Consider the following 56,780-nt stretch of genomic DNA (forward strand, 5'->3'; position numbering starts at 1 on the left):
GCATGACAGGCCGAGCGCGAACGAAACCGGTACGCCCAGCATGAGAAACGCCAGAAAACTGACGGAGAGAATGGCGAGGTCCATGGTGACTTAACGTGCGTCTTGCGCGAACAGCCCGATCAGGCGTTCGAGAGCGAACAGGGCGATGGCGACACTCGCCACGATGGGAATCCAATAACGAACCGCTTCCGGCAACCCGAGGATGGGGATGCGGTCTCCGAACGTGGTTTCGGCCATGTCGAAGCAGCCGATGAAGATCACCACGGCAAAGGCGATCAGGCACAGCTTCTGCAGCACGTGCGCGGCGCGCTTGCCGCCTGCGGGAAGTCGTTCAACAAAGGAATCCAGGCCGATATGGCCGCCTTCGCGCACTTTGAGCGCGGCCCCGAACATGGCGATGGCCACCACCATGAGCAGGGCGATGGGTTCAACAAAATCCGGCGCGTTGTTGAAGACGTAGCGCATCACCACGCCGTAGAAGACGAGCACCGTCAGCGTGGCCAGGCATAGCGCCGCCACGAGCGTGAGCACGAGCGCAAACGCATCGTTGATGCGTTTGAGTAAAGACATCGATTGCATGCTGAACCTGGAAGGGGAACGCGGTATCGGAGGTGGGCAGGCGGAGGCCGGTTCCTGCAACGACGTACATCGGCCGCCTGCCCGGCGCGGAGCCCACGGGATGGGCGCAGGCCCCGCGCTTGAGGGGAGGATGCAGGCTTACTTGGTCGCCACGATCGCGTTGACGATGTCCTTCATCTGCGGCGTGGTTTCGTACTTCGTCCAGAGGGGCTGCATGGCCTTGACGAAGGCGGCACGGTCTACCTGCGAAGCCGGCACGATGGTGGCGTTGCCCTTGGTCACGGTTGCCGTGGCGGCCTGCTCGCGTGCGGTCCACAGCTTGACGTAGTACGGCACGGAGTCGGCGGCAGCCTTACGGATGGCGGCTTGCTCCTGCGGCGTGAGCGTGTCCCAAATCTTTTTGGAGAAGACGAGCACTTCCGGCGTCATCGCATGCTGCGTTTCGGAGTAGATCTGCGCGACTTCAAAGTGCTTGGTTTCTTCATACGACGGGATGTTGTTTTCCGCCGCATCCACCAGGCCCGTCTTCAGGCCGGTGTAGACCTCGCTGAACGGCATGGGCGTGGGTGTGCCCCCCATGGCCTTGATCTCGTCCACCATCAGGTCCGACGGCTGCACCCGGATCTTCACGCCCTTCATGTCGGCTGGCGTATGGATGGCCTTTTTGGCGTAGATCGAGCGTGCACCGCTCTCGTAGAACGTCAGCGCGATGAAGCCCTTGGCGGCAAATGCATCCAGAATCTTCTGGCCGACCGGGCCGTACATCACCTTGCGGAAGTGCTCGATATCGCGGAACAGGAACGGCAACGAGGGGATGACCGACTCCGGGACGATCTCGTTGAAGGCAGCGCCGTTGGCACGCACCATGTCGATCGCACCGATGCGCACCTGGTCAATGGTGTCTTTCTCTGACCCCAGCGCGCTGTTGCCGAAGACCTTGACGGAATCCTTGCCGTCGGTGGCCTTCTTGATTTCCTCGCCCATGAACTTGACGGCCATGTTGGTCGGATACGTGTCGCCGTGCACGTCGGCGACACGGAAGGTGCGCGCCTGCGCTGCGCCGCTTGCGAAGGCGGACAGCAGCGCAGCGAACAGCAGGGACGTACGAGCGATTGCGGTAGAGCGTTTCATGGATGTGTTGGCTGCAAGTTCGAAGTGAAGAGGCGCTGGCCGGCGGAGCCAGCCGAGCGCAACGGATGCCGATCGCTCAGCGGGCGTCGGTCACGGTGGTGTTGAAGGTCTGTCCTGCGATCACCACGTTCTGCAGGGTGATGTCGTGCACGTTGTAGGCGTAGAGCGGCCCCGGCGTGGTGGCGCTTGCCGGGCCTGCTGCGGTGGGTGTGCCGAAGTTGCAGTTCGCGATCGTCACGCCGGTGATTGGCGGAATGGCGGGCACAGGCAACGGGCCGTTGTAGTCGAACGCCACGGGGCCCTGCGCAACGATGGCCTGGAAGCACGAGCCCGTCAGGCCGCCGGTGGTGACATTGCCTGCGGTCACGTTGGAGATGTTCACGTTCTGCACCAGGGCCGGCCGCGTGCGGATGGCGTCGGCAGCGGGCTGGTAATCGCAGTCGAACGTGATGATCCCGCCTTGGGATGCCGACGGGTTTGCCGCGCTGGGCGTCACCACACCCAGCGGCACCGTGCCGTTGATCGGGCTGCCTGCGAGCATCTTGCTGCCATAGCCGGCGCCCGTGAGATTGACGCCGTTGGGCAGGCTGACGTTGGTCACATAGAAGTTCTTCACGAACCCGCCGCGGTTCATGTTGGTCTTGATGCGGATGGCGATGTTCAGCGAGTTCGTTGCCCAGAACTGATTGAGCATCGCCAGATTGCGCGCATAGATGTTCTGCACCCCGCCGCCCATCTCGCTGCCCAGCGTGATGCCGCCGTGGCCGCTGTTCATCGTGCAGTTCTGGATGACGTGGTCTTGCGCGGGGCCGTAGCCGGTGTCGAGGTTCTTGCCCGACTTGATGGCGATGCAGTCGTCGCCCGTGTTGAACGTGACGTTTTCACACAGCACGTTGCTGCAGGCGTCCGGATCGAAGCCGTCGTTGTTCGGGCCGATGCTGTCGACCGTCACGCCACGGATCACCACGTTCGTGCAGTGCACCGGATGGTGTTGCCAGAAGGGCGTGTTGACCGTGCGGTAGTTTTCCATCAGCACGTTGGTGCAGCCAATGAACTCCACCATGCAGGGGCGCAGGTAATGCCCGAGCCCGAAGATGCGCTTCTCGACCGGAACGCCGGCTTCGGACAGCGCCGGCAGATAGTTCTGGTCCTGCTGCCACGGCGTCGCCGGATTGGTGAGCTGTGCGTACAGCGCGCTCGGAATGCCGGGCACAGCGGTCTGCAAGTCGACGTTGTTCGGGTTGCTGTAAGCCTGCGACGGCGTGCTCGAGCTTGCGCAACCATAGGCGCCGTTGGTGCCCTTGAAGGTCCACCAGCACGTGCTGGTGTTGCCCGTTCCGGCAAACGGCGTCATGGCTTGGCCGTTGAGCACCGAAGTCGCGCCTTCGCCCGTCAATGCGATGTTGCTGGCGTTGCGTGCGTAGATGGGCGAGCCGAAATTCAGGCAATCGTCGGCTTGCCAGCGGCTGTAGTAAAGCTTGCCGTTGGTGCCGCAGTCGATGGGGCCATCCTTGGCGTAATCGGCCGGATTGGCGCTGAAGTAGATCGTGCAGTTGGCGCTGAGGTGAAAGTTGACGTTGCTCTGCAGGACGATTGGCCCGGCGCAATACCACGTGCCCGAAGGCACCACCACGCGCCCGCCGCCTGCTGCGCTGCAAGCTGCAATGGCTGCCAGAAACGCAGGGCGCGAATCGAATGCACCGGGTGCCTGCGTTGCGCCAGCGCCTGAACTGACGGGCGACTTGGTCGGATCGGTGTAGGGGCTCGTCTGCGCGACAACGCTGCAGGGCTGCGCGCCATACGCCTCGACCTGGAAATCCACGGCCGGGAATGCGCTCGGCGCCACGCTCTTCAGCGAAGAAATGATGGCGGTGGCCAGCCCGTTCGGACCCCAGATCGGATCTGCCTGCACGGGGGCCGTGGGCGTGGTGGCAACCGGTGTTGCGGCGTCGTCGGAACCGCCGCCACAGGCGCTCACGAGCGCCCCGCCGACCACGGCACCGCCGTAGCTCAGAAAGGCGCGCCGGGATGGATTGTCCGGGGTGCGGGCATTGAAGGCCGGCCGCCGCCGGTGATGGAAGGGCGCTGTCATGGGTCTCCTCGTCGGTGTTTTTCTCTGACGTGTCGCCCAGGCCGGAAGCTGCTGAACCGGTGCACGCCTTTTGATATATCAGAAGTTATGGATTGATATATTAGAGGTCAAGGGTGGGTTTTCCCGATCCCCACCTCAGGAGTACGGGGCGGCAAGGGCTTCTTCAGCAGTCTTGTGGAGATGCGGATGGTCGGCGCGCCGCTCCGCGCAGCCAGTGGATAACAACAAAGCGCTACGGCTGTTGCGGTACGGCGCAAGGGTGGGGAACTCGGCAATGGGAAGCTATGCACAACGGGTTCACGCCGGAATCTCGACTCAATCCCGACTCATGCGCGACCCAAAAGCGCGTTTTGCGCTTCATTTCATTGACGATGTCAGCGGCACAGCGTTTCATGTCAACAAAGCAGCTCTTGCATGGAGACGCACGTGCCACACGAAGACAACGCGGCGCCAATGTACCGAAGCGGAACCGCCGCCCGCATGGCCAAGATGCCTGTATCCACCCTGCGTGTGTGGGAGCAGCGCTATGGAGTGATTTCGCCGGCCAAATCGGAGTCCGGCCAACGGTTGTATTCCAGCGAGGACGTCCGGCGCCTCGCGCTGCTGCGTGCACTCGTCAACCAGGGGCACGCAATTGGTGCAATTGCGCATGCGGACAGCACCGAACTCCAGCAGTTGCTGGAAGCTTCCGTGGCCGTGGAGGCGCCCGCGCCCGCGCCATCCACCGCGGCCATTTCGATGGCCGTCTGCGGCGCGCTGCTGGCCGAGCGCGTCCGGCGCAGAAAGAGCACGCTTGCGTCGCTGGGTATCGAGCCCGTCATCGAGTTGCCCGCGCTTGACGGCGAGGCACTCCTCGACCCACCGCCGCGCAGCGACGCGTTGGTCGTGGAAGCTGCCTCCCTGCATCCGGAAACGGCAGAAGCCGTGCTGGCTGCGGCACGCCGTTGCGGCGCCAGTGCCGTGGGCGTGATCTACAGCTTTGGCACGGTGCGTGCCACCGACATGCTGCGCGCGGCCGGCGTGCGGCTGTATCGAGAGCCCAACGCACAGGGCGAACTCGACCAGGTTCTGCAGGAGTTGGCGCAGCTTGTGCGCGTCGATGCCGTGTACGGAAAGCTCGAGCCGTTGCGGCGCAATGCGCGCAGGTTCACGGACCGCCAGCTGGAGATCTTCGCCAACGCATCGCAGACGCTTGCCTGCGAATGCCCACGGCATCTTGTCGGGCTGATCCGTCAGCTCGATGCATTCGAGCGGTTCAGCGATGGCTGTGCGGTGCGGTCGTCGCTCGATGAACAACTTCACCGTTATCTGGGCGATGTCGCCAACCGTGCGCGGTTGATGCTCGAAGATGCGATGGAATTCGCCATTCGGGCCGAGACGCTGCATCCACCTGCGAGTTAGCTGCGTATAGGTGGGTATGCGTCCCTCCCACCTCGCGCGGCAGCTCGCCTGAGGCGGCATGGGCGGTGAAAGCACCGCCGACTTTTCGGAGGCAACTTCAATGAAACTGACTTTGGATCCGCCCGGGTTTGCCGGTGCGGTTGGCGGCGTGCCGCTTTCTGTCCGGATTCGGGAGCGGCTGATGAGCGCCGGCCACCGCTTTCACGCTAACGACAACATCGCCGCTTACCTGCGCGACGGCGAACTGGATCTGCTCCAGGCAGAGGTGGAGGAGCGCCTGCAGGCGGTGCTGCGCGCACTCGTCATCGACGTGGAGCAAGACCACAACAGCCGGGAAACGGCGCGCCGCGTGGCCAAGATGTTCATACGCGAGGTGTTTGCCGGGCGCTATGTCGAAGCCCCCGAAGTGACGGCGTTTCCGAACGCGGAGCGGCTCAACGAGCTGATGGTGGTCGGGCCGTTGCGGGTGCGCAGCGCCTGCTCGCACCACCTGTGTCCGGTCATGGGACGCGCGTGGGTCGGTGTCATGCCGCGCCAGGACTCCCAGCTCATCGGGCTGTCCAAGTACGCCCGGCTGATCGACTGGGTCATGAGCCGTCCGCAGATCCAGGAAGAAGCCATCAAGCAGATTGCCGATTTGCTGGAAGACCGGATGGAGCCCGACGGCCTGGCTGTCGTGCTGGAGGCCGAACACTACTGCATGCACTGGCGCGGCACGAAAGACGACGAGTCGCGCATGGTGAGCAGCGTGATGCGCGGCGTGTTTCTGACCGACGCCAGCCTGCGGCGCGAGTTTCTTGCGCTGCTGCCCGGCCGCAACGGCGGATGAGCGCCCAGCCACCCCAAGAGGCATTGCCTTGAACATTCTTCAGTTTCCTGCAAAGCGTATCGCCGTGGTCGGCTCCGGTATCTCGGGGCTGGCGGCGGCGCATTTTCTTGCGAAGCGGCACGCCGTGACGCTGTTCGAGGCCGCCCCACGGCTTGGCGGGCATACCAATACAGTCGACATCGAAGAGGGCGGACAGATCTTCGGCGTCGATACCGGCTTTCTCGTGTTCAATTCGCGCACGTATCCGAACCTGATCGCGCTGTTTGACGAGCTTGGCGTGGCGCATTGCGAGAGCGACATGTCGTTCAGCGTGTCGGTCGACGGCGGGGCACTGGAATGGGCCGGTACCAGCCTCAGCACGGTCTTTGCGCAGCCGCGCAATCTGGTCTCGGCGCGGTTCCTGTCCATGCTGCGCGACATCCTGCGCTTCAACCGCCAGGCGCACACCAACCTGGCGGTGGCCCGAAGCGAGCGCCACAGCCTCGGCGCGCTGCTGGCTGCCGGCCGCTATGGCGAGCCGTTCTGCGCGCACTATCTGCTGCCGATGGCGGCCGCAATCTGGTCGACGCCGAGCCGCGAGATCCTGGCATTTCCAGCCGAAACGTTCCTTCGATTCTGTCTAAACCACGGCTTGCTGCAGGTCTTCAACCGGCCGCGTTGGCGTACCGTCAAAGGCGGCGCGCGCAGCTATGTGCAGGCGATTGCCAGCCGGCTGGCCGATGTGCGTGTCGGCACGCCGGTGCGAGGCATCCGCCGGGCAGAGACCCATGTCGATGTGCGCATGGATTCGGGAAGCGAGCGATACGACGCTGTGGTGCTCGCCACACACGCTCCGCAGACGCTGCATCTGCTCGACGATGCCACCGAAGACGAGCGCGCCGTGCTGGGCGCTTTCCGGTACCAGCCCAACACCGCATTCCTGCACCGGGATACCCGCTTGTTGCCGCGCCGACGGCGCGTGTGGTCGGCGTGGAACTATCTGGATGCGCCGCACACCGGCACCACGGCGGGCGCGCCGTGCGTCAGCTATCTGCTGAACCAGCTGCAACCGTTGCCGGTGTCGACGCCCGTGGTGGTCACGCTCAATCCATCCGCGCCGCCCGCGCCCGAGCTTGAGTATCGGCGCTTCGACTACGAGCATCCTGTGTTCGATCAATCGGCCATCGACGCGCAGGCTCGCCTGCCGGCATTGCAGGGCCGCAGTCGCACCTGGTTTGCAGGCGCCTGGACCGGCTACGGATTCCACGAAGATGGGCTGAAGTCCGCCCTGCGCGTCGTGGCGGATTTCGGCTGCGCTCCAGCCTGGGCACAGGTGGCGCCATGAACGGCGACGCGCAGCTTCTTGTCGGCCAGGTCATGCACCGCCGCCTGCGGCCGGTGGCCAATCGCTTTGTCTATCCGGTGTTTGCCGTGCGCGTGAAGCTTTCCGCGCTGGGGCGCCTGACCGGGACGTGGTTTGGCGTCGACTGCCTCCGGCCGCTGTCTTTGCGCACGCGAGACTACGGCCCGCGAGACGGCACGGACCTGCTTACCTGGATACGTGGCGTGCTGAGCAGCGCAGGTTTGCCTGCCGATGGCGAGGTCTGGCTGCAGACGTTTCCGCGTATTGCCGGCTGGATGTTCAACCCCGTCTCGTTCTGGTATTGCCACGACGCGGCAGGCACGCTGCGCGCCATATTGGCCGAGGTCAACAACACCTTTGGGCAGCACCATCAATACCTGCTGTGCGCGCAGGGCGGTGGAGCCATCGACCCGCATACCGTGCTGACGTGCCGCAAGCAGCTGCATGTATCGCCCTTCTGCAGGGTCGAGGGCGGCTATCGGTTCCGCTTTGCCGAGGGCGCTGCAACGGCGCTTGTGCGCATCGATTATCACGACCGAGACGGCGCCTTGCTGCATACCGCCATCGGCGGCCGGTTGCAGCCTTTCGATTCCGCTCACCTGCGGCGCGCGTTGCTGCGCCAGCCCTTGCTTGCTCTGCAGGTCATCGGCCGCATCCATTGGCAAGCCCTGCGCTTGTGGTTCAAGGGCGTGCCGTTCTTTGGCCGCGCCCCGCACGACAGATCTTCTCCGGAGAACTCCCGATGACAGTCTCGCGCTCCCTTGCCTGGGTGCCGCCCCATGTTCCTGCTGCCGGCCGGCTGTTTCTGGCCTTGGCCGGTCGGCTGCGGCACGGCTCTCTTCACCTTGTCACGCCTGATGGCGATGTGCAGATCGGCGATGCCGGTTCGCCGCTCGTGGCGGATCTGCGCATCACCGACTGGCGCGCCTGCGGGCGCATCCTGCGCAGCGGCGACGTGGGCTTTGCCGAGGCGTATCGCGACGGATGGATCGACTCGGGCAACCTCACCAACCTGCTGCGGCTGGCCATCGTCAATGCGGCCACGCTGGACCAGGCGATCTTCGGGAATGCGCTGGCGCGCTCCGTCCTGCGCCTGCGCCACCTGCTGCGCCGGAACAGCCGCCGCGGCAGCCGTCGCAATATCCATTTGCATTATGACCTGGGTAACGACTTCTATCGCCTGTGGCTGGACGAGGGCATGGCGTATTCGTCTGCCTGGTTCAACGGCAATCTGCGGCATGGGCTTGCTGAGGCGCAAGCCGCCAAGTATCGGCGCGCGTGCGACCTGCTGAGGGTGGAGCCCGGCATGGATGTGCTGGAAATCGGCTGCGGATGGGGCGGCCTGATGGAAATGGCCTGTGCGCGCGGTGCGCATGTGCACGGCATCACGCTCTCGGAAGAACAGCGCCGCTATACGGCCGAGCGCCTGGCCGGCGAGCCGCGGGCGCGCGTTGAGCTGCGTGACTATCGGGATCTGGATGGGGCGTACGACGCCATCGCCTCCATCGAGATGTTCGAGGCAGTGGGCGAGGCTTACTGGCCAAGCTACTTCCGGACGCTGGTGCGCTGCCTGCGGCATGGGGGCCGCGCGCTGGTGCAGAGCATCACCATCGACGAAGCGCATTTCGAGCGCTATCGCGCCGGCACCGATTTCATCCAGCAGTTCATCTTCCCGGGCGGCATGTTGCCCAGCCGTGAGCGCTTCATCAAGCTGGCGGAGCAGCACGGCTTGCGTGTGGTGGACCGCCTCGACTTCGGCCGCGATTACGCAGAGACACTGCGCCGCTGGAGCCAGCGCTTCGAAGCCCGGCTCGATGCCGTGCGCGCACTCGGATTCGATGATTCGTTCATCCGCATCTGGCGCCTGTACTTCGCTTACTGCGAGGCCGGCTTTGACGAGGGCCGGATCGGCGTGTCGCAGTTTCTGCTGGAGCGGGGGTGACCATGCCTGCGATCGGGGTCGCGCTCGTCGCGCTGGTATTCCTGGTGGCGGTGTTCAGTGCCGTGTGGGCGTGGCAGTTGCGCACCGAGAATGCCGGCATGGTCGATCCGGTCTGGGCATTCTCCCTGGGCGCAGTGGCATTGCTGTACGCCGGGTTGGGGACGGGTTCGTTGCCTGCACGCTTGCTGGTCGGTGCGGGTGGCGCGGTGTGGGGCGTGCGCCTGGGCTGGCACTTGTGGCAGCGCAATGCCGGCAAGCCGGAAGACGCGCGCTACCGCAAGTTGCGCCAGGAGTGGGGCGCAGCCGCACCCCGAAACATGTTCGGCTTCTTCCAGGTGCAGGCGGCGGTATCGATGTTTCTGTCGATCGCGTTTGCCGTGCCGAGCTACCGCCCCGATTCACCAGGCGCGGTTGCCGTGGCGATTGCGATTGCGCTGTGGCTGATTGCCGTGGCCGGCGAGGCACTGGCGGACCGGCAACTGCGCAGCTTTGCGGCGGACCCGGCCAACCGCGGCAAGACCTGCCGGGCGGGGCTGTGGCGCTATTCGCGGCATCCCAATTATTTCTTTGAATGCGTGCACTGGTTGGCCTACGTGCCCCTGGCGCTCGGCACGCCGTGGGCATGGTTGACGCTGTTGCCGCCGGTGGCCATGGCGTGGCTGCTCATCAAGGTCTCGGGCGTTCCCATGCTTGAAGCCCACATGCGCGCAACGCGAGACGACTACGCCGAATACGCCCGCACAACGAGCGTGCTGATCCCATGGCCGCCGCGCCACTGACGTTCACACGTACAGATTCCAAGGAGCTTTTCATGACTGCACTGTCCACGCCGACCCTACCGCCGCAGGTTGCGGCCGACGCCAGTGACGGCTGGCTCATCCAGTGCTGCGAGCGCGGATGGCTGCCGGATGGGCTCGTTCGAGCGGGCATGCGCGCCCTCATGCGCCAACGCCTGCGAGACGAGGGCCTGAACGACGGCGAACTGCGTTCGCGGCGCTTCAATGCGTTGCTGGACGAGCTGCATGGCAGCCCCATTGCCATTGAGACAGACGCGGCCAACACGCAGCACTATGAATTGCCGCCTGCGTTTTTCGAGGCGCATCTGGGGCCGCAGCTGAAATACTCCTGTGCCCTGTACCCGAACGGCAACGAAACGCTGGCCGAGGCCGAAGAGGCGATGTTTGCGTGCTACGCCGAGCGTGCCAGCCTGGCCGACGGTCAGTGCATTCTGGACCTGGGCTGCGGTTGGGGTTCGCTGTCGCTATGGATGGCCAAGCGCTATCCCAACGCGCGCATTGTGGCGTTGTCGAATTCGCGGGGCCAGCGCAGCTGGATCGAGGCCCGGGCAGCCGAGCGCGGCCTGACGAACCTGACCGTGCACACGGGAAACATCGTCGATTTCGACTTTGCAGAGATGCCCAAGGGCGGTCTCTTCGACCGGGTCGTGTCGATCGAGATGTTCGAGCACATGAAGAACTACGGCCTGTTGCTGGGCAAGATCGCGCGGTGGATGCGACCGGATGCGGTGCTGTTCGTGCACATCTTTGCGCATCGCACGCTGGCGTATCACTTCCAGGTGCAGGACGGCACCGACTGGATGTCGAAGTATTTCTTCACTGGCGGCACGATGCCATCGGAGGCGTTGCTGCTGGAGTTCCAGGACGACCTGCGCATGGCGCGGCACTGGTGGGTCAGCGGCATGCACTACGCGCGCACCGCCGACCATTGGCTAGCCAACCTCGACGCGGCCCGTGATCGTTTGATGCCGGTGTTCATCCAGACCTATGGCAAGCCCCAGGCGGCCGTGTGGTTTCAGCGGTGGCGCATGTTCTACCTGGCGGTGTCGACGTTGTTCGGCTATGCAGACGGCAACGAATGGGGCGTGGCGCATTACCGGTTCGTCAAGCGTTAGGGAGCGGAGCAGCAGTCAGGGCGGAATGCCGGTTCCGTCGCTGTGCTCGCCCATCCGGACCAGTAGCGGCATCCATATCGCCCAACCGATTGCCAGGGTGCCCAGCGTGGCAGCCATCGCCGAAATATGTGCCGCCCCAAGCGCTGCACCCGCACGAAACGAGAGCGGGCCGGCAACGGCCCCCAGCGCCAACGCCAGCCACCATCTGCCGCGCAGCCAACGAAAGAGGACATTCACTTGGATCGCGAACAGCACCCACAGCGCCAGCAGCCAGGGCGGTGCGAATCCGGCCCACAACGTGCCATGCGGATAGGCGATGAGGCCGGCGCGTATCAGGAGGGTTTCCCACGGTGCCGCCAGCACCACGACCCACACCACCAGCCGCAATTCCCGTTGCGGCTGGCGGGCTTGCTGCAAGTGAAGCGCGAGCAGTACGGCGACGAAGACGATGCCGATCCACGCGGCGTCGCGCGCGGCACTCAGCACGCAGACAAACCAGCCGGCCTGTCCGGCCACCGCATAGAGGAGAGCACGATGAGAACGCATCAAAGAGGCCTTCGTAGGGTCATCCTGTCAGGTTGGGCACGTTACGTGGCAGTGGTCGCGCTGGCGCTTGCCAGCGCCGCCTGCTCTGGCCCACCGCCAAATCCGAACCCGCGGGCGGCCGTGCCGCTGCACACGGTTTCTGTCGACCTGCCGCGCTACATGGGGCGCTGGTATGTCATCGCCAACATTCCTTACTTTGGAGAGCGGGGCAACGTCGGCAGCTATGCCGAGTGGTCGCTGCGGCCCGATGGCCGTATCGACGATGCGTACGTCTATCGGCCCGGCAGTTTCGACGCGCCGTTCAAACGCATGCAGTTCGTCGATTCGGTGGTGGACGGCAGTGGAGGCGGCGAATGGCGCGTGCGGCTGTTCTGGCCCATCTACGTGTCGCAGCTGACGCTCTATGTCGACCCAGAATACCGTGTGACTCTGCTCGGCTATCCGGACAAAAGCCTCGGCTGGGTGTTTTCGCGCGAGCCCAACATGAGCGATGCGGACTATCGCGCGGCATTGGGCCGTTTCGAAGCGATGGGTTACGACATTTCGCGTTTCCGGCGTGTACCGCAGTTCCCAAGCCAGATCGGGCAACCGGGCTTCCAGTCGCCGGGAGACGCCAACTAGCCGTGCTCGCATCAACGTGACTTGCCCAGAAGGTGACGACGCAAGGACGGAGCGCGCGTGCCGGGTGCCAGCCAGATATCGAAAAAGGCGCGCGCGAAGGCGGGATCGTTCACCTCGGTCGTCAATTGTCCGTTTGCGTAGAAGCGCGCGCCGCGGCCGGGCACATACACCCCGCACAAAGTGTCGCCCGGTTTGACATCGGGGAAGGCGGGCGTCATGGCGCGCTGCCATTGCGCGAGCGTGTCGTCGGGCGGTGCGGGGCTCTGGAGCCGCCGGATTTCGTCGATGGCGGTGTCGATGAGGCGGCTTCGCTCGATCGCTCGCCGGTACGTCACCTCCAGTGCAAAGGGCGCGTCATAGCTGGGCGGGAGTTCAGCACTCCACAACTGCGCATCGTATAGACAGAACCCCAGCAGGCACAGCGCTCCCTTGCCTGACAGCTGCGGCGCGGGCACGGTGTCGCGGCAGTCGGCCCAGGCGCCGACGCTCATGATGGAGGACAGAACAAGGACCAGGGCTCGGGCGGCGTGAACGCGTTTGGCAGGCATATTGCGGGGGCGTGCGTGTGGTCAAGCGTTGAACAAGCTGCTTAGCAAGTCTACTGACAGAGCCTCTGACGCGGAGACGCTGGTACGAAATTTTCTCGATGCAAATCGTGCTCACGGCTTACACCGTTCTGCAACAGGATTCGCCTGGTATGGGCGAATTTACTGACTCAAAGCGTGTTCATTGGTGGGAATTTGCCGCGGGTTGCGCCGCATTCCGTTGACGCGCTGCGTAGTGCAGCGTTTCATGTCGCCATGGGCGGCATTCATGTCGGGAGGATTTGAATGGCAGATGCGTTGACAACCGCGTTTCAACTTGCGAAGCATGGCCTGCGTGCAGTGCGCGCGCGCCTGCAATGGCTGTTGCCGCTGCTGGCGGGCGCGACGCTTCTGGCAGGCTGTGTGCCGACGAGCCCGCCCGAAGGCATCACTGCTGTCACGCCGTTTGATCTTCAACGGTATCAGGGGCGCTGGTACGAGCAGGCTCGGCTCGATCACTCGTTCGAGCGCGGCTTGACCGACGTGTCGGCCACGTACCAGCTCCAGCCCGACGGCAGTGTGCGTGTGGTCAATCGCGGCTTCGATCCTGCGAAAAGCGAGTGGCGCGAGGCGGTCGGCAAAGCGCTGTTCATTGGCAGCCACGATACCGGCTCGTTGAAGGTGTCGTTCTTCGGTCCGTTCTACGGCGGCTATCACGTGGCTGCGCTCGATCCGGGCTATCGCTGGGCGCTGGTTGTCGGGCCGGACCGCAGCTATTGCTGGGTGTTGACGCGGGACAAGCAACTCGACCCCGCGCAGCGCGAGGCGATCCTCGCGCGTGCACGCGCGCTGGGCATTGATACGAACGCGCTCATCTCGGTATCCCATGGGCGGCAGGATCCGTCTCAGTAGCGGCGAGGGCGTATGCACAAGACCGAAAGCGAGCACGCGGCGCAAGGCCGTGGCGCCATGTTCCACCGAACAATGACATGAACCACAGCGCCAAGATTCTTCGGCTGGTGCTGGGCGATCAGCTCAACCCGCAGCATTCATGGTTTGCGAACGCGGACGCGGACGTGGTCTACGTGCTGATGGAAGTGCGGCAAGAAACCGATTACGTCCTGCACCACGCGCAAAAGATCCTCGCCATCTTTGCAGCCATGCGCGACTTTGCACGCGGTCTTCGGGCGGCGGGTCACCGCGTGCGGTATGTGGCGATCGACGACGAAAGCAACCGCCAGTCCGTGACCGAGAATCTCGCCGCGCTCGCCCGGCACTACGGCGCCGAGCGCGTCGAATGGCAATCCCCCGACGAGTGGCGCCTGGATGAACAGTTGCGTCGTTGGGCCGAAGCGCAGTCGCTGTCGACGAGCGAAGTCGATACCGAACACTTCCTGACGGGCAGGCATGAGCTGGCTGCCATGTTTGAAGGCCGCAAGCAGTGGCTGATGGAGCGGTTTTATCGCGAGATGCGACGTCGTTTTGGCGTGCTGCTCGACGGCACGGGGGCGCCGGAAAGTGGGCAGTGGAATTTCGATCATGACAACCGCAAGCCTTGGCGCGGCTCGCCCCCCGAGCCCGCCGACGCGCGTCCTGTGCATGACCACCGGGCGTTGTGGGAGACCATTGAACGCAGCGGTGTGAAGTCGTTCGGCAACCCGCAGGCCGGGGCATTGCGGTGGCCCCTGAACCGCACCGAGGCGCTGGCCTGCCTGGACGCGTTTGTCGCGCAGGTGCTGCCTCACTTTGGCGATTTTGAAGACGCCATGAGCAGCGGTCACCAGCGGCTGTTCCACTCGCTGCTGTCCTTTTCCCTCAACGTGAAGATGCTGAATCCGCGCGAGGTGATCGATCGCGCCGAGGCAGCGTATCGGCATGGCAAGGCGCCATTGCCTGCCGTGGAGGGGTTTATCCGCCAGATTCTGGGCTGGCGCGAATATGTACGCGGCATCTACTGGGCGCAGATGCCCGGATACGCTTCGTGCAACGTGCTGAACCACGATGCGCCGCTGCCATCCTGGTTCTGGAGCGGAAAGACGCAGATGCGCTGCCTGCAACTCGCCATCGGCCAGTCGTTGCAAACCGCCCATGCGCATCACATTCAACGCCTCATGGTGATCGGCAACTTCGCATTGCTGGCGGGGCTCGCGCCCGACGAGGTGCACCGCTGGTACCTCGGCGTGTACATCGACGCATTCGAATGGGTGGAGCTGCCGAATACGGTGGGCATGAGCCAATGGGCAGACGGCGGCCGCATTGCCACCAAACCGTATGTCAGTAGCGCCGCTTATCTTTCCCGCATGAGCGATTACTGCAAGGGCTGCCATTACGACAGCAAGCAGCGTGTCGGTGAGCGCGCATGCCCTTACAACGCGCTGTACTGGGATTTCTTTGCGCGCCACAGTGAAGTGTTCGGCCGTAACCCGCGGCTGTCGATGGTGTATCGACAACTCGCCAAGATGGAAGCCGAGGAGCGCGACGCCCTGCGCAAGCGCGCCGAAGAAGTGCGCGCAAGGCTCGAGGCGTTATGACAGTGTTGAACCGCAATAAGGAGGTCGCCCCATCGTGCGCGTCTTGCTGACTGGAGGCACCGGATTGATCGGGCGGGCCCTGTGCCGCCACTGGCAGGCGCAGGGGCACGATCTGGTTGTCTGGAGCCGTACGCCTGAACGCGTCGCGCGGCTGTGTGCCGGTGCGCGCGGCATTGCAACGCTGCGAGAGCTGGACGGTGCTGCGCCATTGGATGCGGTCATCAATCTGGCGGGCGCGCCGATTGCCGATCGCCCGTGGAGTGCGCCGCGACGAAGAATTCTGTGGCGCAGCCGGGTCGATCTGACCCGTGAACTCGTGGACTGGCTCGGCCGTTGCAAGCAGCCCCCTCGCGTGCTTGTTTCCGGATCTGCCACCGGCTGGTATGGCGATCGGGGGCAGGAGCCCCTGGATGAAGACAGCCGCGCTGGCAAGGACGACTTTGGCAGTCAACTCTGCGTCGCGTGGGAGGAGGAAGCGCGCCGTGCCGAGGCGCTCGGCATGCGTGTCGTGTTACTGCGCACCGCGCCCGTGTTTGCAAGCGACGGCGGCATGTTGCCCAGACTGCGTCTGCCATTCAGCATGGGGCTTGGTGGTCGGCTCGGCAATGGGCGTCAATGGATGCCGTGGATTCATCTTGACGACGTGGTCGGTCTGATTGATTTCCTTTTGCACCACGCCGATTGCTGGGGCGCCTTCAATGCGTGCGCACCGGACCTCGTCAGAAACGCAGACTTTGCCAGCACGCTGGCGGCGACCCTGCGCAGGCCGATGTTCCTGTCGGTTCCTGCCTGGGTATTGCGAATGGCGCTGGGCCAAATGTCAGTGTTGCTGCTGGGCAGTCAGCGTCTGCAACCGCGGCGGGCCTTGGAGGCCGGCTATCGCTTTCGCTTTCCGAATCTGGACGAGGCGCTGGCGGGTCTGCTGGTGCAGGATAAGCATCCCGTTACTCGGTAACCCGCAGATTGATATTGGGCGGCGGGAACTACACCCGCCGCGTGGCCGGGAGCGACCGGTGCCCGAAGGCCCCGGCCGTGCTCGTCAGCCTTGCCGCTGGCTGCGTGACGTGACCGCCACCGTGGTGGGGGATTCCGCAAGCGGCACAAAGCGGCGCGTCGATCCATCCAGCGCGTCGATGCTGCCTCTCTCGATGTCGTACACCCAGCCATGCAGGTTCATGCGGCCTTGTTCGAGGGCGAGCGCAACCGACGGGTGCGTGCGCAGGTTGGCAAGCTGTGCGATCACGTTTTCACGAACGAGGCCGTCCAGCTTGGCTCGGGGCGAGTCGAACGTATGCGCTGCGTTGATGACCTTGGCGGCGTCTGAGTGGCGCAGCCAGTTGGCCACGGCCGGCAGGTGGTCAAGACAGGTGCAGCGCGAGATGGCGCCCATCGCACCGCAGTCGGAGTGGCCGCAGATCACGATGTCCTGCACGCCCAGCACCGCAACGGCATATTCGACTGTGGCCGAAACGCCGCCCGGCTCCGGGCCATACGATGGCACGATGTTGCCCGCGTTGCGGATGACAAACAGCTCACCGGGTTCGCGTTGTGTCAGCAGTTCAGGAACGACGCGGCTGTCCGAGCAGGTCACGAACAGCGCCTTGGGGTTCTGTGATGTCGCAAGTTGTTTGAAAAGCTCTACCCGTTGCGGATAGATGTCGCGCTGAAAGCGCAGGAAACCGTCAATGATGTCGCGCATGGCGTTTTTCCCGTTCAATGGTTGGATGCCGGCGCGGTCATCGGGACCAACGCACCGGCACAGCCGCTATTGTCGTCGATATCGAGCGGAAGAAAAACGGGTCCATACGGGTTGCAGGGCCATGAAGGTGATACGCCGATGGAGGCGGCGAGGTCGATGTATGACGTGTTCTTCTTACCTGGTCGTGCGATACGCCGGCACGGGCCGTCTCGGTCAGGGCGGTCTACCGCGTGGCACCGCCACATGCCGATGGATCATGCAGTTGGCCGATACATTCAGGGCAGCGCATCCAACCCCCGAAAACGCGCGTATACGAGCGAACGTCTTGCCTTGACCTGAAACTGTATGCGCTTCCACTTGATCCGTATCCCTTCGAGCATGGGCGGCACTGACCGCCATCTGCGCGTTCGCCCGGCCTCGGTGCCGCATGGAGGATGCCGATGCGTGGCGTGACCCGTCGAGCATGGATGGCAACCGCGTTGGCGAGCCTGGCAGGGTGTTCGGCCCTGGATGTTCTCAACGCCGTGTCGACGTCCGACGCAAGTGTGCCGGCGCTTGGCCTGCCCTACGGCGCACATCCGCGGCAAAGGCTGGACGTCTACCGGCCGGTTCGCCCGATGGAAGGGCCGCCCCGTGCGGTGGTCTTCTTCTACGGCGGATCGTGGCGAGAGGGCGACCGCAAGGATTACGCGTTCGTTGGCGAGGCGTTGGCCGCGGCGGGGGCAATCGCAATGGTTGCCGACTACAGGCTGTATCCCGAGGTGCGCTACCCGGACTTCCTGCTCGACTGTGCCGCCGCCACGGCCTTCGCGCGACGGTGGCTGGATCGGCAGGGCTATGCCGACGCACGCTTGTTCGTTGCCGGGCACAGCGCAGGCGCCTACAACGCCGCGATGCTGGCAACCGACAGCCGCTGGTTGGCGGTGCAGGGTTTGCGCATTGAAACGCTGTCGGGCTGGATCGGCATGGCTGGTCCTTACAACTTCCTGCCGATTCAAGCAGCCGACGTGCGGCCCGTGTTCAATCATCCGAATGAAACAGCGGACAGCCAGCCGTTCTTCCACGTGAGTCAGGACTGGTTGCCCCCGGCGTTGCTGCTCACCGGCGAACACGATGCATATGTGGATGTCCGGCGAAATACGCTATCGCTTGCCGAACGCCTGACCGCGTATCGGCACGCCGTGGAACTCAAGGTCTACCCTGGGCTGGACCACAAAACACTCGTGGCCGCACTGGCCCCGCCGTTGCAATTTCTCGGGCCTGTGCTCTCGGATGTGACGCGCTTTGTGGCCGACGCCTGAGCGCGATTCGGCGCAGCGCGTTGCCAAACCGTGAAACGTGTCTTCCACGCCGTAGCGGGGCGATTTGAGTCTGGAATGCGTTGGAAATTTATGCTCGGCCAGCGCGGTGGGTCGTTCATTGCGGGAGCCGGCGTTCTTATACTCAGACGGCGCGATCGAGCCGCGCTGCAAGCCGCCGAAGATCCATGAGCTACACCGTTGTCTGGTTCAAGCGCGACCTGCGGGTGCACGACCATGCTCCGCTTGTCCACGCTGCCCGCCAGGGAAAAGTCTTGTGTTTGTACGTCATCGAGCCAAGCCTGTGGGCGCAGCCGGACGCCGCATCCCAGCACTATCTCTTTATCCAGGAATGCCTGCATGATCTTGCGGAGCAACTGCGTGCATGCGGCGCACGGTTGCAAGTGGCCGTGGGCGAAGTGACGGAGGTACTCGGGCGGCTGCATGCGGCAGCGCCGTTCAGTCTCCTGGTGTCTCATGAGGAAACCGGTAACGGTCATACGTTCGCGCGCGACAAGGCCGTTGCTGGCTGGTGCCGCCATCACGCCGTGACCTGGCGCGAGTGGCCCCAGCACGGCGTGGTGCGGCGCTTGCCGACGCGAGACGTCTGGCACGACCGCTGGGCGGAGCATATGTACGCGCCCTGCATGCCTGCGCCCGGGGTGGGCGCCCTTAGCGATGTCATGCTGCCATGGCCGGCGATGGACTGGCCTGGGTGCGAGGCCCTCGGCTTGGATACACATGCCCCCCCTCGCCGCCAGCGCGGTGGACGCGCGCGCGGCAGCGAAGTGCTGCGCGATTTCCTGTTCGAGCGAAGCCGGAACTATCGGGGCGGCATCTCTTCGCCTTTGACGGCGCCGAGCGCCTGCTCACGTCTGTCTCCTTACCTGGCATACGGATGCCTCGGCATGCGCGAAGTGGTACAGGCCACCGAGCAACGCGTGCTCCAGCTCAGGGCCAGCACAGACGAGGATGCGGTGTGGCAGCGTAAGGGGCTGGCTGCGTTTGTCAGCCGCCTGCATTGGCATTGCCACTTCATCCAGAAGCTGGAATCCGAACCCGCCATCGAGTTCCGCAATCTGCACCGCGGCTACGACGGCCTGCGTGAATCGGGATGGAACGCCGATCACTTTGCCGCCCTGGTCGCCGGGCGCACCGGCTGGCCGATGGTGGACGCCTGTGTTGCCATGCTGAGAGAGACCGGATGGATCAACTTTCGCATGCGGGCCATGCTTGTTTCCGTGGCTTCCTACCCGCTATGGCTGCATTGGCGGCCGGTGGGCGTTTGGCTGGCCCGGCAGTTCGTCGATTACGAGCCGGGAATTCACTGGAGCCAGATGCAGATGCAAGCCGGCACCACCGGCATTAACACCACGCGTGTCTACAACCCGATCAAGCAGGCGCAGGACCAGGACCCGCATGGCCGGTTTGTCAGGCGCTGGCTGCCGGCCCTGCGCCGCGTGCCCGATGCTTGGCTCTTGCAGCCTTGGCGCATGCCGCCCGATGTGCAGGCGCGCTGCGGAGTGCGGGTGGGCGAAGACATCCCCGTGCCGCTGGTCGACCTTGAGGCAGCAACGCGGCAGGCCAAGATGCGCGTCCATGCGTTGCGTGCGCGGCCGGAAGTTCACGCCGCCAATCACGCCATCGTGAAGAAACACGCTTCGCGTATGCGCCGTGATCGCGTCGACAACCCGCGCGGCAGTGGGGCCACGTCTTCCCAGCTTAGTCTCGACTTTTGATTCCGCCGATGCATAAGAAGCCGAACCTGCCGAACAAGCAATGTGCGCACTGCGGCCTGCCATTCACCTGGCGAAAAAAGTGGGCACGGGATTGGGATGCGGTGAAGTACTGCTCGGAGCGTTGTCGCAGACAAGGCAGGCAGCCCAGGGCACAGCATGGAGAACCGCGTTGAACACCGTGCTGTTCTGGTTCCGCAGCGACCTGCGATTGCATGACCAGCCGGCTCTGCGTGCCGCATGCGAGACCGGAGCCTCGCACCTCGTCCCGGTGTACTGCCATGCCGACTATGAAGCACAGACGCCTTGGGGCTTTGCGCGCGTAGGTGTGCACCGCCGGGCCGTGCTTGCGGCGGCGCTTCGGGATTTGGCCCGCCAGTTGGCCGATCTCGGCACCCGGTTGGTGGAATGCTATGGCCCGCCGGGGAAGGTCTTGCCCGCAGTGGCGCGCGCCGTGGGCGCCTCGACGGTCGTCTGCGAAGACATCGCCGCGCCGTACGAGCAAGCCGAAGTGGCCGAACTGCGAAGCGCGGGGCTGCAGGTGCAGACGGTCTGGCAGAGCAGCCTGATCGATCCGCTGTGTCTGCCTTGGCCTGTTCAATCGCTGCCGGCGGTCTTCACAACATTCAGGCAAGCGCTCGAACGGGCGCGGATTGCACCGTCGACGCCGCTGTCACCGCCCAACCGCCTTCCGCCATGGCCGGCGGGTGTGATCATTCCACCGGGCCTGCGCGCGCCGGCCTACGTTGCAAACCAGACGCTGTCGACAGATTCGCGCGCGTCGTTCCCGTATGGCACACCGGAGTTTGATGGTGGCGAGACGGCGGGCCTTCGGCACCTGGCCCAATACCTGGAGCGCCAGTTGCCTCACACGTACAAGCGCACGCGCAACGCCTTGGCCGGTGTGGACTTCTCGAGCAAATGGTCGCCGTGGCTGGCCACCGGTGCGTTGTCGCCCCGACGCGTGATGGCGGAACTGCAGCAGTTCGAGCAGTCGCATGGACAGAGCGACGGGAGCTACTGGCTATGGTTCGAGCTGCTGTGGCGAGACTATTTCCGCTTTCTGCATCTTCAGCATGGCGCTCGGCTGTACCGCGCACGCGGTCTCGCAAATGAGGTACGGCACGCGGAGCGCCCAGATGTGCAGGGCTTCGAGCGCTGGCGTCGTGCATCGACCGGCGAGCCGCTCGTCGATGCCGCGATGCGCGAGCTGGAGACCACCGGCTACCTCAGCAACAGGCTCAGACAGGTGGTCGCGAGCTACCTCGTGCATGAGCTGGGAGGCGACTGGCGTGCCGGTGCCGCGTGGTTCGAATCCCAACTCGTCGACTACGACGTTTACAGCAATCAGGGCAATTGGCTGTATATCGCGGGGCGCGGCACGGACCCACGTGGCGGCCGGCGATTCAACGTCCGGAAACAGGCCGCTGAGTACGATCCCGATGGGTCTTATCTCCGTCTATGGGCGGCGTGACAGTGCATGGCCAGCAATGCCCCGGAGCGCAAGCGCCGGCTGTGAACGGCGGCCGCGGAAATGAGCTTCGAATCACACATGCGGCCCACCGGCTAAAGACTGCGCATGTCGCGTCGATTACTCATGACGATGCCCCGAGCTAGCGCGACATGACTGAAGCAGTACAACTGGAAGGTGGACGGCCCTCACGCACCGAGATTCTCGCAGCCACGCTGATCAGCGCCATGATTGTTGCCGTGGCTGCGATCGCCTTCCGCCACGCCCAGCGCACCTTGCCAGAGGTCAAGCCGTTTCTGCCCATGTTCCTGACGGTGGTCGTCCTGTCTGAAGGGCTGACCGGCTATCTGTTATTTCAGCGTGCCCGCCTTGCCCGAACGCCTTTTTATGGGGCGCTTGCAGGCGCCTACTTTTTTGCGGCGGCGATTGCCATTGCGCAATTGCCCACATTTCCGGGCGTATTCAGTGCCGACGGCCTGCTCGGAGCCGGCCCTCAATCCGCCGTGTGGCTATGGACCTTCTGGCATTCGGGCTATCCGGTGTTGTTGCTGCTCGCGGCGCTTGGCCGGTATTGCCATGAACGCAGTCGCTCAAGCCCTCAGCTCACGCAAGTGTTGCGAGCATTGCCGTGGTTGGGACCAATTTCAGCAGCGGCCGTAGTGCCGATCTGTATCTGGGGCACCGAGTATTTACCGGCGCTCATCCAGGGTGGGACATATGTCAACCTCGTTCGAATCCTGGGTGTTCCCGTGATCGGATCGAACGTCATTGCGCTTGCTGGCTATCTGGCGCTGACCAGACTCCGGCGCTCGGTGGATGTCTGGGTCACCGTGGCGCTCGCTGTCGGCTTGGCCGACTCGTTATTGACCCTGCATGGGGGCGCTCGTTATACGCTGGGATGGTACGCGGCACGGCTGCTCAGTGTGGTGTCCTCGGCGGTTGTACTGTCGATGCTGATTGCGGATATCACAAGGCTATATCGGGCGCTGATGGCTGCGAATCACAGGCTTGAGCGGCAGTCGTTGCTGGACGGTCTGACGCAGGTCGGCAATCGTCAAGCATTCGACAGATGCTGGGCGGCCGAATCGAAACGCGCGCGGCGTACGGGGCAACCGCTGTCGGTGCTCATGGTCGACATCGACCATTTCAAGCAGATCAACGACACATACGGGCATGGCAGGGGCGACGCATGTCTTGTCGAAGTTGCCAACATCCTCTCGCGCGTTGCGGGTAAGCGCCCGACCGACTTGGTGGCGCGCTATGGCGGCGAAGAGTTTGTTGTCCTGTTGGCAGACACTGAGCGTTCACGCGCCAAGGTCATCGCCGAGCAGGTGCGTCGCGCGGTCGAACAGGCCGCCCTGCCTGCGCCCTCCGTTCGCGGTGTCGTGACCGTCAGCATCGGCGTGGCTGCCTACGCCCCGTCCGCAGATCACGCGCCGGTCGCAGACGCGACATCTGAAGCACTGATGCAAGCCGATATGGCCCTCTACGACGCAAAACGCGCGGGCAGGAATGCGGTGATGGTGCGCTAGCGCGGTCTCGCGGCAGGGCCACCCATTCGGGACTTTCCCCACAACATGCTTGGCGCGCCCTGACGCGAATCGGTCCTGCGTGGAGTGCGATGCATAACCGGCGTCTCGGCTCGCGGCATCAGCGATTGCACGGCGCGTGATCCGCAAAAATAAAGTCTGTCGGGAAGGGGTGTTCTAACTCATTGGTTTATGAAGAATCGTGGTGCCTAAGAAAAGGGCGGCAAGTCTGTCGAGGCCAGGCGGGACAAGCCTTTATCAGCCCGCATAGGCCCCTCGTCGCAGTCGGCGAGCGGAGAGCGGCCTTCATCTCATCCACCTTCTGGCCACACACGCCTCGGGAAGCAGTCGCCTCTTTTTTGGCTTCATGCGTCATAATTGACATTAGTATCAGATATGATTAAATTACGCATGCTCGCGATGGAACCGGGGTCGAGAACGAAGGCTGCTATGGAGTTGAGCGCGTTCAATAGCGCATGGGTTTTAGCTGCCGCGTCAACGTGCGCCGTATCCGCGAGCCTTGTTCGAGGTGCATATGGATCATTTCGAGAGCTTGCGGCTCTTTCGTACGATCGTTGAGGTCAGAAACTTCAGACGGGCGGGGCAGATGCTTGGGGTATCGCCGGCCGTCGTTTCAAGAGCGATCGCTTCCCTGGAAGAGCGGCTTGGGGCGCGCCTGTTCCACCGCTCGACAAAGCAGTTCTCGCTGACGGACGCAGCGCACAGGTTTTATGACGGATGTTGCCGTGTGCTCGACGATCTGGACTGCCTTGAATCTGATGCACGCAGCCAAGGCCATCTCCCTGTGGGCGTGCTGCGGCTGGTCGCCCATACGTCGGCAACGTCTGCGTGGCTGGCCCCACTGGTCTCGTCCTTCAAGCGGATGCACCCAAACCTCATGGTGGATGTGACGTTGGCGGAGGGCGTTGTCGACCTTGCGACCGAGGGCTATGACATCGGCTTGGTATTGCCCTTCATGCTGGCAACCGATTTGGCCGTGACGCGCATGCTGCAGCGCTTGCCTTTGGCAATCGTCGCTGCACCCAACTACTTGGAATCGCATGTGCGCCCGTCTCACCCGGTCGATCTGTCTGATCACGTCTTCGTCACCGTACCGCCTTCCGTGCATAAGCCCATCGTGACGTTCCGCGCGGAGGGCGCGCCGCTCGTGGTTCCACTACGGTACGAAATCACCTCGAACAACGCGGCATTCAACCGTGAAGTCGTACTCGCCGGACTCGGCATGGGGCTGTTGCCATTGGCGCTGGTTGAAGACGATCTGCGAGAAGGGCGCCTCGTCCGATTGCTTGGCGATCATGAAATCCTGGATACGGCAGCGGAGGTGCGCCTCGCTTACATGAGCCGAACGATGGTTCCCGCCAGAGTCAGGGCATTTATTGACCATGCCGTCGCGTACTTCGAGGAGAAATGAGTTGCGGGTTCCGTCTTCTCGGGTGAGCGCCGCTTCCCGTTGCGAACGGTGCAACGTCCATCCCCAGGGTAGCGCGCGCCTATCGAGAACACTGGTGTCCGCTCTGATACGCCGCCAGGCCTGGCTGTGGGGCCTTGTCGCGCTCGCAATCGGTGTCCTCATGTGGGCACTGCGGCCGGTGTTGACCCCGTTCCTGCTGGGCGCGCTGATCGCCTACATGTTGCAGCCGGGGGTGGAGTGGCTGGCGCGTCGGGGGTTGCCCCGCTGGATCGCCGCGTTGGCGATGATCCTGTGCTTTGCCGCGATGGCGGCGCTGCTCGTCACGCTGATGTTCGCCGTCGTCCAGACCGAAGGTCCGCAACTCCAGGCGAAAATTCCTGCGCTGCTTGCCACGCTGAATGCCTGGTTGCGGCCGAAGCTGGCTGTTTTCGGGCTTGGCGTCGACCTGGATCTGCCACATTTGCGCGATCTGCTGGCCGGACCGCGCTATGGTGGTGAAGGCAACTCCGCCATTGCAATCTGGCAATACCTGCGCACAAGCGGCAACGCGATGTTGACCGTCGTGGGCAACGTGGTGCTGGTTCCGCTGGTGCTGTTCTATCTGCTTTACGACCGCCACCAGATGTTTCGACGTATGGAAAGCCTTGTCCCCCGTCGGTGGCTTGCCAAGACGCAGGCGTTCGTCATCGACATTGATCGGATGCTGTCGCAATACCTGCGCGGGCAGCTTTTGGTGATGGTCGTGTTGGCCGCGTTTTACCCCATCGCCTTGACGCTGGCCGGCTTCGAGATTGCCTTGCCGTTGGGGTGTTTACTGGCTTGGCGGTGTTCATTCCCTATGTCGGATTTGCCGCTGGCCTTGCGCTTGCCGTGTTGGCCGCCGTGCTTCAGTTTGGCGATCTTTACGGTATCGGCGCCGTTGCTGTGGTGTATGGCCTGGGCCAGATCCTAGAAAACGTCTTCCTCACGCCGCGATTGATTGGCGAGCGCATTGGCTTGCACCCGTTGGCCGTGATCTTTGCGTTGCTGGCGTTCGGTCACCTGTTCGGATTCTTTGGCGTGCTGCTGGCTTTGCCTGCCAGCGCCGTTCTTGCAGCCGCGCTACGGGAATTGCGCCACCGCTATCTGGCGAGCGAGCTCTATCACGCCTGATCGATGCGCGCCCTCGCCAGACAGCGCGAGGGCTCACATGGCGGCTGCCGCGTTACCGTCCCTGACTTCCGGTAGCGGCAGTTGCGCGATTCTTTCCGCTTCAGCACGCTTGACGCCCAGTGCCTGGAGTACGAAGACGGCCGCACGTTCGGCCAAATGCTCGACGCGAACCGCAGCCGTCTGACGGCTGCGCCCGGGAACCGCCGGTGCCGCCGTAAAGTGCAGCTCGGCCGCAACACCGGCGAGCACTGTCCCAATCACTGAAAGCACGCTGGTCAGCGGATCGGCCACCACAAAGCGCTTGGCGGCAAGCCCGCGCTTGCTGTCGCGTAGCAGGCGCAAGCCCAGGCCGCGCGTCAGGGCGCGTGTAGACACGCCTTCGCGCATCAGCAGCCGGCCCCAGGCCGGTTCGCGCTGCGCCCGCAGCAACGTGTGACGGACCGCGATAGCGATGACCTCGGCCGGATCGGTCAGGCCATGCGCAATGGTATCCAGCTTGTCAGCAAAGTCCTCAAACGCCCAGTCGATCACGGCGGCAAAGAGCCCTTCCTTCGATTCGAAGTGGTTGTAGAACGAGCCGAAGCCCACATCGGCGGCTTCGGTGATCTCGTTGATGGCGACGCGCTCAATGTTCTTTTCAGACAGCAGCAACAGCGCCGCGTGAAGCAGACGTGCCCGTGTTTCCTGTTTGCGCCGGGTGCCGCGCCGCTCGCGGCAGCCTTCTGCCACGCGATTCGTGAGGTTCCGCATAGGGGTCTGGAATGGTGTTCTCCTCGAGGATGATAGTGTCTTGCGTCATAGTTGACAATAATATCAGTTATGAGTTTAATGTCGAAATGTAGGGTCGATCAGGGTGATGCGCCCTGAGTTAGGACGCGGTGATGGGGCAAGCCCCCGGCGAAAAAGGCCAGAGAGCCGTACGCCGTTGCTTGCCGGCTGAGTGCAGCCATTCGCCGAGAAGTGGTTCCTGAACGCCGTGGAGACAGGCGACTCGCGTACCCGACATCCGAGTTCCGTGACGCGTAGCCCGAGAGCCGACCGCGCAGAAGAAGCGCGGCTGCGGGATGTGCGTTACCCATTGTTCGTTAGGCCATCACTTGCTTGGAAACATCGTGAAACATCCTGGTCGTCATGCGCAAACGACAGCGCGCCCCCACCTGTCCGTCGTCGGGCGTTCCAAACGTGCGCCCCTTGTCATTGCCGCCTGCTGCGCTGTACTGCTCGCGGGCTGCCACCACAGCGAAACCCTGGTCAGCGCGCCCAAACCGGTCGTTGCGCTGACGCTGCACCCGGACGGCAACGCCGTTGCCAACACCCTGCCGGGGCAGGTGCAGGCGCGGTACTCCACGCCGCTGTCGTTCCGTGTTGCCGGCAAAGTGGTCGAGCGCCGCGTGCGCATCGGCGATACCGTCAAGCAAGGTCAGGTGCTGGCGATGCTCGACCAGGCTGATCTGCGCAACGACCTCGCCAACGCACGGGCGCAACTGGAAGCTGCCGAACATCGGCTCGTCTTCGCCAAGCAACAGCTTGACCGCGACCGTGCGCAGTCGCAGGCGAACCTGATTGCGCCGGCGCAGATGGAGCAGACGCAGGACGCCTACGCATCCGCGCTTGCGCAACGCGATTCCGCGCGGGCACAGGCCGCACTCGTTGGCGATCGCCTGCGCTACGCGACGCTCGTGGCCGACCACGATGGCGTCATCACCTCGGAAGATGCGGACACCGGCCAGAACGTCCAGGCGGGCCAATCGATCTATCACCTCGATTGGACGGGTGACGTCGACATCGTTTGCGATGCGCCCGAGAGCGCGTTGTCTTCACTGACCGTGGGAAGCACGGCTCGCGTAAGCCTCCCGGCTGCGCCCTCGCAAGTTTTTGAGGCACGCGTGCGCGAGGTATCGCCCACGGCCGATCCGCAAAGCCGCACGTGGCGCGTCAAGCTGTCGCTCGTGGCGCCAAACGCGGCGGTGCGCATGGGCATGACCGCCAATATCGCCTTCGATGCGAAGAGCGACGCGGGAGCCGCGCGCCCGTTCAAGCTGCCCGTCACCGCACTGTTTCACCGCGGCGAAGAGCCTGCGGTCTGGGTGGTGCGCGCGAACACGGATACCTTGGAATTGCGCCCCGTCACCATCGCGCGTTACGACGAGCGCAGCGTGCTGGTCGCTTCCGGTTTGCGCGACGGCGATCGCGTAGTGATGCAGGGCGTGCATGCCGTCAATGCCGGTCAGCACGTGCAAGTGGTCGCCCCGCTGCACCCTGAGGACTTTGCATCATGAGCGCCGAAGATCGCGAAACCGTGCGAGGCACGGCCCCGGTTACGGCGTCTGCATCTCAGGCGGACGAGGGCGGCTTCAACCTGTCGGCCTGGGCACTACGCCACCAGCAGCTGGTGATCTTCCTGATCGGCCTGGCGACGCTTTTTGGCGTGATCGGTTACACGCATCTTGCTCAGTCTGAGGATCCGCCGTTCACCTTCCGGACAATGGTGATCCAGACATACTGGCCGGGTGCAACTGCGCGCCAAGTCCAGGAGCAAATTACCGACCGCATCGGGCGCCAGCTTCAGGCTGCACCGTATGTCGACAACATCAAGAGCTATTCGCGCCCCGGCGAGTCGATGATCTTCTTCGCCATGAAGGACGCCGCCCCAGTCAAGGACGTGCCGGAGACCTGGTATCAGGTGCGAAAGAAAGTGGGCGACATCCGTGCAACGTTGCCCAAGGGCACGGTCGGGCCGTTCTTCAACGATGAGTTCGGTGATGTCTACACCAACATCTATGCGCTCGAAGGCGACGGCTTCTCGCCGGCACAACTGCACGACTATGCAGACAAGCTGCGCACCGTCCTGCTGCGCGTGCCGGGCGTCGCCAAGGTGGACTACTTCGGTGATCCGGCCGAGCACGTCTTCATCGAAATCTCCAACGCGCAACTGACCCGGCTCGCCATCACGCCGCAGCAGATCGCACAGGCCATCGACGCGCAGAACACCGTGGCACCGGTCGGCACGATCACGACCGCCGATGACCGCGTGTTCGTACGACCGACCGGCGCGTTCAAGGATGTGCAGGCGCTGTCCGACATGTTGATCACCGTGAACAAGCGGACCTTCCGGCTGGGCGATATCGCCAAGATCACCCGCGGCTATGACGACCCGCCCGTGACGCAGATGCGCACCAACGGCCGTGCAGTGCTTGGCATTGGCGTGACGATGCAGAAGGGCGGCGATGTGATCGACCTCGGCAAGGCGCTCGACGCCACGGCGGTCGAACTTCAGGCGACGCTGCCTGCTGGGCTGAAGCTGTCTCCGGTTTCCAGCATGCCGCATGCCGTCAAGCACTCCGTCGACGAATTCGTGCGCTCGGTTGGTGAAGCCGTGGCGATTGTGCTGGTGGTGAGCCTGGTATCGCTGGGCTTGCGTACGGGCATGGTGGTGGTGATTTCCATCCCGATCGTGCTGGCAGTGACCGCACTTTGCATGCACGTCTTCGGCATCGGGCTGGACAAGGTGTCACTGGGCACACTCGTGCTTGCACTCGGCTTGCTTGTTGATGACGCGATCATTGCCGTCGAGATGATGGCCGTGAAGCTCGAGCAAGGGTGGAGCCGTCTGCGCGCCGCCGCCTTTGCCTACTCGAGCACGGCATTCCCGATGTTGACCGGCACGCTGGTGACGGTGTCCGGCTTCCTCCCGATCGCGCTGGCCAAGTCGAGCACGGGCGAGTACACGCGCTCGATCTTCGAGGTGTCGGCCATCTCGCTGATCGTTTCGTGGTTCGCTGCCGTGGTCCTGGTACCGCTGCTGGGCTATCACATGCTGCCCGAGCACAAGAACGGCGCTTCTGAACATGGCCATGACCACGATATCTACAACACCGGCTTTTATCAGCGCCTGTCGGGGTGGATCTCGTTCTGCATCGGGCGCCGATGGGCGGTCCTGGGTGTGACTGCCTTGCTGTTTGCACTGGCCATGGCAGCTTTCACCCTTGTGCCCCAGCAGTTCTTCCCGAACTCGGAACGGCCCGAACTGCTGGTGGACCTTCGCTTGCCGGAAGGGGCGTCGTTTGACGCCACGCTGCGCGAGGCAAAGCGCCTGGAGAAAGCACTGGATGGTCGAAAGGAGATCGAACACTTTGTCGATTACGTCGGCACCGGTGCCCCGCGTTTTTATCTGCCGCTGGACCAGCAGCTTCAGCAGCCGAACTTCGCACAGTTCGTCATCACGGCCAAGAATGTTGAAGAACGCGACGCGCTCTCGCGCTGGCTCAGCGCCACGCTTGAGAAGGATTTCTCCGGCGTTCGCACCCGTGTGGCCCAGCTCGAGAACGGCCCGCCCGTGGGCTTCCCGATCAAGTTCCGTGTGAGCGGCGACAACATTGCCACCGTGCGCAACATCGCTGACAAGGTGGCCGAGAAGGTCCGTGCGGATGCGCGCACCCAGAACGTGCAGTTCGACTGGGATGAACCGGCAGAGCGTTCGATGTCGTTCGAGATCGACCAGATCAAGGCGCGCCAGCTGGGGGTGACGTCGGAAGATGTCTCCAACTTCCTCGCGATGACGCTGTCCGGCTACACGGTCACGCAGTATCGCGAACGTGACAAGCTGATCAACGTCGATCTGCGTGCACCGAAGACGGAACGCGTCGACCCCGCCAAGCTCGCCGGCCTCGCCATGCCGACGCCCAACGGCCCGGTTCCGCTCGGCGCGCTTGGGCATGTGCAGAACAAGCTCGAGTACGGCGTGATCTGGGAACGCGATCGCCAGCCGACCATCACGGTGCAGGCAGACGTGCGCGGCAACGCGCAGGGCATCGGCGTGACGCGTGACATCGATCAGGCCCTGGCCGCAGAACGCGCCAAGCTGCCGGTGGGCTATCGCATCCAGATTGGCGGCGCGGTGGAAGAGAGCGTGAAGGGCCAGACGTCGATCAATGCCGAGATGCCCCTGATGATCATTGCCGTGCTGACGCTGCTGATGATCCAGCTCAAGAGCTTCTCGCGCACGTTCATTGTCGTGTTGACCGCTCCGCTGGGGCTGATTGGCGTGGTGACGGCGCTGCTGCTGTTCGGCAAGCCATTCGGGTTCGTGGCGCTGCTCGGGGTGATTGCCATGTTCGGGATCATCATGCGCAACTCAGTGATTCTGGTCGACCAGATCGACCAGGACATCGCGGCGGGCCAAAAGCGCTTCGACGCCATCATCGGCGCAACGGTGCGGCGCTTCCGGCCCATCATGCTGACGGCCGCTGCCGCCGTGCTTGCGCTGATCCCGCTGCTGCGCTCGGGCTTTTTCGGGCCGATGGCCACCGCGCTGATGGGCGGCATCACCATCGCCACGGTACTGACCATCTTTTTCCTGCCGGCGCTGTATGCCGCGTGTTTCAAGGTGCGCCCGGACGAACGGGACCTGCCTTCGACCGGCACTGCCGCCCTGGAGAATTGATCATGAAACGCTCTCGTATGACGTGCGCGCTTGTCGCAACGTCGGTGCTCGCTCTCACGGCGTGCTCCCTGGCGCCTACCGCCGTGCCGCCTGCCACGCCTTCGCCGGACCATTACGGCGTGACCTCGCAGCCCACCAAGACGGTGGAAGCGGCCGGTGTTGCCCAGCAGTTTGATGTGGGCGCCGCGCCGGTGCCGCAATGGTGGAAGCTCTATCGCTCCGATGCGCTGAACGCGTTGGTGGAAGAAGGACTGCGCAACAACCCCACGCTGGCTGCAACGCAGAAGACCTTGTCCGCCGCCCAGGAGGAACTGCGCGCACAGGTGGGGGCGTCAACATTGCCGTCCCTGGACGCTGGGGCGCAAGCCGCACGCCAGCGCACGCCAAACTTCACGGGCGTGGGCCCCGAAGCGCTGCGCTACAACGTGTTTGTTGGCCAGTTGCAGGCGCATTACACCTTCGACCTGTTCGGTGCCACGCGCTATGCCAATGCCGCGAGCGCGGCGCGGGTGGATGTGCGTGGCTGCGAACTGGAGGCAGCACAGCGTGCCCTCGCGGCGAATATTGTCGGCGCCGTGATCAATGCGGCCGCGCTGGACCAGCAGATCGCCTTGACCGAACGTCTTGTTGTGGTCGCAGACGCGACGGCGCGGGACAGCCAGCGGCGGTACGAGCTGGGGGCGCTCTCGCATGCGCAGGCGCTGGCATCGACGCAGAGCGCCGCATCGCTGGCGGCGACGCTGCCGCAGTTGCGCCAACAGCGTGCGGTGTCGATCCACGCGTTGGCCGTGTTGCTGGGCCGCACACCGGATGCAGCGCCGGCGGTACCCGAGTTCAGCAGCCTTTCGCTGCCGAACCAGGTGCCTGTGGCCGTACCCTCGGATCTTCTCCGTGCCCGGCCGGATATCCGCGCCGCCGCTGCTGCGGTCAGGGCAGCGTCTGCAGACGCAGGCGAGGCCACCGCACAGCTTTTCCCGAGCCTGTCGCTCACTGCCTCGCTTGGTCGGGGCGGTTTGAGCTGGCCTGCGCTGCTGTCGGGGGCGGGCGGCTTATGGGCCGTGGGCGCCGGGCTGAGTCAGCCGATCTTCCACGGCGGCGCGTTGATGGCGCACCGCCGCGCCACGCTCGAGCTGTATGACGCAACGGTCCTGCAGTACAAGTCGGCGGTCTTGTCGGCATTTGAAAACGTTGCCGACACGCTCGCCGCGCTGGAGAACGATGCACAGACGCTCGCTTCAGCAGAAGTCGCTTCGACGGCTGCGCGTACGGCCTTCAACGAAACCGCCTCGCGCCGCCGCTTGGGCGCGCTGCCCGCATCTGCCGAGCAGTCGAGCGAGCTGCAGTACCTGAACGCGCAGCTCGACACCGTGCGTGCGACCAGCCGGCGCATGAGCGACACGGCTGCCTTGCTGCAGGCCATGGGTGAACTGCCCGCAAACACTGTCCAGACGATCGCCAAGGACTGACATTGCCTTTGGATGGGCTCGGCCTCCACGCGACTCGCGTGGAGTGCCGTGCTTCGCCCGCAATGCCGATTGGCTCCGTCCACGCCCATGGAATCCACCCACCTGATTGCCTGCCATGAGTGCGACCGCGTGTTTCGGCGGCCGCCGCCGTTGGAAGGCTTGAACGTCCGATGCTCGCGTTGTGCGAGCGACCTGAGTAGCGCCCATCTCGCCCGACCGACCCTCGACAACGCAGCTGCGATGGCGGTGGCTGCGCTCATTACGCTGGTGATCGCGCAGTGCTTCCCGATCATTGCCCTCAAGGCCCAGGGGATGACGTCGCAAGCCACGTTGCTTGACGCAGTGTCCTCACTTTGGGCGGGTCACATGGGCGTCGTGGCTGCGGTCGTGTTTTTCACCACCACGCTTTTTCCCTCGATGGAATTGCTCGCGTTGCTTTACGTGTTGCTTCCGTTGCGCGCGGGCAGTGTGCCGCCCGGATATCGCCTCTTCATCCGCTTTCTCCAATGGCTTCGCCCTTGGGGAATGATCGAAGTGTTCATGCTCGGCGTGCTGGTCACGACGGTCAAGATGATCAGCCTCGCGCGCGTGATTCCCGGTGCAGGCCTGTTTGCATTCGGCGCGTTGACGGTGCTGCTGGCGCTGGTTTCGCGCTTCGATCCGCACAGGCTCTGGCATGCGTGCGACGAGATCGAGGGTGGGGATGGCGCAGCGCCGTCTGGCGAACTGCGAACTGGCTCTTCGTTGATAGAACCGGTCGTGGCGGACTCGCTCAAGGCCGTCTCCGCAAAGCAGGCGGGGCTGGTGGTCTGCCACACATGCGGCAGCGTGCAACAGCGGGATGGCGTCGGGTCGCATCCGCGGTGCCGTCGTTGCCATACGGCCCTGCACGAACGCCGCCCGGCCAGCGTTTCGCGGACTGCCGCATTGCTCCTGGCTGCCGCGCTGCTGTACATCCCGGCCAACCTGCTGCCGGTGATGCACAGCACCTCACTCGGGCGCTCGGAAGACGACACGATCCTGAGCGGGGTGGCGTACTTCTGGACCTCCGGCGACTGGGGCCTCGCTGCGGTCGTCTTTATTGCAAGCGTGGTGGTGCCGATGCTCAAGCTCGCCATTCTTGCGGTGCTGGTATTCGCGGCACGCCGGCGCTCGACATGGCGTCCGCACGAGAGGACACGGCTTTATCGCCTCGTCGAACGCATCGGCAGATGGTCGATGCTCGATGTGTTCGTGGTGGCGCTCACGGTTGCACTGGTGCACTTTGGCTCCTTCGCTGTCATCACCGCGGGCCCGGGGGCACTGGCTTTTGGCGCTGTGGTGATCCTGACCATGATCGCCTCCATGCAATTCGACCCCCGGCTTATCTGGGACCCGATCCCCGACGAAGCACCCGCGCACGACGATTCCTGAGCGGGTCTCGCGCACACCGTCCGTCCGCCTTCTCTTCTTTGTAAGCAATGCGTCCTATCGATCTACCTCTTCCCGAGATCATGCCTCCACGGCGTTGGCTCCCTTCCATTGTGTGGCTCGTGCCGCTGATCGCGGCGTTGATCGGGCTTGCGCTGGTTGCCAAGACCATCGCCGAGAAAGGCCCTGTCGTGACCGTCACCTTTTCCAATGCCGAGGGCCTTGAGGCAGGCAAGACCAAGGTGAAGTACAAGGACGTCGAGATCGGCACGATACAAGCCATCTCGCTCACCCCGGATCTGAAACGCGTGACGGTGAAGATTCAGCTGGCGCGCGAAGCCGAGCGCTTTGCGGCCAGGGACACCCGGTTTTGGGTGGTCCGACCGCGTGTGGGCGCGAGCGGCATATCCGGGCTGGGCACGTTGCTTTCCGGCGCGTATATCGGCGTGGATATTGGGCATTCCAAAGACAGCCAGACCCAGTTCGTGGGGCTGGAGAGTCCGCCTTCCGTCACCACGGATCAGCAGGGACGCCAGTTCTCGCTGCACGGCGATTCGCTCGGTTCCGTCGATATCGGCGCGCCGGTCTTCTATCGGCATCTGCAAGTGGGGCAAGTGGTGGGCTTTGCGTTGGACAAGCAGGGCGGGGGCGTGCAGGTGAAAGTCTTCGTCAACGCCCCCTACGACAAATACGTCGGCACCAACACGCGCTGGTGGCATGCCAGCGGGGTCGACCTCCGGCTCGATTCCAGCGGCCTGAAGCTGAATACGCAATCGCTGGCCACCGTCATCGTTGGCGGGCTGGCGTTCCAGACGCCCCAAGGCCAGCCGGATGGGCCGCCGCCCCCGGACAGCGCGGTGTTCTCGCTGGCGTCCGATGAATCGGACGCAATGCGCGAGCCCGACGGCGCGCCGCTGACTGTGGTCATGCGGTTCAACCAGTCGCTGCGCGGCCTGTCTGTCGGCGCACCTGTGGATTTGCGCGGCATTGCATTGGGCAACGTCACCGACATCGGCATCGAGTACGACGAGGCGGCGAAAACGTTCAGCATGCGTGTTGTGATGGCGCTGTATCCGTCGCGGCTCAGCCGGCGCAGCAACACCTCGCTTCCTGCGCCCGACACGCCGGGCGGTCATGAAATGCTGCAGCACTTGGTCATGCAGGGGCTGCGTGGGCAGCTTCGCATGGGCAACCTGCTGACGGGTCAGTTGTACGTTGCGCTCGACATGTTCCCCAAGGCACCGCGTGCGACGGTCGATGTCCATCGGTCGCCGGTGCAGTTGCCGACGGTTCCGAACTCGCTTGATGAATTGCAGGTGCAGCTTGCCGACATCGCGAAGAAGCTCAACCAGGTGCCGTTCGACAAGATCGGCAGCAACCTGAACGGCGCGCTCGAAAATGCGAACCGCCTGTTCGGTCATCTGGATACCGAAGTGGTGCCTCAGGCGCGGGACACACTGGCGTCTGCACAGCAGACCTTCAACGCAGCGCAGGCAACCTTGCGGCAGGATTCCCCGCTCCAGTCGGATGTGCACGAGGCGATGCAGGAACTGACGCGCACGCTTCAATCGCTCAATGCGCTGACGGACTATCTGGAACGCCATCCGGAATCGCTGCTGTTTGGCAAGAAAGGAGATGCGCGGTGATGGTGTCGTGGCTCCCAATTTGCCGCACCCTTGCTGGCGTGGTTGCCTGCGCAGCGCTCGCGGCATGCAGCTCGCCGCCGGCGCGCTTTCATAGCTTGCTCGGTGCCGATGCCGATGGCGTTGCGGTGTCCGCACCAGCACAGGCACCTGTGCGAACGTATCTCGTCGATGTGGTGGCGGTACGTGTTCCGCCGTCGGTGGCGGGCAGGCGGCTGGTCGTCCAGGCCGGTTCAGGCCAGGTCGATGTCCTGGAAATGGACCGCTGGGCTTCGCCCGTGGCTGATGAGATTCGTGCGGCGCTGTCGTCCGGGCTGGCGTTGCAGATCCGCGCGATGGACCTGCACGGCCTTCCATACGATGGGAGACGGCCCGTCTACCGCGTAGCCGTGGATGTACAGCGGTTTGATGCTTGGCGCGGCTCGCACGTCCTGATCGATGCGGTCTGGACGATTCGCACCGCGGATGATCGTCAACTGCTGACGTGCCGCAGCGTCGTCCAGGAGGACGTATCCGCCGGTATTGACGGCGTGGTAGAGGGCCATCGGCGCGCGCTGAAGGCGCTGGCTTCGCAGATGGCCGAGGCGCTGCTGGCATACGCTGCCGCACCGGCAGAGGTGGCGCGACCGATGCCAGGTTGCCTGGATTCGGCGACCAGTACCGTCGGCAAGTAGGGTTGTTCGCCTAGACGCCCGCGCTGCAACGCGGGCGCTCAGGTCAGCTTGTGCTGTCAGCTGTCTCCACAACGGGCAGCGGCCGGGCGGCCACTTTTTCGGCTTCAGCGCGCTTGAGCCCCAGCGTCTGGAGCAGCGCCGCTGCCGTGCGTTCGGGGAAATGCTCCCCCGAGAAACCCAGCTCTTTGACGATATTCGCGGCCGGCGCATCGGGCGCCAGAAAGTTGAGTTCGGCCGAGACGGCGGTCAGCACGGTGCCGCCGACCGACAGGAATCCGATAAACGGATCCGCCACGACAAACCGCTTTGCCGCGATGCCGCGCTCGATATCGCGTAGCAGGCGCTGGCCGAGGCCGTGCGTCAGCACGCGCGCCGAGAAGCCCTCCCGAATCAGGAAGCGCCCCCACACAGGCTCGCGCCTCGTCCGGACCAACGTATGCCGCACCGATACCGAAATGATCTCGGCCGCGTCGGATAACCCTTCCGTCAGCTTGTCGAGCGAATCGGCGAACTCCTCGAACACTGCGCTCACCAGCGCGGCGTAGATGGCTTCTTTCGATTCGAAGTGGTTGTAGAACGACCCGAAACCCACATCCGCGGCCTCGGTAATTTCGTTGATGGCAACGCCCTCCATGCCCCGATCAGCCATGAGCCGGAGTGCGGCATCCAGCAGCCGTGCGCGTGTTTCCCGCTTACGCCGTGCGCCACGGGGCTCGCGTTCGTCAGCGGCGGGCGCCGGAGGAGTGGGCGTCTTCGCAACGGAGCGCTTCGGAGTTCGGCGAGTCTCGGTGGTGGCCATGATGGTCTGGTGGTCCTTGTCGTGGCCGGAATTATAGATTCGAATGTCGATATTGACAAAATCATCAGGCATGACTTTAATGTCAAAAAAGGCGGAAGAAGCCTGACTGAGGCGTAGACAAAGAAACGGAGTAGCGGTGGAGACAAAAGCACATGCGCGTGCCAGTTCACGCGTCGCGGATGGCGCATGCCCTCAGGGGGCAGGTGAGTTGCCATCTCAGATAGACATCCTTGTCGTGGGGCTTGGCCCCGTCGGGGCCATGGTGGCCAATCTGCTGGCGCGTCATGGCGTGAGCGTGTTGGCGATCGACAAGGCCCCCGACATCTATATGGCCCCGCGTGCCATTGCGCTGGATAACGAAGCCTTGCGGATCCTGCAACAGGCAGGCATCAGCGAAGGCGATTTCGAAACGGTGGCCATTCCCCACGTCCGGATGCATTCGCCCTGGCTGGGCGAATTCGGGCGTGTCAACACGCTGGGCAGCCTGGATGGCCATCCGAAGCTCGTCACGTTCTATCAGCCCGATCTGGAGCGCTGTCTGCGCGCACGCCTGGCAGCGCACGGTGATGTGCATGTCGCGCTCGGCACCACGCTGCTCAGCATCACGAATCAGCCGGATGGCGTACTGGCTTCGCTGGATATCGGGTGCGGGCAGGTACACCGGGTCCGCGCTCGCTACCTGGTGGGTGCAGACGGCGCGAGTTCGCTCGTGCGCCACCTGATCGGGCAGGAATTCCGGGGCACGACGTACGCGGAGGATTGGCTCATTGTCGATGCGCGTCATGTCCCCAAGCCGATCGACCATGTTGAATTTCTCTGTGATCACCGGCGCCCCACGCCGCACATGGTCGCTCCAGGCGCGCGCGAGCGTTGGGAGTTCATGCTCCAGCCAGGCGAGAGCCGCGACGACATGGAATCGGACAGCCGTATTCGCGAGCTGCTGGCGCCTTGGACGGACGTTGACAGCATCACGATCGAACGCAAGGCGGTCTATCGCTTTCATGCCAGAACCGTCGACCGGTTCAGCGTTGGCCGGGCGTTCCTCGTTGGTGATGCGGCGCACATCACCCCGCCGTTTGTTGGCCAAGGGCTGGTCGCCGGACTCCGGGACGCCGCCAACCTGAGCTGGAAGCTGGCCTGGGTGCTGCAAGGACGGGCCGATGCGCGGATTCTCGACACCTACGACGAGGAGCGCCGCCCGCACGCGAAAGCCATGATCAATCTCGCGCGGTTCATGGGCAAGCTGGTGATGCCGCGCAGTGCGCCCATCGCCCTGTTGACGCACGGCTTGATGCGTTTGACCCGGCTGGTGCCGGGCCTGCGTTCGCAATTCGAGGAGTTGCGCATCAAGCCGAAGAACGCGTTCAAGACCGGACTGTTCGTCAAAGGATGCTCGTCCACCAAGCTGATGCGTGGTGGAGTGATCCCGCAGGGCTGGGTCAGGAACGCGGAGGGCCACATGTGCCTGAGCGACGACGTGCTTGGCCACGGATACACGCTCGTCAGTTTCGGCTGCGACGCCCGCGCCGCGCTGGAGCCCGCAACGGCAGCGGCATTCGAACGCCTGGGCGGTACGTTCGTTCGGATCGCGCATCGGGGGCAGCCTCTGCACCGTGAGGTGCCCGGCGTTTGGGAGGACCTCAACGGCACGTTCCTTCCCGACGCGGTGCCCGTTGGTTGGGCGGCCGTTGTGCGCCCGGATCGCACGGTCGTCCATGACGGGCCAGCCGCCGAGGCAGACCGCCTCGTTTGCGAAAGCCTGGCGCTGCTCGGCGGCCGACCTGAGCCCATGGCCGCCGCCACTGCGGCTGCCGTTGCTGCCGTTCAATCTGCCTGAGTGTCTTGCCATGAAACTCACCACAGCACAGCCTGCACGCCATCCGCAGCCGACGACCAAGGCATTGGCGCTCGCCTACCTGATGTTCGATCGGCCCGATCTCGAACGCGCCGAGCGGTTTCTCAATGACTTTGGTCTCGTGACGGTGCAGCGCGACGAATCGACATTGCTCTTGCGCGGCACCGGCCCGGCGCCGTTCTGCTATGTCGTGCGCAAGGCGCCAAAGGCCGCGTTTGCCGGCTTCGGGTTGCAGGTGACCGGACGCGCAGCGTTGGATGCCCTGACGAAACTGCCTGGCGCCTCGACAGTGGAGCCGTTGGATTGGCCGGGCGGCGGCTATCGCGTGCGACTCGTCGATCCGTCCGGCTTCCGCGTCGATGCCATTGCGGATCAGGCACCGACAACCGAGCTGCCGCACCGTTCAGCGTTGTCGCTCAACTCGGTGGACGCCCCTTTGCGCATCAACGAAACGCAGCGGCCGCCCGTGGGTACACCCGAGGTGATTCGCCTGGGGCATGTCGTTCTGGAGCTTGCCGACTTTCAGGCCACCTGCGCCTGGTACACGCAGCACTTCGGTTTCATACCGAGCGACGTGCAGGTGTTGCCGGACGGCTCGCCTGCGGTCGCATTCATGCGGCTCGATTTGGGCGACACGCCGGCCGACCACCACACGCTCGCGCTGGCTCAGGGTTTTGTGTCGAAGTACAGCCACAGCGCCTTCGAACTGATCGATGCCGATGCCGTCGGCATGGGGCATCGCATGCTGCGCGAGCAGGGGTGGAAGCACGCCTGGGGGTTGGGGCGGCACATTCTCGGAAGCCAGATTTTCGACTACTGGCAAGACCCGTGGGGCGACAAGCACGAGCACTACTGCGACGGTGACCTGTTCACCGCAGATCAGCCGACCGGCATTCACCCGGTCAGCCGCGAGGCCATGTCGCAGTGGGGGCAGTCGATGCCTGCCAGCTTCACCAAGCCGAAGCTGACACCGGCGGCCATTGCGGCCCTCATCCGTAACCTGCGGCGCAGCCCCGACCTGACGCTGCGCAAGCTGGTCACGCTCGCCCGGATCTTTGCCTGAGGCAGCGCAAGCGCCCTCGGCCGTCACCCATCCAACGCATCTTTCGCCATGTCCATCAATATCGTTCGCTTTGAATACCAGGATCAGACCCAATGGGGCGTGATCCGCGATACACGCATTACGCCCGTGCCTGGCACCTATGCCACGACCGGTGACTTCGTTCGCAATACAACCCTGGCCCAGCTTGCCGCGCTGGATGGTGAAGCGATCGCGGTGTCCGCCGTGAAGCTCCTGTCTCCGGTCACGCGCAATCAGCAGTTCATCTGCCAGGGCGCGAACTACCGCCAGCACATGATCGAGTCCGGCATGGACCCCGACGTGAAGACGTACAACATGATCTTCACCAAGGCGTCGAGTTGCATCGTCGCGGCCGACAGCGACGTCATCAAACCGAAGCGCGTGCAGTTTCTCGATTACGAGATCGAGCTTGGCCTGGTGATGCGCCAATCGATTCACGCGCCAGTCGACGTGACAGATGACAACCTGCACGAATACGTGGCGGGCGCCGTGATCGTGAACGACTATTCCGCGCGCGACGTCCAGATCCCCCAGATGCAGTTCTACAAGGGCAAGTCGTTCCGTACGTTCGGGCCGGTGGGCCCGTGGCTCACGCTGCTGGAACCGCGCGAGATCTCTGCGCTCAGGAGCCTGCAGCTCAAGCTGACCGTCAACGACAAGCTGCGGCAGAACGACACGACAGCCAACCTCGTCTACGGCCCGGCCGAGACGCTGACCGAGCTGTCTCGCGTGCATGACCTGGAAGCGGGCGATCTGCTGGCCACAGGCACGCCGGCGGGCTGCGCACTGTCCGTGCCGTCGCCGACCAAGCAGAAGATGGCCGCGATGCTGCCCGAGAAGGCGAAGTGGGAGATGTTCCTGAAAGTGCAGGCCGCCCGCCCCCAATACCTGAAGCCGGGCGACGTGGTGGAAGCGCGGATCCACTCGTCGGACGGACGGATCGATCTGGGCACGCAGCGCAATCGCATCGTTGCCGAGGAGTAAGCGCCATGTCCGGCTTTTCCAGCCTGCAGGACGTTGAAGCCGTGGAAGGGCAGGGTCTTCCGCCCGATCTTCCGCAGAGCACATACGAAATGATCCGTCGCGGCGCCAGCGTGAATCCGGAGGCGCCGGCATTGAGCTTTTTTCTGAGCGTCAATGACCACCGCACCCCGCAGACGTGGAGCTACGCGGCGCTTCTTGAGCGCGTCACGCAGACGGCCAATTTCTTCGACAGCATCGGTGTCAAGAAAGACAGCGTGATTGCGTTTGTGCTGCCCAACCTGCCGGAAACGCATTTCGTGATCTGGGGCGGGCAGGCGGCCGGCATCGTCGCGGCGTTCAATCCGCTGCTCGAAGGGCCCGCGCTGGCCGAGCTGCTCAATGCTGCCGGTGCGTCAGTGCTGGTCACACTGGCGCCGTTTCCCGGCACCGATACCTGGATCAAGCTGCAGCCGCATTTGCCCGCCATCAAGAGCCTGCGGCACTTGGTGCTGGTGAACCTGGCCGACCGCGTGCATGGCGCAGCGCAATGTGCCGCGCAGATGCAAAAGAACGAGGCGCTGCGATTGCTCGGTCCGCAAGGCGTGCATGGCGCAGTTCCCATGTCGGTGCGCATCCACGATTTCAACAGCGCCATCCAGGCGCAGCGCGCAGACGGCCTGAACAGCCGGCGGCACATTGCCGCGCAAGATGCGTCTTCGTACTTCTGTACCGGCGGCACTACGGGCTTGCCGAAGATTGCGATGCGCACCCACGGCAATGAAGTCGCAAACGCGTGGAGCACGGCGCAGGTGCTGGGGGCGGGCATCGGCCCCGGCAAGGTGGTGTTTTGCGGCTTGCCGTTGTTCCACGTCAATGGCGTTCTGGTGACCGGGCTGCTGCCGTTTTCCAGGGGTGCCCATGTCGTGCTTGGCACGCCGCAGGGCTATCGCGGCGATGGCGTGATCCAGCGGTTCTGGGAGATCGTGGAACACCACCGCGTGAACTTCTTCAGCGGCGTGCCGACGCTCTACGCTTCGCTGCTGCAGGTGCCCGTTGGGGAGCGGGATGTGCGATCGCTCGAATACGGCCTCTGCGGCGCCGCGCCCATGCCGGTCGAAGTCTTTCGCCGCTTCCAGGAGCAGACGGGCATCAAGATTCTCGAAGGCTACGGGCTGACGGAAGCGACCTGCGTGAGCAGCGTCAACCCGCCGATGGGCGAGCGCCGCCTTGGCTCCATCGGCCTGCGCGTGCCCATGCAGCAGATGAAGACCGTCGTGCTGGACGAGGGCGGGGCATATCTGCGTGATTGCGTTGTAGACGAGGTGGGCGTGTTGGTGGTGTCTGGCCCCAACGTCTTTTCGGGCTACCGCCAGGCCGGGCAGAACGAGGGGCTCTGGGTCGATACGGGCGATGGATGGCGCTGGCTCAATACCGGCGACCTGGCGCGGCAGGATGAACAGGGCTACTTCTGGCTCACGGGCCGCAAGAAGGAACTCATCATCCGCGGCGGTCACAACATCGATCCGCAGACCATCGAAGCGCCGCTGCATCGTCACCCTGCCGTGCAGATTGCTGCCGCCGTCGGGCGCCCGGATGTGCATGCGGGCGAGCTGCCGGTTGCCTACGTGCAACTGCGTGCCGGTGCGACCGCCACGGAAGCCGATCTGCTGGCCTTCCTGAAGGCGGAAATTGCGGAGCGTGCGGCGCTGCCCCGGCAGGTCAACATCATTGAAACGATGCCCCTGACCGCCGTGGGCAAGATCTTCAAGCCGGCACTCAAGCACCGTGAAACGCGTGATGCCCTGTCTGCAGCCCTCAAGGATGCGGGTATCGCTTTTGAGGCTCTGGAAGTGGCGGAAGACAAATCCAGAGGGCTTGTGGCGTCGGTCAGGCTCGACGCCAGCGCATCGATTGCCGTCGCGCGTGAAGTGCTTGGCCGCTTTCCATTTCCCTTTTCCGTCAATTGATTGAAGTGCCGGTGAAGCAGCGTCCTGGCTGATCCGGCTGAAGGAGGAATTCCTCGCCTGCGCACTGTCGCGTGAGCAGGCGAAGTGCCCCGCGCCGCATGGTGGCGCATTCCTGCAGTTGCAGTACCTACATTAGAAAAATCGGAGACAACATGAAGCACACACGCGCGGCAATGCTCTTGTCGCTCGCGGCGACTTCGCTCGCCCATGCGCAATCGGCAGGGCAGTGGGTCGTCAATGCAGGCTGGATGCATCTCGCCCCTCAAGATTCCAGCCAACCGCTGACGGTGCATGCACTCGGGCAATCGGCCGAGGTGCCCGGCAGCGGGTCGACGCTGGCCAACGCCAATACCTTCGCGCTCACCACACGGTATTTCGTCACGGATCATGTGGCCCTGGAAACAGTGCTGGGCGTCCCGCCCAAGCTGCACCTGAGCGGAACCGGATCACTCGCACCGGTTGGTGAGTTGGGCACCGCCCGCGCATGGAGCCCGGCTGCGCAAGTGCAATACCACTTTGGTGACCCGAATGCGCGCGTGAGGCCGTACCTTGGCGTGGGGCTTGGCTATGTCTGGTATCGGGATATCGAGTTGAGCCGGCCGTTGGCAAACGGGCAGATTCTCGCCTCGCCAACCACGGGCTCCATGTTGGTCGGCCCGACCACGGCATCGCTCAGCAAATCGTTCGCCCCCATCGTCAATGCCGGCTTGACGTACAACCTCGACGCCCATTGGTCGATCGGCGCATCGGTGTCGTATATGTGGTTGTCCACCAAGGCGACGCTGACGACGCAGGCGCCCGTGGGCACCGTAACAACGACGACCAAGGTGCGGATCAACCCGTTGGCGAGCTTTCTGTCGGTGGGGTACCGGTTCTAGCGGCCGCGTGCTTGCTCAGACGCCAATCGCGCCGTCGTCCAACTTGAAGATGGAGTCGGCGCGGCGCGGCGCGGCGCGGTGCACCGGCCTGCTCGGCCACGGCGTTTGCCGCCGCAGAGGCCTCTTCCGCCATCGCCGCGTTCTGCTGCGTGACTCCTTCGATCTGGCCCACTGCGATGTCGACCTGCTCGATGCCGGTGCTCTGCTCGGTGGAGGCCGACGAAATCTCAGTCGGCAGTTTTCGCGGAGACCGCTGCGCTCTCCCTGGCGATTTACCGCGCTGCTTCGTCTAGCAGACGCGCAGGCTCGCGATGCACGCCCGCGACCACCTTGTCGCCTGCGGTGGGGGCGAAGGAAGCGGCCACGAACATATCGTGGCCCTTGCGGTCACCCACGCCCATGGCGAGGTGAGCCGTTGAAAATTGCGCGATGAGGTCTCGGCTCTTATCCGGTGGGGGTGATGCCTGGTGCGTCTTTGCCTGGTCAGCAACCGCTAGCTCGTCCTTGAGGAAGGCGGCCCAGTGGTTGCCGAGCTTTATGGGGTCTTCGCCGCGCAGCAGCGTGTCTTTCCACATCACGCGCAAGCAAGCCTTCCAGGATTTCGCTACACTATTAATTGACGAATCAATCGTTGATGCGGCATTTGTATTGCCGCTCCCAGTCATGGCCGTCCACACCGCGCTCCCACATTCCCATACCCAGGTCCTGCCGTTCAAGGAATCGCTTTTGGCGATGATCGGCATTTGCTTTGTCGTCGTTCTGGTGGCGTTCGACCAGACCGTGGTCGGTACCGCCTTGCCGACGGTGGTGGCCGAACTCAAAGGCTTTGAGCTGTATGCCTGGGTGGCGACGTCGTATCTGCTGACCTCCGTGGTGACGGTGCCGATCTTTGGCCGCCTGGGCGACTTTTATGGGCGCAAGCCGTTCGTGATTGCGTCCATCGTGGTCTTCACGCTGGCGTCGATCATGTGCGGCATGGCAGGCAGCATGACGTTCCTGGTGTGGTCGCGGGCGCTGCAGGGCATTGGCGGCGGCATGCTGGTCGGCACGGCATACGCATGCATTCCCGATCTCTTTCCCGATGCGCGTGTGCGCTTGCGCTGGCAGGTGATGCTGAGCGCGTCGTTTGGTATTGCCAACGCCATCGGCCCCACGCTCGGCGGGTGGATGACGCAGGCGTTCGGCTGGCGGTCGGTGTTTTACGTGAACATTCCGTTTGGCGTGCTGGGGCTGTGGTTCGCCTGGCGCTTCTTGCCGCATCTGCGCCAGAACGTGCACACCGGCCGTATCCGGCTGGATTGGCAGGGCGCGGTGCTCATCACGGTGGCGCTGGGCGCGTTGCAATTGTTTGTGGAATGGCTGCCGCGACATGGCCTGACGCCGGCCTTGTTCGGCTGGCTGGTGCTGTCGGCCGCGGCGTTCGTGGCGCTGTGGTGGTGGGAGCAGCGCGCGGAGCAGCCGCTGCTGCCGTTCGACATGCTGCGCAACCCGGCACTGGCTGCGCTGTTCATGTTGGCGTTGCTGTCGGGTTTTTCGATGTTTGCGGTGTTGTTCTACGCACCGTTGCTGTTCCAGGGCGGGTTCGGCATGTCGCCGCAGGAAGCCGGCCTGGTGATTACGCCGCTGGTTGTGTGCATCACGCTGGGCAGCATCATCAACGGGCGCATCGTCACGCGCATTCCCAAGCCCAGCGCCATGCTGTATGCCGGCTTTGCGCTGCTGACGGTGGCGGTGGGGGGCATGTCAGTGTCGTTCCGGGGCATGTCGCACGTGGTATTGACGCTTCTGATGCTGCTGGCAGGGTTGGGGCTCGGCTTCGTGCTGCCCAATCTGACCGTGTTTGCGCAGCAGACGGCTGGCCGCGCGCACCTGGGCATTGCCACGGCGCTGCTCCAATCGCTGCGCATGGTGGGCGGCATGGTGGGCACGGCGCTGGTCGGCACGCTGGTGAGCGAGCGCTATGCCTCGGGCGTTGCCACTGCGCTGAGCGCCGACAGCGCGACGCAGTGGCTGCATCAGCTTGCCGATCCCGAAATTCTCATCGATCATGAGGCGCAAGCCGCCTTGCTCTCGCAGTTGCATGCTGCCGGCCACGACGGTGCGGCGCTGCTCGAAGCCGCCCGGCATGTGCTGGTCAGTGCCATCCACATCGGCCTGATCGTGGCAACGGTGGTGGCGCTGATCGGCCTTTGGTATGTGCGGCGGGTGCCGCCCGTGGTGCTGCACCATGTCGAGCCCGTGCAACATACGGAATAGGCGCCGGATAGGCGAGAACAAGCCGGAGCGGTTAGGATGCGCGGTTTCCCAGCAATCTCAGCCCTGATCGATGACCTCTGAACGCGAACGCTTCGCCGTCATGCACCAGTTCGGCCGCACCTATCGTGCGTTCATGTCCGCCTTCGAGGCGCATGTCGGCCAGCCGATGCCGCGCTGGCGCATCCTGCTGGCGCTGCACGACAACACCGGCGGCGGCATGGCTCAGAAACAGCTCGCCGAGCGCCTGCAGATGGACCCTGGCGCGCTCACCCGCCAGCTCAAGGTGCTCGAGCAGCTCGGCTGGATCGAACGCGCAACCGATGCGCGCGACAACCGTCTGACCAACGTGTCGCTGTCAGACGCCGGCTTGGCCGTCGTGCTTGACTGCATGCCGCGCCGCATCGCCTTCATCAATGCCACGCTCGATGGGCTGCCGGACGATCTCGTCCACGCGTTGTCCGAAGCGCTGGCGCAAATTGAAACACGCCTGGCTGAAGTGCCGGCGCTGGCCACCGCGGCCTCTACCGCATCCGATAGCAAATCCGCAGATCAGCCCGCAGACCGCTAATGCGCGCTGAATGCGTTCCGGAGACAACCATGTCCATGGTGATCAACAGCGCGCTGTACCGTAACGGCAAGCGTGAGCGCGACCTGTCCGTCGAGGCCATCAGCGACGTGCTGCACACGCCGGGCTCGTTTGTCTGGCTCGGTTTGCATGAGCCCGACAACGCGATGCTCGACCGCGTGCAGGAGGAATTCGGCCTGCACGATCTCGCCATTGAAGACGCGCGCAACGCGCACCAGCGGCCCAAGCTGGAGGTGTACGGCGATGTGCTCTTCATCGTGCTGAACACCGCGCAGATGGAAGACGGCAACGTCGTCTTTGGCGAGACGCACCTGTTTGTCGGTCGGGACTTTCTTGTCTCGGTGCGGCATGGGCCGTCGGCGTCGTATTCGCCGGTGCGCGAGCGTTGCGAGCGCACGCCGCAATTGCTGGCCAAGGGCGCGCCGTTTGCGCTGTACGCGGTGATGGACTTCGTGGTCGACAACTATCAGCCCGTGCTGGAACGCCTGCAGGAAGAGTTCGAGCAGATCGAAAGCCAGATCTTTGGCGACACGTTCGATCGCGCGGCCATCGAGCGGCTTTATACGCTCAAGCGCCAGCTTCTGCGCCTGCGCAACGCCGCACTGCCCGTGGAAGACATCGCCGGTCAGCTTGTGCGCCTGCATGAAGACGTGGTCCCCAAAGAACTGCGCGCATATTTTCGGGATATTGCCGACCATGCGCACCGCGCGGTGGGCGCACTCGATGTGATTCGCGAAATGCTGACCACGGCCATCTCGGTGAACGTGGCGCTGGTGTCGGTCACGCAGAACGACATCGTGAAGCGCCTGGCGGGGTGGGGCGCTATTCTGGCTATTCCGACCGTGGTGTTCAGCAATTACGGCATGAACTTCAAGGGCATGCCGGAGCTGGAGCATCCGGCGGGGTATCCCATCGTGCTGGCGTGCACGGCCACCGCTTGCGTGTGGCTGTATCGCAAGCTGCGCAAATCGGGTTGGATCTAGGAGACAAGAGATGGCGCGCTGCTGCTGGGCGGGCGAAGACCCGCTGATGATCGAGTATCACGACACCGAGTGGGGCGTGCCCTCGCACGATGATCGCCACCTTTACGAGATGCTGATCCTGGAGGGTGCGCAGGCTGGGTTGTCGTGGCAGACCATCCTTCGCAAGCGGGCGCGCTATCAGGAGGTGTTCGAGGGGTTTGATGCGGCACGCGTAGCGCGATTTACGCCGGCACGCATCGAAAAGCTGCTGGCCGATCCGGGCATCGTGCGCAATCGGGCCAAGGTGGAAGGCGCGGTCATTAACGCGCGCAAGGTGCTGGAACTTCAGGAAGAAATGGGTTCGCTCGACGCATTCCTGTGGGCGTTCGTCGATGGCAAGACCATCGTCAACCGTTGGGACAGCTACCGCGACGCTCCCGCCGCGACCGATGCGTCCAAGGCGATGAGCAAGGCGCTCATCAAGCGCGGTTTCAAGTTTGTCGGCCCGACCATCTGCTACGCCTTCATGCAGGCCACCGGCATGGTGGATGACCACGAAGCCGGGTGTTTTCGCGCCGGCAAGGTGTAGCGCGTAAGGCCTCTTTTTGATCCGGCCAATGTCCGTTATTCTCGCCAGTCCCAACACTGACGGAGTCGTTCTTCATGTCGCTGAATTTCCTTGGCATTGCCGGTAGCCTGCGCCGCAAGTCCACCAACCAGGGCCTGCTGCGTGCGGCATCCACCCGCCTGCCCGCTGGCGTTGAAATGGACCTGGCCGACCTGACGGATATTCCGTTCTACAACGCCGACATCACGGACAAGCCAGCCTCGGTGGTGCGCGTGGTCGAACAGATCGGGCGCGCCGATGCGCTGGTGCTGGCTTGTCCTGAATACAACTACTCGCTGGCGCCGGCGCTGAAGAACATTCTGGATTGGGCCTCGCGCGAGCCCAACAACGCGTTGCTGGCCGGCAAGCCGGTCGCGATCCTGGGTGCAGGCGGCGGCATGGGCACGTCGCGCGCGCAGTACCACCTGCGTCAGGTCTGCGTGTATCTCGACCTGCATCCGCTGAACAAGCCTGAAGTATTCGCCAACGCGTTTGCCGGCGGCTTCACCGCTGATGGCGATCTCACCGACGAGCGCATCGCCGGGCTGATCACCGAGCAGATGCAGGCGCTGGCCAACTGGACGTTGAAGCACAAGGCTTGATCGAAGCCATGCGATAGCAGTCTCACTCGCCGGCGTGCAGCGTGCGGTTGCGCCCGGCGAGCGAGCCTGCCACAAGGGAGGCCAGCGCAATCGCGCTGAACAGCCAGCCCATCACGGCCCAACTGCCGGTCAGATCGTGCAGCACCCCCATGAGATACGGCCCGGCCGCCGCCATGGTGTAGCCAATGCCCTGCGTCATGGCCGACAGGCTTGCCGCCACGCGCACGTCGGCGGAGCGCAGCACAATCAGCGACAGCGCCACGCTGAAATTGCCGCCCTGGCCGAGTCCCAACAAGACCGCCCACCACCACAGCGTCGACAGCGGCGCATACAGGCAGCCCATCAAGCCGGCCCAGCACATCAGCATCATCAAGATCACGGCGGGGCGTTGGTCGCGGCCGAGCCGCGCCACAAAGGGTCCACCCAGTGCGGTGATGAGCTGCACGAGAATCGACACCGCGACGACCACGCCGGACTGAACGGCTGACAGCCCGCGGTCTTGCAGGATCACGGGCAGCCAGCCGAACACGCAATACGCCAGCGACGATTGCAGCCCCATATGGAGCGTCACCTGCCAGGCGATCGGCTTGTTCCACAGCGAAACACGCTGCAGCCGGGTGGCCGCGCCCTTGCCGTGCGCATGCCGCATGTGCGGCCACCAGCCCACAAAGGCCAGCAGCGCCGGCAGGGCCCAGAACGCCAACGCAGGCTGCCAGCCGCCCAGCCATGCCGAAAGCGGAGCGCTTGCCCCGGCCGCCACCGCCGCACCAAAGCACAGCGCCATGGTGTAGACGCCCGTCATCAGGTCAGCCTGGCGGCCGAAATCGCGCTTGACGATGCCCGGCAACAGAATGCCCGTCACGCCAATGCAGGCGCCTGCAGCCAGCGTCCCGATGAAGAGCGGTACGACGCCACCCGCACTGCGCAACGCAATGCCTGCCGCCAACGCAATCAGCAAGCCACCCACGGCGCGTTCTGCGCCAAACCGGCGAGCCAGCACGGCGGCGGCCGGCGCAAATAGGCCCAGGCATAGCACCGGCAGCGTTGTCAGCAAACCCGCCGTCGCGCCCGATAACCCCGTGCCCGCCGCCACCTGCTTGAGCACCGGCGACAGGCTCGACAGCGCTGGACGCAGGTTCACGCCCACCAGCACCAGCCCGACAACGAGCAGGATCAGCGCTCCGGACGAACGGCGGTCTGCAGCGTCATGCGCGGCAGGAGAGGGCGAAGCGTGTGGACGTTGGGACATGGCAGAACTGGCGTGCGAGCAAGCTGCCGATTGTAGGGCGTGCGCCGGTTTGGTGCATGCGCGCCATCCGATACCAATCACGCCGACTCCGTCATTGCGTAGGATTCAGGCGCGCAGCGAGGCCGGCTAGTACGTCTGCGGAAGGTGTGCCGCGTTCGGCCGCCAATGCCAGCGCACGCCGTGTGAGCGCTGTGTAAAGCGCGGCGTGATCCGCGCCCAGTGCATCAAGCGCTTGCAGATGTTTGTCGATGACGCCGCTGTCTCCGCGCGAGACCGGGCCTGCCAGTGCGCCAGCCAGGCCACGTGCGCGGGCCGCCGCCACCGTGCCGTCCACCAGCGGCCACATGGCCGCCACAGCGGCATCACGGTCGATGCCAGCGGCCTCCCACAACGTGGCAGCTTCGTGGAGTGCGCACAGCAAAAAGCTGGCCGCGTAGTTGGCGCCTGCGTGATACACGGCGCGTTGCCCGGCACGCACCTTCAGCGGCGTGCAGCCGAGCCGCAGTGCAAAGCTGGCGAGTGCCGCGTCGTGCGGCGCATCGGCGTCAATGGCGATGGAGGCGCCGCCCAGCCGTTCGGCGTCGTCGGGCAAGCCGGCAAACAGAAACAGCGGGTGAAAACTGGCGGTGTCTGCGCCGGCGTGGCGAGCGGCATCCAGCAAGTCGCGTTCGCCGGCACCGCTGCAGTGGAGTACGAGTTGGCCGGGTCGCCAGCGCACGTGGTTGACCACGCCCGGAATAGCGTCATCCGGCACGGTCACGAACACCCAGTCGGCGGCATCCGCCACGCCTTGCGGGTCGGCCGCCTTGGCGCCGGTAGCGTGCGCAAGCCACGCGGCGGGTGCGCTTGATCGGTTGGCAACCGCCACGGTACGCACGCCTGCGCCGTGGGCCCGCATGGCCAATGCCCGCGCCAGCCGGCCCGCGCCAATCCAGCCCACCGAAACCGGCGTTTCGATTGCAAAAGACGTCATGGCTAATCCCGATTTTTCATGGTCCGCATCTTATAGCGAAGCCACATCGGTAGACCGGGATGCAGCAGTCGGCCGATCGGGCGATGCCGCCGGTACACTGCACGCTTTTGCCGGCAGCGTTGATGCCGGGCCTAAGCAAGCGGTTTTCTCCAGGTGGACATGTCAGTGCAGGCAGGCGTTATGCAAAGCAAAAGTAGGGCAACCCTCATCGGTCTCATCGCAGTGCTGCTGTGGAGTTCGATCGTCGGATTGATCCGGGGTGTGAGCCAGCATTTGGGCGCCGTCGGTGGCGCTGCCATGATCTATACGGTCGCGTCGGGGCTGCTGGTATTCACCGTCGGTTTCAATCAGTTGAAGACGTTTCCGCGGCGCTACCTGCTGTGGGGCAGCCTGTTGTTCGTGTCCTACGAGCTGTGCCTCTCGCTGTCGATCGGCTATGCCAACAGCGGGCGGCAGGCGATTGAAGTCGGAATGGTCAACTACCTGTGGCCGACATTCACGATGCTGTCCGCGATTGCCTTCAACAAGCAGCGGGCAAACGCCCTGATCGTGCCCGGTGTGCTGATCTCTATCCTGGGGATCTGCTTCGTGCTGGGCGGTGAGCAGGGGCTTGACATCGCCGGCATGGCGGAGAACGTCAAGGACAACCCGCTCAGCTACGGATTGGCGTTCACGGGCGCGGTGATCTGGGCGGCGTATTGCACCGTCACCAGCCGGATTGCCGCAGGCAAAAACGGCGCGACGCTGTTTTTCATCCTGACCGCGCTGGCCCTGTGGATCAAGTTTTTCGCCACAGGCGGCGGCGCGATGGACTTCAGCGTGTCCGCGTTGATCTATCTTGCGTTGGCCGCGTCGGCAATGGGGTTTGGCTACGCAGCGTGGAACGTCGGCATTTTGCACGGCAACGTCACGGTATTGGCGGGCGCGTCGTATTTCATCCCGGTGTTTTCCGCGGCCCTGGCAGCGGCGCTGCTGCATGCCCCGCTGTCCCTGACGTTCTGGAAGGGGGCGGCGATGGTGGTGGCGGGGTCGATCCTGTGCTGGCTTGCGACGCGCGGCGGTCGCGCCAAGACGTTGCCTTCGCCCAAGTCGTCCACCTGACGTAACAACGGGCACATCGGGAAACTGCCACCTCAACTATTTCGCAATTAACCGACAAGAAATCAAAAAAACCGCAGAGCGAGCCTGCACGGGAACGGGGCGTGCTAGATGCCGTGTAAGCCGCAGCGCCACGACGGAACGGCGGCATACCAACACAGAAACAGGAGGCATCATGTTGAGCACCATCCTCATCATCGTTCTCATCTTGCTGCTGATCGGCGCACTGCCGTCGTGGCCGTACAGCCGGGGTTGGGGCTACGGGCCAACGGGCGGCCTTGGGCTCATCGTAGTGATCGTGGTCATTCTTGTACTGCTGGGCTATATCTGACGCCGAGGCCAACATCTGCGCGCGCGCGGTTCTGAGCATCGCCTGACCGGTCGCAGAGGGTTGGCCGACCACCGTAGCGGGGCAGGTGTCTTGCGGACGCTTGACTGGGCATAATCCCAGCTGCGTTCCGAAGGACACTTCCCATGACGACAGGTCGACACGCCGGCAGCCGCGCGCCCGGCAGTTGCGCCCAATCTGCGCCGCTGGTGCTGGCTTTGTTGCTGGCAGGCTGCGCAGTCGGGCCCGACTACCACACGCCGCCACTGAGCGGCACCGAAGCTCCGCAAGGCTGGCATGCCACGCTGCCACACCACGGCAGCCGCATGGCGCTGGCGCACTGGTGGGAGCAGTTCCACGATCCCGTACTTACCCAGCTGGTTGAGCAAGCCGATGCGACCAGCCCGACGATTGCGCAGGCGGTAGGTCGCGTGCGCGAGGCTCGGGCGAGTGTTTCGACCAACCGCGCGGCGCTGCTCCCGCAATTGAAGGGCTCTGGCTCTGCTACGCGGCAGGGCGGATTTGGCGGCAGCCAATTTGCCGGCGGCGCAGGCGGGCTTTCTGCCGGCGCGCTCAATCCGACGCTGGGGCTGGGCACGATCACCACGCTGGGGGCGCAGGCTGATGCGTCGTGGGAGATCGACCTCTTCGGCGGCAAACGCCGCAGCCTGGAAGGTGCCGATGCGCGGTTGACGGCCAGCGAAGCCGATTGGCACGACGCGCGCGTATCGTTGGCGGCTGAGGTCGCCAATACCTACTTGCAGCAGCGCGAATGCGAGGCGCTGGTCGACATCGGCGCGGCAACGCTGTCTTCCCGGCAGGAAACGCTGCAGCTGACTGAACGGAAATTCCGCGCGGGCTTTGTCGCGCCCGCCGATTTTGCCCAAGCGCAAGCCACGGTGGGTGATGCCGTCAATGCGCTGGAAGGCCAGCGCGCGCAATGTGCGCAAGGCATCGACAAGCTCGTCGCGCTCACCGGCCTGGACCACGATGCGCTGAACGGACTGCTGTTCAAGGCGAGCGCGCAGATTCCGGCGCCGCCCGATGCCGGCGTGCCCGATGTGCCGGCGCAGGTGCTGTCGCAACGGCCCGATGTGTCGTCGGCCGAGCGCGCGGTGGCGGGTGCCAGCGCCGATGTTGGTGTGGCAGTCGCCAGCCGGTTGCCATCGATTACGCTGGCCGGCTCCATCGGCATCAATTCTTACCGCCTTGGCGGGCAATCGTTGACAAGCAAGTCGTGGTCGTTCGGGCCCTCGGTGTCGTTACCGATCTTTGACGGCGGCGCGGGTGCGGCGCGCGTGGAAACGGCACGCGCCCGTTACGACCAGGCGCTGGCAAGCTATCGCAGCAAGGTACGCCAGGCGGTGCAGGAAGTGGAAGATGCACTGGTGCGCCTGGACGCTTCCGAGCGCCGCGTCGACGCCGCTACGATGGCCGACGCCCAATATGCAAAGGTGCTGGAAGCGTCCAACGCCCGCTATCGTCTGGGGGCGGGCAGCCTGCTGCAGTTGGAAGATGTGCGGCGCACTGCGTTGCAGGCTTCGCAGTCCCTGGCGGCGGTCAAGCTCGAACGCGCGCAGGCCTGGGTCGCACTGTACAAGGCCGTCGGCGGCGGCTGGCGCGACGATGCGCCCAATCCTCATCCCGATCACAAGACCACTGCACCGACCGCTCAGGGCCGGACGCATACCGGAAGCGCTTCATGACAGGACAACGAGTTTGGATGGCCGCGCTGGCCGTGATGCTGGCCGGCGCGCTGGCGGCCTGCGGCAAAACTGCGCCCGAAAACAAGAAGAACGAGCAGACGCCTGCCAAGCCGGCGCTGGCTGTCAACGTTGCGCATCTCGCGCAGCAGATATGGCCGCGCGTCGCCACGGCCAGCGGTGCGGTGCAGCCGTGGCAGGAAGCCAGCATCGGCGCCGAGGTGAACGGGCTGAAGCTGGCGGAGGTGCTCGTCAACGTGGGCGATGTGGTCAAGCAAGGCCAACTGCTTGCCCGTCTTTCGGATGAAACGGTGCGTGCCGATGTGGCTGCGCAACGCGCCAGCCTGGCCGAAGCCGAAGCATCGGCTGCGCAGGCCGCTGGCGAGGCCCGCCGCGCGCATGAACTCGACAAGAGCGGTGCGATCAGCCAACAGGATCTGATGCAGTACGACACGCAGGCCAAGACCGCCGCTGCCAAGCTGGCCGCAGCACGCGCCCAGTTCGAGAGTCAGCAATTGCGCTTGCGTTACACCCGCGTGGTCGCACCTGACGACGGCGTGATCAGCGCACGAACGGCGACCGTGGGCGCCGTGGTGTCGTCCGGCACCGAACTTTTCAAGTTGATCCGCAAGAACCGTCTGGAATGGCGCGCTGAAATGCACGGCGACGTCCTGCCCCGCATTCAGCCCGGCCAGGTCGCGCGCCTGCGCCGCATGGAAGGCGGCGTGGTGAACGGCCGGGTGCGCCAGGTCGCTCCCACGGTCGACGCCAACACGCGCAATGGTCTCGTCTACGTTGATCTGCCGCCGGAAGCTGCAACGTCCGGCGTGAAGGCAGGCATGTATCTCTCGGGCGATGTGCTGCTGGGCGATGCGCCGGCCGCGACGTTGCCGGAGACCGCCGTTTTCTCACGCGATGGGTACGACTACGTGATGGTGATTGGCGAGCAGGGCCGCGTGCGGCAGACCAAAGTGACGGTTGGCCGCCGCCAGGATGGGCAAGTCGAAATCGTGCAGGGCATTGGCGCGAAGGACGGCATTGTGGCTGCAGGCGCCGCCTTCCTGACCGATGGCGATGTGGTGCGTGTGGCGGCCCCCGGTGCAGCCTCCATGCCCGCTGCGTCGGCGCCCGCAGCCGGAGCCAAGCCATGAACTTCTCCTCCTGGGCGATCCGCAAGCCGATTCCGTCGATCCTGCTGTTCATCCTGATCACGGTGGCGGGGTTGGTGTCGTTCAAGATGCTGTCGATCCAGAATTTTCCGGACATCGACTTTCCGGCGGTCTCCGTGACGGCCAGCCTGCCGGGCGCCACGCCCACGCAGATGGAAACCGAAGTCACGCGCAAGATCGAAGACAGCATAGCGAGCATCGGCGCGATCAAGCACATCACCTCCACCATCAACGACGGCAGTTCGACCACGATGGTCGAGTTCCAGCTCGAGAAGGATGTGCAGGAAGCCGTGAATGACGTGCGCGATGCGGTCAGCCGTATCCGCGCGCAGCTGCCGTCGGACGTGCAGGAACCGGTCATCTCGCGCGTGACGTTCGCGAGCATGCCCGTGCTGACGTACGCCGTGGAATCGACCGACATGGACGCGGAGGATCTCTCCTGGTTTGTCGATAACACGGTCAACAAGCGCCTGCTGTCGGTGCATGGCGTGGCCAAGGTCACGCGCCAGGGCGGTGTGGACCGCGAAGTGCGCGTGCAGCTTGACCCCGTGCGCCTGCAGGCGTTGAACGTGTCGGCGGCGGATATCAGCGCGCAAGTGCGCGGCATGCAGCAGGAGGCGCCGGGTGGGCGTGGCAATATCGGCGGGCAGGAGCAGGCGGTGCGCACGCTCGGTACAGTGAAGAGCGCGCGCGAACTGGCGCAGATGGACATCCCGTTGTCCGACGGCCGGCGCATCCGGTTGTCGGATGTGGCCGACGTGCGCGACACCGCGGCCGAGCCACGCCAGATGGCGCTGTTCGACGGCAAGCCCGTGGTCAGCTTCCAGGTGTTCCGCTCACGCGGCGCAAGCGAAATCTCGGTCGCCAAGGCCGTGCGCGAGGCGCTGGCCGCACTGCAGGCCGAACGGCCCAACGTGCATGTGACCGAGGTCTACAACATGGTCAAGCCGGTGTCGGATGCGTACACCGCTTCGATGCATGCACTGTACGAAGGCGCCATCCTGGCCGTGATCGTGGTATGGCTGTTCCTGCGCGATTGGCGTGCCACGTTCGTGTCGGCCGTGGCATTGCCGCTGTCGATCATCCCGACGTTCGCGGCCATGCAGTTGCTCGACTTCACGCTCAACGGCATCACGCTGCTGGCGCTCACGCTGGTGGTCGGGATTCTGGTCGACGACGCGATCGTGGAGGTTGAGAACATCGTGCGCCACCTGCGCAACGGCAAGAAGCCGCTGGAGGCCGCGATGGAAGCGGCGCAGGAAATTGGCCTCGCCGTGGTGGCGACATCGCTCACACTCGTG

50 protein-coding genes and 2 pseudogenes (2 of these 52 cut by a window edge) are annotated in these 56,780 nt (G+C 64.2%); 39 read left to right on the forward strand and 13 right to left on the reverse strand.

What is annotated here, in order from left to right:
- The 4 genes from AAHM38_RS12020 to AAHM38_RS12035 all read right to left on the reverse strand — a co-directional run.
- Nucleotides 1-84, reverse strand: the start of a protein-coding gene (locus AAHM38_RS12020) for a TRAP transporter large permease (protein WP_116576250.1). 1,269 nt of this gene lie to the left of the window's left edge; only the first 84 of its 1,353 coding nucleotides appear in the window; the start codon lies at nt 82-84; its stop codon lies off the left edge, out of view.
- Nucleotides 85-90: 6 nt separating this feature from the next.
- A complete protein-coding gene (locus tag AAHM38_RS12025) occupies nt 91-579 on the reverse strand; it encodes a TRAP transporter small permease (RefSeq protein WP_009239829.1) in 489 nt (162 codons plus the stop codon).
- A 138-nt stretch (nt 580-717) separates the two neighbouring features.
- Nucleotides 718-1,710 carry a TRAP transporter substrate-binding protein gene (locus AAHM38_RS12030; RefSeq protein ID WP_116576251.1) on the reverse strand — a complete coding sequence of 331 codons (993 nt, stop codon included), beginning with the start codon at nt 1,708-1,710 and terminating at the stop codon, nt 718-720.
- 76 nt (nt 1,711-1,786) lie between these two features.
- Entirely contained in the window at nt 1,787-3,802 is a 2,016-nt protein-coding gene (locus AAHM38_RS12035) for a glycoside hydrolase family 28 protein (protein ID WP_116576252.1), read from the reverse strand.
- A gap of 453 nt (nt 3,803-4,255) precedes the next feature.
- On the opposite strand from AAHM38_RS12035, the gene AAHM38_RS12040 reads away from it, so the two are divergent.
- The 7 genes from AAHM38_RS12040 to AAHM38_RS12070 all read left to right on the forward strand — a co-directional run bounded on the left by AAHM38_RS12040 (nt 4,256) and on the right by AAHM38_RS12070 (nt 11,228).
- Complete coding sequence (locus AAHM38_RS12040) at nt 4,256-5,203, forward strand: MerR family transcriptional regulator (protein WP_257019861.1); 948 nt, start codon at nt 4,256-4,258, stop codon at nt 5,201-5,203.
- Nucleotides 5,204-5,303: 100 nt separating this feature from the next.
- Complete coding sequence (gene folE, locus AAHM38_RS12045) at nt 5,304-6,032, forward strand: GTP cyclohydrolase I (RefSeq protein WP_009239825.1); 729 nt, start codon at nt 5,304-5,306, stop codon at nt 6,030-6,032.
- A gap of 28 nt (nt 6,033-6,060) precedes the next feature.
- Complete coding sequence (locus AAHM38_RS12050; RefSeq protein ID WP_116576253.1) at nt 6,061-7,356, forward strand: NAD(P)/FAD-dependent oxidoreductase; 1,296 nt, start codon at nt 6,061-6,063, stop codon at nt 7,354-7,356.
- A complete protein-coding gene (locus AAHM38_RS12055; protein WP_009239823.1) occupies nt 7,353-8,120 on the forward strand; it encodes a DUF1365 domain-containing protein in 768 nt (255 codons plus the stop codon). Before AAHM38_RS12050 ends, AAHM38_RS12055 begins: the two co-directional genes overlap by 4 nt.
- Nucleotides 8,117-9,316: an SAM-dependent methyltransferase gene (locus AAHM38_RS12060; protein WP_103518907.1), complete on the forward strand. Its 1,200-nt coding sequence runs from the start codon at nt 8,117-8,119 to the stop codon at nt 9,314-9,316. Before AAHM38_RS12055 ends, AAHM38_RS12060 begins: the two co-directional genes overlap by 4 nt.
- A 2-nt stretch (nt 9,317-9,318) precedes the next feature.
- The gene (locus tag AAHM38_RS12065; RefSeq protein ID WP_009239821.1) at nt 9,319-10,095 is read left to right on the forward strand and encodes a DUF1295 domain-containing protein; all 777 of its coding nucleotides are present in this window, start codon (nt 9,319-9,321) and stop codon (nt 10,093-10,095) included.
- Between the two features lie 32 nt (nt 10,096-10,127).
- Nucleotides 10,128-11,228: an SAM-dependent methyltransferase gene (locus tag AAHM38_RS12070; protein ID WP_009239820.1), complete on the forward strand. Its 1,101-nt coding sequence runs from the start codon at nt 10,128-10,130 to the stop codon at nt 11,226-11,228.
- Between the two features lie 15 nt (nt 11,229-11,243).
- Here AAHM38_RS12070 and AAHM38_RS12075 read toward each other — a convergent pair whose 3' ends face one another.
- Nucleotides 11,244-11,774: a DUF2878 domain-containing protein gene (locus AAHM38_RS12075; RefSeq protein WP_004634963.1), complete on the reverse strand. Its 531-nt coding sequence runs from the start codon at nt 11,772-11,774 to the stop codon at nt 11,244-11,246.
- Here AAHM38_RS12075 and AAHM38_RS12080 point away from each other — a divergent pair.
- Nucleotides 11,763-12,395 (forward strand): lipocalin family protein, encoded by a 633-nt coding sequence (locus AAHM38_RS12080; RefSeq protein ID WP_179817547.1) that lies wholly within the window; start codon nt 11,763-11,765, stop codon nt 12,393-12,395. The genes AAHM38_RS12075 and AAHM38_RS12080 overlap by 12 nt on opposite strands.
- Nucleotides 12,396-12,406: 11 nt before the next feature.
- Here AAHM38_RS12080 and AAHM38_RS12085 read toward each other — a convergent pair whose 3' ends face one another.
- A complete protein-coding gene (locus tag AAHM38_RS12085) occupies nt 12,407-12,886 on the reverse strand; it encodes a chalcone isomerase family protein (RefSeq protein ID WP_009239818.1) in 480 nt (159 codons plus the stop codon).
- Nucleotides 12,887-13,225: 339 nt separating this feature from the next.
- On the opposite strand from AAHM38_RS12085, the gene AAHM38_RS12090 reads away from it, so the two are divergent.
- From AAHM38_RS12090 to AAHM38_RS12100, 3 genes are all read left to right on the forward strand, one after another.
- Nucleotides 13,226-13,831: a lipocalin family protein gene (locus tag AAHM38_RS12090; protein ID WP_103518909.1), complete on the forward strand. Its 606-nt coding sequence runs from the start codon at nt 13,226-13,228 to the stop codon at nt 13,829-13,831.
- 77 nt (nt 13,832-13,908) lie between these two features.
- Nucleotides 13,909-15,450 (forward strand): cryptochrome/photolyase family protein, encoded by a 1,542-nt coding sequence (locus tag AAHM38_RS12095; protein WP_116576254.1) that lies wholly within the window; start codon nt 13,909-13,911, stop codon nt 15,448-15,450.
- A gap of 34 nt (nt 15,451-15,484) precedes the next feature.
- A complete protein-coding gene (locus AAHM38_RS12100) occupies nt 15,485-16,405 on the forward strand; it encodes a TIGR01777 family oxidoreductase (protein ID WP_116576255.1) in 921 nt (306 codons plus the stop codon).
- An 84-nt stretch (nt 16,406-16,489) separates the two neighbouring features.
- Here AAHM38_RS12100 and AAHM38_RS12105 read toward each other — a convergent pair whose 3' ends face one another.
- Nucleotides 16,490-17,149 carry a carbonic anhydrase gene (locus AAHM38_RS12105; protein WP_004634952.1) on the reverse strand — a complete coding sequence of 220 codons (660 nt, stop codon included), beginning with the start codon at nt 17,147-17,149 and terminating at the stop codon, nt 16,490-16,492.
- Nucleotides 17,150-17,589: 440 nt separating this feature from the next.
- Between AAHM38_RS12105 and AAHM38_RS12110 the strand changes: the two genes are divergently transcribed.
- The 7 genes and pseudogenes from AAHM38_RS12110 (at nt 17,590) to AAHM38_RS12140 (ending at nt 25,767) form a co-directional block, all read left to right on the forward strand.
- Nucleotides 17,590-18,450, forward strand: a complete 861-nt coding sequence (locus AAHM38_RS12110; RefSeq protein ID WP_103518912.1) for an alpha/beta hydrolase — start codon at nt 17,590-17,592, stop codon at nt 18,448-18,450.
- A 185-nt stretch (nt 18,451-18,635) separates the two neighbouring features.
- The gene (locus AAHM38_RS12115; protein ID WP_116576256.1) at nt 18,636-20,186 is read left to right on the forward strand and encodes a cryptochrome/deoxyribodipyrimidine photo-lyase family protein; all 1,551 of its coding nucleotides are present in this window, start codon (nt 18,636-18,638) and stop codon (nt 20,184-20,186) included.
- 8 nt (nt 20,187-20,194) lie between these two features.
- Nucleotides 20,195-20,359, forward strand: a complete 165-nt coding sequence (locus AAHM38_RS12120) for a DUF2256 domain-containing protein (RefSeq protein ID WP_165835792.1) — start codon at nt 20,195-20,197, stop codon at nt 20,357-20,359.
- A complete protein-coding gene (locus tag AAHM38_RS12125; RefSeq protein ID WP_165835793.1) occupies nt 20,356-21,657 on the forward strand; it encodes a DASH family cryptochrome in 1,302 nt (433 codons plus the stop codon). The genes AAHM38_RS12120 and AAHM38_RS12125 overlap by 4 nt, the downstream gene beginning before the upstream one ends.
- Before the next feature lie 149 nt (nt 21,658-21,806).
- The gene (locus tag AAHM38_RS12130) at nt 21,807-23,186 is read left to right on the forward strand and encodes a sensor domain-containing diguanylate cyclase (protein WP_009239811.1); all 1,380 of its coding nucleotides are present in this window, start codon (nt 21,807-21,809) and stop codon (nt 23,184-23,186) included.
- Nucleotides 23,187-23,718: 532 nt separating this feature from the next.
- Nucleotides 23,719-24,615 carry a LysR family transcriptional regulator gene (locus tag AAHM38_RS12135; protein WP_116576258.1) on the forward strand — a complete coding sequence of 299 codons (897 nt, stop codon included), beginning with the start codon at nt 23,719-23,721 and terminating at the stop codon, nt 24,613-24,615.
- A gap of 160 nt (nt 24,616-24,775) precedes the next feature.
- Nucleotides 24,776-25,767: pseudogene (locus tag AAHM38_RS12140) on the forward strand (AI-2E family transporter).
- Between the two features lie 33 nt (nt 25,768-25,800).
- Here the strand turns inward: AAHM38_RS12140 and AAHM38_RS12145 are convergent.
- A complete protein-coding gene (locus tag AAHM38_RS12145) occupies nt 25,801-26,517 on the reverse strand; it encodes a TetR/AcrR family transcriptional regulator (RefSeq protein ID WP_009239808.1) in 717 nt (238 codons plus the stop codon).
- 362 nt (nt 26,518-26,879) lie between these two features.
- Between AAHM38_RS12145 and AAHM38_RS12150 the strand changes: the two genes are divergently transcribed.
- The 6 genes from AAHM38_RS12150 (at nt 26,880) to AAHM38_RS12175 (ending at nt 36,403) form a co-directional block, all read left to right on the forward strand.
- Entirely contained in the window at nt 26,880-28,046 is a 1,167-nt protein-coding gene (locus tag AAHM38_RS12150; protein WP_116576259.1) for an efflux RND transporter periplasmic adaptor subunit, read from the forward strand.
- On the forward strand, nt 28,043-31,210 hold the full coding sequence (locus AAHM38_RS12155) for an efflux RND transporter permease subunit (protein ID WP_116576260.1): 3,168 nt from the start codon (nt 28,043-28,045) through the stop codon (nt 31,208-31,210). The genes AAHM38_RS12150 and AAHM38_RS12155 overlap by 4 nt, the downstream gene beginning before the upstream one ends.
- 2 nt (nt 31,211-31,212) lie before the next feature.
- Entirely contained in the window at nt 31,213-32,676 is a 1,464-nt protein-coding gene (locus tag AAHM38_RS12160) for an efflux transporter outer membrane subunit (RefSeq protein WP_116576261.1), read from the forward strand.
- 87 nt (nt 32,677-32,763) lie between these two features.
- Nucleotides 32,764-34,089, forward strand: coding sequence for a paraquat-inducible protein A (locus tag AAHM38_RS12165; RefSeq protein WP_116576262.1), 1,326 nt, complete (start codon nt 32,764-32,766; stop codon nt 34,087-34,089).
- Nucleotides 34,090-34,136: 47 nt separating this feature from the next.
- Nucleotides 34,137-35,732 (forward strand): PqiB family protein, encoded by a 1,596-nt coding sequence (locus AAHM38_RS12170; RefSeq protein WP_116576263.1) that lies wholly within the window; start codon nt 34,137-34,139, stop codon nt 35,730-35,732.
- A complete protein-coding gene (locus AAHM38_RS12175; protein ID WP_116576264.1) occupies nt 35,732-36,403 on the forward strand; it encodes a PqiC family protein in 672 nt (223 codons plus the stop codon). The genes AAHM38_RS12170 and AAHM38_RS12175 overlap by 1 nt, the downstream gene beginning before the upstream one ends.
- Before the next feature lie 43 nt (nt 36,404-36,446).
- On the opposite strand, the gene AAHM38_RS12180 is transcribed toward AAHM38_RS12175, so the two are convergent.
- Nucleotides 36,447-37,202 (reverse strand): TetR/AcrR family transcriptional regulator, encoded by a 756-nt coding sequence (locus tag AAHM38_RS12180; RefSeq protein ID WP_179817548.1) that lies wholly within the window; start codon nt 37,200-37,202, stop codon nt 36,447-36,449.
- Nucleotides 37,203-37,338: 136 nt separating this feature from the next.
- Here AAHM38_RS12180 and AAHM38_RS12185 point away from each other — a divergent pair, with 136 nt between their 5' ends.
- The 5 genes from AAHM38_RS12185 to AAHM38_RS12205 all read left to right on the forward strand — a co-directional run bounded on the left by AAHM38_RS12185 (nt 37,339) and on the right by AAHM38_RS12205 (nt 43,946).
- Nucleotides 37,339-39,039 (forward strand): bifunctional 3-(3-hydroxy-phenyl)propionate/3-hydroxycinnamic acid hydroxylase, encoded by a 1,701-nt coding sequence (locus AAHM38_RS12185; RefSeq protein WP_179817549.1) that lies wholly within the window; start codon nt 37,339-37,341, stop codon nt 39,037-39,039.
- A 10-nt stretch (nt 39,040-39,049) separates the two neighbouring features.
- Nucleotides 39,050-40,120 carry a VOC family protein gene (locus tag AAHM38_RS12190; RefSeq protein WP_103518923.1) on the forward strand — a complete coding sequence of 357 codons (1,071 nt, stop codon included), beginning with the start codon at nt 39,050-39,052 and terminating at the stop codon, nt 40,118-40,120.
- Nucleotides 40,121-40,168: 48 nt separating this feature from the next.
- Nucleotides 40,169-41,122: a fumarylacetoacetate hydrolase family protein gene (locus AAHM38_RS12195; protein ID WP_103518924.1), complete on the forward strand. Its 954-nt coding sequence runs from the start codon at nt 40,169-40,171 to the stop codon at nt 41,120-41,122.
- Nucleotides 41,123-41,127: 5 nt separating this feature from the next.
- Entirely contained in the window at nt 41,128-43,068 is a 1,941-nt protein-coding gene (locus AAHM38_RS12200; RefSeq protein WP_116576267.1) for an acyl-CoA synthetase, read from the forward strand.
- 152 nt (nt 43,069-43,220) lie between these two features.
- A complete protein-coding gene (locus tag AAHM38_RS12205; protein WP_116576268.1) occupies nt 43,221-43,946 on the forward strand; it encodes an OmpW/AlkL family protein in 726 nt (241 codons plus the stop codon).
- Here the strand turns inward: AAHM38_RS12205 and AAHM38_RS25685 are convergent.
- A pseudogene (locus AAHM38_RS25685) lies at nt 43,903-44,178 on the reverse strand (hypothetical protein); the annotation flags it as partial. The gene AAHM38_RS12205 and the pseudogene AAHM38_RS25685 sit on opposite strands and share 44 nt — an antisense overlap.
- A 40-nt stretch (nt 44,179-44,218) precedes the next feature.
- Nucleotides 44,219-44,689 (reverse strand): hypothetical protein, encoded by a 471-nt coding sequence (locus tag AAHM38_RS12210; RefSeq protein WP_257019862.1) that lies wholly within the window; start codon nt 44,687-44,689, stop codon nt 44,219-44,221.
- Between AAHM38_RS12210 and AAHM38_RS12215 the strand changes: the two genes are divergently transcribed.
- From AAHM38_RS12215 to AAHM38_RS12235, 5 genes are all read left to right on the forward strand, one after another.
- On the forward strand, nt 44,610-46,202 hold the full coding sequence (locus AAHM38_RS12215; RefSeq protein WP_116576270.1) for an MFS transporter: 1,593 nt from the start codon (nt 44,610-44,612) through the stop codon (nt 46,200-46,202). The genes AAHM38_RS12210 and AAHM38_RS12215 overlap by 80 nt on opposite strands.
- Before the next feature lie 70 nt (nt 46,203-46,272).
- Nucleotides 46,273-46,770: a MarR family winged helix-turn-helix transcriptional regulator gene (locus AAHM38_RS12220; protein WP_004634907.1), complete on the forward strand. Its 498-nt coding sequence runs from the start codon at nt 46,273-46,275 to the stop codon at nt 46,768-46,770.
- A 29-nt stretch (nt 46,771-46,799) separates the two neighbouring features.
- Entirely contained in the window at nt 46,800-47,771 is a 972-nt protein-coding gene (locus AAHM38_RS12225) for a magnesium and cobalt transport protein CorA (protein ID WP_009239793.1), read from the forward strand.
- A gap of 10 nt (nt 47,772-47,781) precedes the next feature.
- Complete coding sequence (locus AAHM38_RS12230) at nt 47,782-48,339, forward strand: DNA-3-methyladenine glycosylase I (protein ID WP_116576271.1); 558 nt, start codon at nt 47,782-47,784, stop codon at nt 48,337-48,339.
- 74 nt (nt 48,340-48,413) lie between these two features.
- Nucleotides 48,414-48,959: an NADPH-dependent FMN reductase gene (locus AAHM38_RS12235; RefSeq protein ID WP_116576272.1), complete on the forward strand. Its 546-nt coding sequence runs from the start codon at nt 48,414-48,416 to the stop codon at nt 48,957-48,959.
- A 22-nt stretch (nt 48,960-48,981) separates the two neighbouring features.
- Here AAHM38_RS12235 and AAHM38_RS12240 read toward each other — a convergent pair whose 3' ends face one another.
- Both AAHM38_RS12240 and AAHM38_RS12245 read right to left on the reverse strand, forming a co-directional pair.
- Nucleotides 48,982-50,208, reverse strand: a complete 1,227-nt coding sequence (locus AAHM38_RS12240) for a CynX/NimT family MFS transporter (RefSeq protein WP_065855429.1) — start codon at nt 50,206-50,208, stop codon at nt 48,982-48,984.
- A gap of 91 nt (nt 50,209-50,299) precedes the next feature.
- Nucleotides 50,300-51,181: a Rossmann-like and DUF2520 domain-containing protein gene (locus tag AAHM38_RS12245; RefSeq protein WP_116576273.1), complete on the reverse strand. Its 882-nt coding sequence runs from the start codon at nt 51,179-51,181 to the stop codon at nt 50,300-50,302.
- Nucleotides 51,182-51,361: 180 nt separating this feature from the next.
- On the opposite strand from AAHM38_RS12245, the gene yddG reads away from it, so the two are divergent.
- From yddG to AAHM38_RS12270, 5 genes are all read left to right on the forward strand, one after another.
- A complete protein-coding gene (gene yddG / locus AAHM38_RS12250) occupies nt 51,362-52,282 on the forward strand; it encodes an aromatic amino acid DMT transporter YddG (RefSeq protein ID WP_037028678.1) in 921 nt (306 codons plus the stop codon).
- A 172-nt stretch (nt 52,283-52,454) separates the two neighbouring features.
- Entirely contained in the window at nt 52,455-52,610 is a 156-nt protein-coding gene (locus tag AAHM38_RS12255) for a DUF3309 family protein (RefSeq protein ID WP_004634893.1), read from the forward strand.
- A 143-nt stretch (nt 52,611-52,753) separates the two neighbouring features.
- On the forward strand, nt 52,754-54,313 hold the full coding sequence (locus AAHM38_RS12260; RefSeq protein ID WP_116576274.1) for an efflux transporter outer membrane subunit: 1,560 nt from the start codon (nt 52,754-52,756) through the stop codon (nt 54,311-54,313).
- The gene (locus AAHM38_RS12265; protein ID WP_103518979.1) at nt 54,310-55,461 is read left to right on the forward strand and encodes an efflux RND transporter periplasmic adaptor subunit; all 1,152 of its coding nucleotides are present in this window, start codon (nt 54,310-54,312) and stop codon (nt 55,459-55,461) included. Before AAHM38_RS12260 ends, AAHM38_RS12265 begins: the two co-directional genes overlap by 4 nt.
- A protein-coding gene (locus tag AAHM38_RS12270; RefSeq protein WP_116576275.1) for an efflux RND transporter permease subunit crosses the window boundary here: on the forward strand, nt 55,458-56,780 show its start. 1,773 nt of this gene lie beyond the right edge of the window; 1,323 of the gene's 3,096 nt are visible here — the first part of the coding sequence; it begins with the start codon at nt 55,458-55,460; the stop codon falls past the right edge of the window. The genes AAHM38_RS12265 and AAHM38_RS12270 overlap by 4 nt, the downstream gene beginning before the upstream one ends.

It is taken from the genome of Ralstonia sp. OTU4908 (assembly GCF_038440115.1).
In the GTDB taxonomy this organism is placed as follows: domain Bacteria; phylum Pseudomonadota; class Gammaproteobacteria; order Burkholderiales; family Burkholderiaceae; genus Ralstonia; species Ralstonia pickettii.

Coding starts and splice junctions, on each gene's coding strand:
- AAHM38_RS12135 (WP_116576258.1), top strand. CDS start 23,719: ATGGATCATTTCGAGAGCTTGCGGCTCTTTCGTACGATCGTTGAGGTC.
- AAHM38_RS12230 (WP_116576271.1), top strand. CDS start 47,782: ATGGCGCGCTGCTGCTGGGCGGGCGAAGACCCGCTGATGATCGAGTAT.
- folE (WP_009239825.1), top strand. CDS start 5,304: ATGAAACTGACTTTGGATCCGCCCGGGTTTGCCGGTGCGGTTGGCGGC.
- AAHM38_RS12175 (WP_116576264.1), top strand. CDS start 35,732: ATGGTGTCGTGGCTCCCAATTTGCCGCACCCTTGCTGGCGTGGTTGCC.
- AAHM38_RS12065 (WP_009239821.1), top strand. CDS start 9,319: ATGCCTGCGATCGGGGTCGCGCTCGTCGCGCTGGTATTCCTGGTGGCG.
- AAHM38_RS12195 (WP_103518924.1), top strand. CDS start 40,169: ATGTCCATCAATATCGTTCGCTTTGAATACCAGGATCAGACCCAATGG.
- AAHM38_RS12085 (WP_009239818.1), bottom strand. CDS start 12,886: ATGAGCGTCGGCGCCTGGGCCGACTGCCGCGACACCGTGCCCGCGCCG.
- AAHM38_RS12055 (WP_009239823.1), top strand. CDS start 7,353: ATGAACGGCGACGCGCAGCTTCTTGTCGGCCAGGTCATGCACCGCCGC.
- AAHM38_RS12260 (WP_116576274.1), top strand. CDS start 52,754: ATGACGACAGGTCGACACGCCGGCAGCCGCGCGCCCGGCAGTTGCGCC.
- AAHM38_RS12200 (WP_116576267.1), top strand. CDS start 41,128: ATGTCCGGCTTTTCCAGCCTGCAGGACGTTGAAGCCGTGGAAGGGCAG.
- AAHM38_RS12110 (WP_103518912.1), top strand. CDS start 17,590: ATGCGTGGCGTGACCCGTCGAGCATGGATGGCAACCGCGTTGGCGAGC.
- AAHM38_RS12105 (WP_004634952.1), bottom strand. CDS start 17,149: ATGCGCGACATCATTGACGGTTTCCTGCGCTTTCAGCGCGACATCTAT.
- AAHM38_RS12090 (WP_103518909.1), top strand. CDS start 13,226: ATGGCAGATGCGTTGACAACCGCGTTTCAACTTGCGAAGCATGGCCTG.
- AAHM38_RS12035 (WP_116576252.1), bottom strand. CDS start 3,802: ATGACAGCGCCCTTCCATCACCGGCGGCGGCCGGCCTTCAATGCCCGC.
- yddG (WP_037028678.1), top strand. CDS start 51,362: ATGCAAAGCAAAAGTAGGGCAACCCTCATCGGTCTCATCGCAGTGCTG.
- AAHM38_RS12025 (WP_009239829.1), bottom strand. CDS start 579: ATGCAATCGATGTCTTTACTCAAACGCATCAACGATGCGTTTGCGCTC.
- AAHM38_RS12145 (WP_009239808.1), bottom strand. CDS start 26,517: ATGCGGAACCTCACGAATCGCGTGGCAGAAGGCTGCCGCGAGCGGCGC.
- AAHM38_RS12245 (WP_116576273.1), bottom strand. CDS start 51,181: ATGACGTCTTTTGCAATCGAAACGCCGGTTTCGGTGGGCTGGATTGGC.
- AAHM38_RS12095 (WP_116576254.1), top strand. CDS start 13,909: ATGAACCACAGCGCCAAGATTCTTCGGCTGGTGCTGGGCGATCAGCTC.
- AAHM38_RS12265 (WP_103518979.1), top strand. CDS start 54,310: ATGACAGGACAACGAGTTTGGATGGCCGCGCTGGCCGTGATGCTGGCC.
- AAHM38_RS12070 (WP_009239820.1), top strand. CDS start 10,128: ATGACTGCACTGTCCACGCCGACCCTACCGCCGCAGGTTGCGGCCGAC.
- AAHM38_RS12210 (WP_257019862.1), bottom strand. CDS start 44,689: ATGCCGATCATCGCCAAAAGCGATTCCTTGAACGGCAGGACCTGGGTA.
- AAHM38_RS12155 (WP_116576260.1), top strand. CDS start 28,043: ATGAGCGCCGAAGATCGCGAAACCGTGCGAGGCACGGCCCCGGTTACG.
- AAHM38_RS12120 (WP_165835792.1), top strand. CDS start 20,195: ATGCATAAGAAGCCGAACCTGCCGAACAAGCAATGTGCGCACTGCGGC.
- AAHM38_RS12060 (WP_103518907.1), top strand. CDS start 8,117: ATGACAGTCTCGCGCTCCCTTGCCTGGGTGCCGCCCCATGTTCCTGCT.
- AAHM38_RS12220 (WP_004634907.1), top strand. CDS start 46,273: ATGACCTCTGAACGCGAACGCTTCGCCGTCATGCACCAGTTCGGCCGC.
- AAHM38_RS12115 (WP_116576256.1), top strand. CDS start 18,636: ATGAGCTACACCGTTGTCTGGTTCAAGCGCGACCTGCGGGTGCACGAC.
- AAHM38_RS12170 (WP_116576263.1), top strand. CDS start 34,137: ATGCGTCCTATCGATCTACCTCTTCCCGAGATCATGCCTCCACGGCGT.
- AAHM38_RS12190 (WP_103518923.1), top strand. CDS start 39,050: ATGAAACTCACCACAGCACAGCCTGCACGCCATCCGCAGCCGACGACC.
- AAHM38_RS12225 (WP_009239793.1), top strand. CDS start 46,800: ATGTCCATGGTGATCAACAGCGCGCTGTACCGTAACGGCAAGCGTGAG.
- AAHM38_RS12080 (WP_179817547.1), top strand. CDS start 11,763: ATGAGAACGCATCAAAGAGGCCTTCGTAGGGTCATCCTGTCAGGTTGG.
- AAHM38_RS12235 (WP_116576272.1), top strand. CDS start 48,414: ATGTCGCTGAATTTCCTTGGCATTGCCGGTAGCCTGCGCCGCAAGTCC.
- AAHM38_RS12205 (WP_116576268.1), top strand. CDS start 43,221: ATGAAGCACACACGCGCGGCAATGCTCTTGTCGCTCGCGGCGACTTCG.
- AAHM38_RS12160 (WP_116576261.1), top strand. CDS start 31,213: ATGAAACGCTCTCGTATGACGTGCGCGCTTGTCGCAACGTCGGTGCTC.
- AAHM38_RS12165 (WP_116576262.1), top strand. CDS start 32,764: ATGGAATCCACCCACCTGATTGCCTGCCATGAGTGCGACCGCGTGTTT.
- AAHM38_RS12215 (WP_116576270.1), top strand. CDS start 44,610: ATGGCCGTCCACACCGCGCTCCCACATTCCCATACCCAGGTCCTGCCG.
- AAHM38_RS12130 (WP_009239811.1), top strand. CDS start 21,807: ATGACTGAAGCAGTACAACTGGAAGGTGGACGGCCCTCACGCACCGAG.
- AAHM38_RS12075 (WP_004634963.1), bottom strand. CDS start 11,774: ATGCGTTCTCATCGTGCTCTCCTCTATGCGGTGGCCGGACAGGCCGGC.
- AAHM38_RS12030 (WP_116576251.1), bottom strand. CDS start 1,710: ATGAAACGCTCTACCGCAATCGCTCGTACGTCCCTGCTGTTCGCTGCG.
- AAHM38_RS12255 (WP_004634893.1), top strand. CDS start 52,455: ATGTTGAGCACCATCCTCATCATCGTTCTCATCTTGCTGCTGATCGGC.
- AAHM38_RS12180 (WP_179817548.1), bottom strand. CDS start 37,202: ATGGCCACCACCGAGACTCGCCGAACTCCGAAGCGCTCCGTTGCGAAG.
- AAHM38_RS12240 (WP_065855429.1), bottom strand. CDS start 50,208: ATGTCCCAACGTCCACACGCTTCGCCCTCTCCTGCCGCGCATGACGCT.
- AAHM38_RS12040 (WP_257019861.1), top strand. CDS start 4,256: ATGTACCGAAGCGGAACCGCCGCCCGCATGGCCAAGATGCCTGTATCC.